59 protein-coding genes, 1 pseudogene and 3 riboswitches (1 of these 63 only partly in view) are annotated in these 57,671 nt (G+C 45.3%); of the genes and pseudogenes, 10 read left to right on the top strand and 50 right to left on the bottom strand.

Translation table 11 applies throughout. From position 1 onward, the window contains the following. From uvsE to ACBP55_RS03065, 7 genes are all read right to left on the bottom strand, one after another. Nucleotides 1-142: the beginning of a UV DNA damage repair endonuclease UvsE gene (gene uvsE / locus ACBP55_RS03095; protein WP_464649692.1), read on the bottom strand. The gene continues 848 nt to the left of window position 1, outside the view; 142 of the gene's 990 nt are visible here — the first part of the coding sequence; the start codon lies at nt 140-142; its stop codon lies off the left edge, out of view. 142 nt (nt 143-284) lie between these two features. Further along, complete coding sequence (locus tag ACBP55_RS03090; RefSeq protein ID WP_464649690.1) at nt 285-602, bottom strand: hypothetical protein; 318 nt, start codon at nt 600-602, stop codon at nt 285-287. Between the two features lie 141 nt (nt 603-743). Further along, entirely contained in the window at nt 744-1,721 is a 978-nt protein-coding gene (locus ACBP55_RS03085; protein ID WP_464649688.1) for an HD-GYP domain-containing protein, read from the bottom strand. A 12-nt stretch (nt 1,722-1,733) separates the two neighbouring features. Then, nucleotides 1,734-3,449 (bottom strand): methyl-accepting chemotaxis protein, encoded by a 1,716-nt coding sequence (locus ACBP55_RS03080; protein ID WP_464649686.1) that lies wholly within the window; start codon nt 3,447-3,449, stop codon nt 1,734-1,736. A gap of 323 nt (nt 3,450-3,772) precedes the next feature. Beyond that, nucleotides 3,773-4,090: a hypothetical protein gene (locus ACBP55_RS03075; protein ID WP_464649685.1), complete on the bottom strand. Its 318-nt coding sequence runs from the start codon at nt 4,088-4,090 to the stop codon at nt 3,773-3,775. 6 nt (nt 4,091-4,096) lie between these two features. Then, nucleotides 4,097-5,242 carry a D-alanine--D-alanine ligase gene (locus ACBP55_RS03070; RefSeq protein WP_464649683.1) on the bottom strand — a complete coding sequence of 382 codons (1,146 nt, stop codon included), beginning with the start codon at nt 5,240-5,242 and terminating at the stop codon, nt 4,097-4,099. Between the two features lie 39 nt (nt 5,243-5,281). Beyond that, on the bottom strand, nt 5,282-6,301 hold the full coding sequence (locus tag ACBP55_RS03065; protein ID WP_464649681.1) for an amidase domain-containing protein: 1,020 nt from the start codon (nt 6,299-6,301) through the stop codon (nt 5,282-5,284). Nucleotides 6,302-6,496: 195 nt separating this feature from the next. On the opposite strand from ACBP55_RS03065, the gene acnA reads away from it, so the two are divergent. Together acnA and sleB are read left to right on the top strand one after the other, a co-directional pair. Continuing rightward, on the top strand, nt 6,497-9,214 hold the full coding sequence (gene acnA / locus ACBP55_RS03060; RefSeq protein ID WP_464649679.1) for an aconitate hydratase AcnA: 2,718 nt from the start codon (nt 6,497-6,499) through the stop codon (nt 9,212-9,214). Between the two features lie 229 nt (nt 9,215-9,443). Further along, nucleotides 9,444-10,100, top strand: a complete 657-nt coding sequence (gene sleB, locus ACBP55_RS03055) for a spore cortex-lytic enzyme (RefSeq protein WP_464649678.1) — start codon at nt 9,444-9,446, stop codon at nt 10,098-10,100. Nucleotides 10,101-10,219: 119 nt separating this feature from the next. On the opposite strand, the gene ACBP55_RS03050 is transcribed toward sleB, so the two are convergent. Beyond that, the gene (locus tag ACBP55_RS03050; RefSeq protein ID WP_464649676.1) at nt 10,220-11,125 is read right to left on the bottom strand and encodes a cation diffusion facilitator family transporter; all 906 of its coding nucleotides are present in this window, start codon (nt 11,123-11,125) and stop codon (nt 10,220-10,222) included. A 586-nt stretch (nt 11,126-11,711) separates the two neighbouring features. Then, on the bottom strand, nt 11,712-12,455 hold the full coding sequence (locus tag ACBP55_RS03045) for an IclR family transcriptional regulator (protein ID WP_029194493.1): 744 nt from the start codon (nt 12,453-12,455) through the stop codon (nt 11,712-11,714). 352 nt (nt 12,456-12,807) lie between these two features. Here ACBP55_RS03045 and ACBP55_RS03040 point away from each other — a divergent pair, with 352 nt between their 5' ends. Beyond that, nucleotides 12,808-13,827: an alpha/beta hydrolase gene (locus ACBP55_RS03040; RefSeq protein ID WP_464649675.1), complete on the top strand. Its 1,020-nt coding sequence runs from the start codon at nt 12,808-12,810 to the stop codon at nt 13,825-13,827. A 186-nt stretch (nt 13,828-14,013) separates the two neighbouring features. On the opposite strand, the gene ACBP55_RS03035 is transcribed toward ACBP55_RS03040, so the two are convergent. The 12 genes from ACBP55_RS03035 to ACBP55_RS02980 form a co-directional block, all read right to left on the bottom strand. Next, nucleotides 14,014-14,874, bottom strand: coding sequence for an IS3 family transposase (locus ACBP55_RS03035; protein ID WP_464653214.1), 861 nt, complete (start codon nt 14,872-14,874; stop codon nt 14,014-14,016). An 11-nt stretch (nt 14,875-14,885) separates the two neighbouring features. Beyond that, nucleotides 14,886-15,203, bottom strand: a complete 318-nt coding sequence (locus ACBP55_RS03030) for a transposase (protein ID WP_464644440.1) — start codon at nt 15,201-15,203, stop codon at nt 14,886-14,888. Nucleotides 15,204-15,476: 273 nt separating this feature from the next. Continuing rightward, nucleotides 15,477-16,796 (bottom strand): deoxyguanosinetriphosphate triphosphohydrolase family protein, encoded by a 1,320-nt coding sequence (locus ACBP55_RS03025; RefSeq protein WP_036632511.1) that lies wholly within the window; start codon nt 16,794-16,796, stop codon nt 15,477-15,479. A gap of 221 nt (nt 16,797-17,017) precedes the next feature. Continuing rightward, nucleotides 17,018-17,605, bottom strand: coding sequence for a GTP cyclohydrolase I FolE (gene folE, locus ACBP55_RS03020; RefSeq protein ID WP_464649672.1), 588 nt, complete (start codon nt 17,603-17,605; stop codon nt 17,018-17,020). Between the two features lie 27 nt (nt 17,606-17,632). Further along, a complete protein-coding gene (locus ACBP55_RS03015; RefSeq protein WP_464649670.1) occupies nt 17,633-18,211 on the bottom strand; it encodes a TetR/AcrR family transcriptional regulator in 579 nt (192 codons plus the stop codon). Nucleotides 18,212-18,404: 193 nt separating this feature from the next. Further along, the gene (locus tag ACBP55_RS03010) at nt 18,405-18,617 is read right to left on the bottom strand and encodes a YneF family protein (protein WP_029194497.1); all 213 of its coding nucleotides are present in this window, start codon (nt 18,615-18,617) and stop codon (nt 18,405-18,407) included. Nucleotides 18,618-18,705: 88 nt separating this feature from the next. Continuing rightward, nucleotides 18,706-19,737 carry an HD-GYP domain-containing protein gene (locus ACBP55_RS03005; protein ID WP_464649668.1) on the bottom strand — a complete coding sequence of 344 codons (1,032 nt, stop codon included), beginning with the start codon at nt 19,735-19,737 and terminating at the stop codon, nt 18,706-18,708. A gap of 17 nt (nt 19,738-19,754) precedes the next feature. Then, entirely contained in the window at nt 19,755-20,309 is a 555-nt protein-coding gene (locus ACBP55_RS03000; protein WP_464649665.1) for a methylated-DNA--[protein]-cysteine S-methyltransferase, read from the bottom strand. Then, nucleotides 20,306-21,502, bottom strand: a complete 1,197-nt coding sequence (gene queG, locus ACBP55_RS02995) for a tRNA epoxyqueuosine(34) reductase QueG (protein WP_464649663.1) — start codon at nt 21,500-21,502, stop codon at nt 20,306-20,308. Before queG ends, ACBP55_RS03000 begins: the two co-directional genes overlap by 4 nt. 36 nt (nt 21,503-21,538) lie before the next feature. Beyond that, complete coding sequence (gene lepB, locus ACBP55_RS02990) at nt 21,539-22,138, bottom strand: signal peptidase I (protein ID WP_464649661.1); 600 nt, start codon at nt 22,136-22,138, stop codon at nt 21,539-21,541. Beyond that, nucleotides 22,139-22,693 (bottom strand): DUF402 domain-containing protein, encoded by a 555-nt coding sequence (locus ACBP55_RS02985; protein WP_464649659.1) that lies wholly within the window; start codon nt 22,691-22,693, stop codon nt 22,139-22,141. It abuts the gene before it with no gap. Between the two features lie 141 nt (nt 22,694-22,834). Further along, nucleotides 22,835-23,266 (bottom strand): GNAT family N-acetyltransferase, encoded by a 432-nt coding sequence (locus ACBP55_RS02980; protein WP_029194503.1) that lies wholly within the window; start codon nt 23,264-23,266, stop codon nt 22,835-22,837. 281 nt (nt 23,267-23,547) lie between these two features. Between ACBP55_RS02980 and ACBP55_RS02975 the strand changes: the two genes are divergently transcribed. Both ACBP55_RS02975 and ACBP55_RS02970 read left to right on the top strand, forming a co-directional pair. Next, a complete protein-coding gene (locus tag ACBP55_RS02975) occupies nt 23,548-23,754 on the top strand; it encodes a hypothetical protein (RefSeq protein WP_036632516.1) in 207 nt (68 codons plus the stop codon). A gap of 84 nt (nt 23,755-23,838) precedes the next feature. Then, nucleotides 23,839-24,450, top strand: a complete 612-nt coding sequence (locus tag ACBP55_RS02970; protein WP_029194504.1) for a superoxide dismutase — start codon at nt 23,839-23,841, stop codon at nt 24,448-24,450. Between the two features lie 200 nt (nt 24,451-24,650). On the opposite strand, the gene ACBP55_RS02965 is transcribed toward ACBP55_RS02970, so the two are convergent. From ACBP55_RS02965 to ACBP55_RS02955, 3 genes are all read right to left on the bottom strand, one after another. Then, nucleotides 24,651-25,790 carry an IS4 family transposase gene (locus ACBP55_RS02965; RefSeq protein ID WP_464649656.1) on the bottom strand — a complete coding sequence of 380 codons (1,140 nt, stop codon included), beginning with the start codon at nt 25,788-25,790 and terminating at the stop codon, nt 24,651-24,653. Beyond that, on the bottom strand, nt 25,771-25,974 hold the full coding sequence (locus tag ACBP55_RS02960) for a hypothetical protein (protein WP_464649654.1): 204 nt from the start codon (nt 25,972-25,974) through the stop codon (nt 25,771-25,773). The genes ACBP55_RS02965 and ACBP55_RS02960 overlap by 20 nt, the downstream gene beginning before the upstream one ends. Before the next feature lie 629 nt (nt 25,975-26,603). Further along, the gene (locus ACBP55_RS02955) at nt 26,604-27,239 is read right to left on the bottom strand and encodes a LysE family translocator (RefSeq protein WP_029194505.1); all 636 of its coding nucleotides are present in this window, start codon (nt 27,237-27,239) and stop codon (nt 26,604-26,606) included. Between the two features lie 319 nt (nt 27,240-27,558). Here ACBP55_RS02955 and ACBP55_RS02950 point away from each other — a divergent pair, with 319 nt between their 5' ends. Next, nucleotides 27,559-28,242: a Crp/Fnr family transcriptional regulator gene (locus ACBP55_RS02950; protein WP_464649652.1), complete on the top strand. Its 684-nt coding sequence runs from the start codon at nt 27,559-27,561 to the stop codon at nt 28,240-28,242. 31 nt (nt 28,243-28,273) lie between these two features. On the opposite strand, the gene mutY is transcribed toward ACBP55_RS02950, so the two are convergent. Then, nucleotides 28,274-29,398 carry an A/G-specific adenine glycosylase gene (mutY, locus tag ACBP55_RS02945; protein WP_464649650.1) on the bottom strand — a complete coding sequence of 375 codons (1,125 nt, stop codon included), beginning with the start codon at nt 29,396-29,398 and terminating at the stop codon, nt 28,274-28,276. Nucleotides 29,399-29,497: 99 nt separating this feature from the next. Here mutY and ACBP55_RS02940 point away from each other — a divergent pair, with 99 nt between their 5' ends. The 3 genes from ACBP55_RS02940 to ACBP55_RS02930 all read left to right on the top strand — a co-directional run bounded on the left by ACBP55_RS02940 (nt 29,498) and on the right by ACBP55_RS02930 (nt 31,232). Next, nucleotides 29,498-29,821 (top strand): hypothetical protein, encoded by a 324-nt coding sequence (locus tag ACBP55_RS02940; RefSeq protein WP_464649648.1) that lies wholly within the window; start codon nt 29,498-29,500, stop codon nt 29,819-29,821. Beyond that, nucleotides 29,772-30,137, top strand: coding sequence for a hypothetical protein (locus tag ACBP55_RS02935; protein ID WP_464649646.1), 366 nt, complete (start codon nt 29,772-29,774; stop codon nt 30,135-30,137). The genes ACBP55_RS02940 and ACBP55_RS02935 overlap by 50 nt, the downstream gene beginning before the upstream one ends. A gap of 687 nt (nt 30,138-30,824) precedes the next feature. Then, entirely contained in the window at nt 30,825-31,232 is a 408-nt protein-coding gene (locus tag ACBP55_RS02930) for a c-type cytochrome (protein ID WP_464649644.1), read from the top strand. A gap of 8 nt (nt 31,233-31,240) precedes the next feature. On the opposite strand, the gene acpS is transcribed toward ACBP55_RS02930, so the two are convergent. Continuing rightward, complete coding sequence (acpS, locus tag ACBP55_RS02925) at nt 31,241-31,627, bottom strand: holo-ACP synthase (RefSeq protein ID WP_268617487.1); 387 nt, start codon at nt 31,625-31,627, stop codon at nt 31,241-31,243. A gap of 209 nt (nt 31,628-31,836) precedes the next feature. Here acpS and ACBP55_RS02920 point away from each other — a divergent pair, with 209 nt between their 5' ends. Next, a complete protein-coding gene (locus tag ACBP55_RS02920; RefSeq protein WP_464649642.1) occupies nt 31,837-32,814 on the top strand; it encodes an aldo/keto reductase in 978 nt (325 codons plus the stop codon). Between the two features lie 59 nt (nt 32,815-32,873). Here ACBP55_RS02920 and nadE read toward each other — a convergent pair whose 3' ends face one another. The 24 genes and pseudogenes from nadE to ACBP55_RS02800 all read right to left on the bottom strand — a co-directional run bounded on the left by nadE (nt 32,874) and on the right by ACBP55_RS02800 (nt 57,564). Next, nucleotides 32,874-33,683: an ammonia-dependent NAD(+) synthetase gene (gene nadE / locus ACBP55_RS02915; protein ID WP_029194511.1), complete on the bottom strand. Its 810-nt coding sequence runs from the start codon at nt 33,681-33,683 to the stop codon at nt 32,874-32,876. A gap of 171 nt (nt 33,684-33,854) precedes the next feature. Continuing rightward, on the bottom strand, nt 33,855-34,292 hold the full coding sequence (locus ACBP55_RS02910) for a BrxA/BrxB family bacilliredoxin (RefSeq protein WP_464649640.1): 438 nt from the start codon (nt 34,290-34,292) through the stop codon (nt 33,855-33,857). A 121-nt stretch (nt 34,293-34,413) separates the two neighbouring features. Next, nucleotides 34,414-34,800 (bottom strand): DUF3905 domain-containing protein, encoded by a 387-nt coding sequence (locus ACBP55_RS02905; RefSeq protein ID WP_464649638.1) that lies wholly within the window; start codon nt 34,798-34,800, stop codon nt 34,414-34,416. 17 nt (nt 34,801-34,817) lie between these two features. Beyond that, nucleotides 34,818-35,705: a prolipoprotein diacylglyceryl transferase family protein gene (locus ACBP55_RS02900; protein WP_464649636.1), complete on the bottom strand. Its 888-nt coding sequence runs from the start codon at nt 35,703-35,705 to the stop codon at nt 34,818-34,820. 66 nt (nt 35,706-35,771) lie between these two features. Further along, the gene (locus tag ACBP55_RS02895) at nt 35,772-36,752 is read right to left on the bottom strand and encodes a polysaccharide deacetylase family protein (protein WP_464649634.1); all 981 of its coding nucleotides are present in this window, start codon (nt 36,750-36,752) and stop codon (nt 35,772-35,774) included. 102 nt (nt 36,753-36,854) lie between these two features. Next, entirely contained in the window at nt 36,855-37,835 is a 981-nt protein-coding gene (locus tag ACBP55_RS02890; RefSeq protein WP_464649633.1) for a substrate-binding domain-containing protein, read from the bottom strand. 9 nt (nt 37,836-37,844) lie between these two features. Beyond that, nucleotides 37,845-39,635 (bottom strand): cache domain-containing sensor histidine kinase, encoded by a 1,791-nt coding sequence (locus tag ACBP55_RS02885; RefSeq protein ID WP_464649632.1) that lies wholly within the window; start codon nt 39,633-39,635, stop codon nt 37,845-37,847. Further along, the gene (locus ACBP55_RS02880; protein ID WP_464649630.1) at nt 39,632-41,248 is read right to left on the bottom strand and encodes a response regulator; all 1,617 of its coding nucleotides are present in this window, start codon (nt 41,246-41,248) and stop codon (nt 39,632-39,634) included. Before ACBP55_RS02880 ends, ACBP55_RS02885 begins: the two co-directional genes overlap by 4 nt. A 107-nt stretch (nt 41,249-41,355) precedes the next feature. Further along, the gene (locus ACBP55_RS02875; RefSeq protein ID WP_464649628.1) at nt 41,356-42,390 is read right to left on the bottom strand and encodes a substrate-binding domain-containing protein; all 1,035 of its coding nucleotides are present in this window, start codon (nt 42,388-42,390) and stop codon (nt 41,356-41,358) included. A gap of 60 nt (nt 42,391-42,450) precedes the next feature. Continuing rightward, nucleotides 42,451-43,455, bottom strand: coding sequence for an ABC transporter permease (locus ACBP55_RS02870; protein ID WP_464649626.1), 1,005 nt, complete (start codon nt 43,453-43,455; stop codon nt 42,451-42,453). Nucleotides 43,456-43,475: 20 nt separating this feature from the next. Continuing rightward, nucleotides 43,476-44,978: a sugar ABC transporter ATP-binding protein gene (locus ACBP55_RS02865; protein ID WP_464649624.1), complete on the bottom strand. Its 1,503-nt coding sequence runs from the start codon at nt 44,976-44,978 to the stop codon at nt 43,476-43,478. A gap of 685 nt (nt 44,979-45,663) precedes the next feature. Next, the gene (locus ACBP55_RS02860) at nt 45,664-46,350 is read right to left on the bottom strand and encodes a PspA/IM30 family protein (protein WP_029194521.1); all 687 of its coding nucleotides are present in this window, start codon (nt 46,348-46,350) and stop codon (nt 45,664-45,666) included. Between the two features lie 3 nt (nt 46,351-46,353). Further along, a complete protein-coding gene (locus tag ACBP55_RS02855; protein ID WP_464649622.1) occupies nt 46,354-46,806 on the bottom strand; it encodes a PspC domain-containing protein in 453 nt (150 codons plus the stop codon). A 2-nt stretch (nt 46,807-46,808) separates the two neighbouring features. Then, nucleotides 46,809-47,471, bottom strand: coding sequence for a PspA/IM30 family protein (locus ACBP55_RS02850; protein WP_029194523.1), 663 nt, complete (start codon nt 47,469-47,471; stop codon nt 46,809-46,811). A gap of 43 nt (nt 47,472-47,514) precedes the next feature. Beyond that, nucleotides 47,515-47,811: a hypothetical protein gene (locus tag ACBP55_RS02845; protein ID WP_464649620.1), complete on the bottom strand. Its 297-nt coding sequence runs from the start codon at nt 47,809-47,811 to the stop codon at nt 47,515-47,517. Nucleotides 47,812-48,280: 469 nt separating this feature from the next. Next, nucleotides 48,281-48,604: a hypothetical protein gene (locus ACBP55_RS02840; RefSeq protein ID WP_464649619.1), complete on the bottom strand. Its 324-nt coding sequence runs from the start codon at nt 48,602-48,604 to the stop codon at nt 48,281-48,283. A gap of 46 nt (nt 48,605-48,650) precedes the next feature. Continuing rightward, nucleotides 48,651-48,745: riboswitch (cyclic di-GMP riboswitch) on the bottom strand. Nucleotides 48,746-48,897: 152 nt separating this feature from the next. Further along, nucleotides 48,898-50,415 (bottom strand): O-antigen ligase family protein, encoded by a 1,518-nt coding sequence (locus ACBP55_RS02835; RefSeq protein ID WP_464649617.1) that lies wholly within the window; start codon nt 50,413-50,415, stop codon nt 48,898-48,900. Nucleotides 50,416-50,500: 85 nt separating this feature from the next. Then, nucleotides 50,501-52,843, bottom strand: coding sequence for an S-layer homology domain-containing protein (locus ACBP55_RS02830; protein WP_464649616.1), 2,343 nt, complete (start codon nt 52,841-52,843; stop codon nt 50,501-50,503). Between the two features lie 17 nt (nt 52,844-52,860). Next, nucleotides 52,861-52,955, bottom strand: a riboswitch (cyclic di-GMP riboswitch). Nucleotides 52,956-53,073: 118 nt separating this feature from the next. Then, nucleotides 53,074-53,168: riboswitch (cyclic di-GMP riboswitch) on the bottom strand. Nucleotides 53,169-53,714: 546 nt separating this feature from the next. After that, nucleotides 53,715-54,692, bottom strand: coding sequence for a hypothetical protein (locus tag ACBP55_RS02825; RefSeq protein ID WP_464649615.1), 978 nt, complete (start codon nt 54,690-54,692; stop codon nt 53,715-53,717). 40 nt (nt 54,693-54,732) lie between these two features. Next, nucleotides 54,733-55,209 (bottom strand): hypothetical protein, encoded by a 477-nt coding sequence (locus ACBP55_RS02820; protein ID WP_464649613.1) that lies wholly within the window; start codon nt 55,207-55,209, stop codon nt 54,733-54,735. A gap of 102 nt (nt 55,210-55,311) precedes the next feature. Continuing rightward, entirely contained in the window at nt 55,312-55,497 is a 186-nt protein-coding gene (locus ACBP55_RS02815) for a hypothetical protein (RefSeq protein ID WP_464649611.1), read from the bottom strand. 132 nt (nt 55,498-55,629) lie between these two features. Further along, nucleotides 55,630-55,791, bottom strand: a pseudogene (locus ACBP55_RS02810) (IS110 family transposase); the annotation flags it as partial. A 503-nt stretch (nt 55,792-56,294) separates the two neighbouring features. Then, nucleotides 56,295-56,924 (bottom strand): hypothetical protein, encoded by a 630-nt coding sequence (locus ACBP55_RS02805; protein ID WP_464649610.1) that lies wholly within the window; start codon nt 56,922-56,924, stop codon nt 56,295-56,297. A gap of 37 nt (nt 56,925-56,961) precedes the next feature. Further along, nucleotides 56,962-57,564: an esterase/lipase family protein gene (locus ACBP55_RS02800; protein WP_464649608.1), complete on the bottom strand. Its 603-nt coding sequence runs from the start codon at nt 57,562-57,564 to the stop codon at nt 56,962-56,964. Nucleotides 57,565-57,671: the final 107 nt, after the last annotated feature.

The raw sequence follows: 57,671 nt of genomic DNA, 5'->3' as shown, positions 1-57,671 counted from the left end.
TTTCGGCGCCAAGCCGCTCAAGCTTCCGAATGGCCGCATCTCGGTCCAGAAGCTTGCTGAAGTTCGTGACTGTCATCGTTTTGGAAGGGGACGCGTTCTTGACTACCGTCGACATAGCCACATACCCAAGGCGAATAATCATGCAAGGTTAACCTCCAAAAAGAATATGCAGGAATAAACGGCTTATATCGTCCTCTGTACGAATGCATTTAATTATAGTTGATGCAAAAATTCCTTTCATAGGGTGCCCTTTGGAGCCGCCGCACATACATAACTCACCTCATTTAGGACGAAATGGATGTTATGATTTTGAAGCTGATAAAAGACGAAATCGCAAGCGGCAGCAAGCTTAACGCTAGCATACCGTACTTGGTGCCTCGATCTTCTTTTCGCAGACACAGATAGTTTCCGATAAACCAAACTAACAAGTAAACGCAAAGCACCCCACCAGCCATATACCGATCATGCATCGTTGGCGGCGACATAAAGCCATAAAACCCAAAGATCAAATAAATAAGTACATAAGGGGTTGGTATACCTAACCCTATATTGAAAAGCCAATAGGCAATAAACTTCCTGTCCGTCAAAAACGTTTGTCTCATCCTTTTTCACGCTCCAATCTGAATATCTACTAGGTACATTGTAGTTCTTCAGACTAGATAGAATAAGTACTAAATTCTTGTAGTACCTATGGTGAGAGTGACTTTTGCCGAAAACAAATTTAATGTGTTTGGTACACCTGGTTAGCTTGTTACAAAGCTAGTACGGGCCTTCTTGATATCCTCCATATGCAATAAAATATGAGGGCCTTTTTTCTCCAGTATCTTAAGAAAAACGTCGGTAATTTCAGGGTCAAATTGTGTCCCCCGATTCTTTCGTAGCTGGTTGGTAGCATACGCCACATCCAACTTGTTTCTATAGACTCGTGTTGAAGTCATCGCATCAAATGAATCAGCAACAGACAAGATTCGGGCTAATCGGGGAATTTGCTCACCCTTTAACCCTTCAGGATAACCGGTACCATCATACCTTTCATGATGGTATAGGATCATATCCAAAATACCGTTCTTTTTGAACGAGGGAATATGCTTAACCATGTTATAACCAATGATAGCGTGTTGTTTAATTGCATTATATTCATCTTCGGTTAGAGACGTTGGCTTCGATAACGTAGATTCCGCCACCCCTATTTTCCCGATATCGTGTAGGAGACCCCCTAAGTAAATATGATCACATACGCGGTTGGATAGCTTCAGTTCTTTGGCTATTAAAAAAGCGTACTTGGCTACATTCTCTGAATGAAATGCTGTGTGCGCATCTCTGGAATCCAAAGATTTTGCTAGTGCAAAAGTTAGATTCAGCGTATTCTCTTTATCTCTAATATAAAACCTAATTGAAGTGGATACGGACAATATGGCTAATGTGAAGGTTAGCCACTGAGATACAACCACATGTATACTTAGTAAATGGCCGTATGGAGAATAAAACTTATTAACCCATGTCAGAACACCAGCTACAATAATTTGTACAGATAGGTGTTTCCAGAATGCAAAGCCTGCAACGACTAAGGGAACAAGATACATGCTTGTTAAATTTTCTCTGGGGTAAATCTCGTCAATCAATACTACGGCAAACAGAACGATGAAGAAGAATACAGTATAAGCAGTGGTCTTCCGTACTAGCCAATTATTTATCTTAACCTTGTTCATGGGATTTATCATGCTGCACCTCAATTAAACTTTAAACTTACCGACTACCGTTTGTAGTTCCTCGGCCATTTTAGACAGAGAAGCGGCAGATGAGGAAATCTCCTCCATGGAAGCCAATTGTTCCTCCGTGGCACCCGCTACGTTTTGAGATTGAGAGGTCACTGTTTGCGATCCCTCGGAAATTTCTTCAAAAGAATGAACGATCTGTTCAGCACTGGCGGACATTTGTTGCGAAGCTGCGGAAACCTCTTGGACCTGGGTGGCTACATGTTCTACAAATCCCTTAATCTCTTCGAAAGTTCCCCCGGCAGTATGCACCACACGAATACCTTCATTAATTTCCCTGGTTCCGTTTTCCATCGCTTGAATCGTCTTTTCAATACCGTTTCGGATATGTGTAATTAACTGTGTAATTTGCTCAGCCGAATGTGTTGATTGCTCTGCTAACTTACGAACCTCTCCCGCAACTACTGCAAATCCGCGGCCCTGCTCACCGGCTCTTGCAGCTTCAATCGCTGCGTTTAGAGCAAGTAAATTGGTTTGAGAAGCAATACTTACGATCACGTCGATAATCTGTCCAATTTCTCCTGATAGCTCGCCCATTTCTTTTACCTCACCCGCTAGCTGATTAAATGAAATATGAATCGATTCCATTTGTTCTTCTGCTGATTGAATGGCCTTGTTTCCTTCCAATGTTTTTTCGGCGGCTTGCATAGACACTGAAGAAGCTACTTGTGTGTTTGCAGCGATTTGTTGTACGCCCGCGGACATTTCATTCATCGCCCTTACGCTTTCATCTACACTATAAGATTGTCTTTCTGCGCTAACGACGACCCCCTGAATGGTAGAGGTAATGGTTTCGGAAGCCCGACTCGTTTGTTCTGCGCTAGCTGTTAACTCCTCCGAGGAAGCAGCGACTTGCTCGGCGCTTATACTAATCTGTCTGACTAAGTCATGAAGATTTTCCTTCATTTGATTAAAGGACTTGGCTAAAGTACCGATTTCATCCTTATTTTTAACCTGAATGTTATCCATAGATATATCCCCTGATGCTATCTTCTCAGCGAATTTTTCCATAACGACAATAGGCTTAGATATCATACGGGAGCTGAAATACCCAATCAAAATCGCTAATACACATGCCAAAATGCTTAATGTCAAAACAGTCCTATTCGCAGAATTAACCGTCTCCGTATTATTAACGCTACCTTCATCCATTAATTTCCGCTGCCCACTAGCTATTTCGTCTGCTGCTGGTTCTAATTGCCTTCCAACAGCCAACACTTCATTATTGTAAAAATCCATCACTTGATTCGAATTCTTGCCATTTTGGACCATCTGTAATAATTGATCATACTTTTGTTTGAATTGTACATTGAGCTCGTCCAATTTTCTTAGTCTGTCTTTATCTTCCTCTCTATAAGCCAACGTCATTGTTTCGCTGACAAGCTTAGATAGGCTAGCATTGGATGTTTGCAATGTATTCTTATATTCCGAATCTTTGGTTAAGAGATACCCACGTAATCGACTAGATTGCTTCGCAGATTCTAATTGCATGGTTTGAGCATTGGCTAAGATTGCCGATCGTCTTCCAACTAGATCTGTATATGAATCGTCTACACGTTGAAGGTAATAATAGGAAATACTGCTTGAAATTCCAGTTAAAATAGCAATAATCAAAAATGCCCCCATTAACTTTTTACCAATTGTTAATCTCATTGTTCTTCTATGTAATGACATGACAAAACACTCCTTTATGAAAATTAGGAACCGTAGTGGGACAATTTGCTAATTTAATAAACTTAATGATCCCATAGATGGGTAAGGTTTCCTGCAATTACCCCGAATAATAGTACATAATACCCGAAATAGCAACAAAAGTGACCATGATTTTGAGCTTTTATGCGAAATATCGCTAAATTTCGACACCAAAATGTAATGATTTGTAATGTCACGAGTTTGACAAATGTTTAATTCTATCATTCATATAGCCGTGAAATTCCCAATTGAACAAAAAAGACACCGTCCATATCGGACGATGTCTTCTACTTTACGCTATGCCGCTACGCTTGCTCGCCAAAAAACATCTCAAAAGCAAGTGCCGTCTGAATCCGTGACTCTTCTTCCGTCAAACGGCGAATGAGCTCCATCTCCACTTGCGTGACTTCATCGCCTTGGAAATTGATTTCCGCGATGGAAGCAACGATTCGGACAATGGCAATCGCCTGATTCTCAGGTGTGTAAGCAATGACCTTCTGGCCGGTCGGGAAGACGCGGAAACCGCTCTTCACCATTTTGCCGCGGCCGTACTCTAGAAGCTCGTAGAGCTCCTGTGCTGATTTAAACTTGCAGACCGAATTGAACTCCGTTTGAAATCCCATTTGCATCTACTCCACATCAAAAGAATATTGGATACTCTGCTTCGCTGTATGCCGTTCGATAGCCAGACGAATAAGATCGTCCAGCAGCTCTGTGTAGGGTTTTCCGGTTTCTTGCCATAGCAGCGGGTACATGCTGAATGGTGTAAAGCCCGGCATCGTATTGATTTCATTAATGTAGATTTTCTGATCGATTTTGCCTAAGAAAAAATCAACACGCGATAAGCCGCTGCCGTCCACTGCCAAGAATGCTTGAATCGCCAACTGTCTGATCTGTTCGGCCGTTTCGGCGGGGATGTCTGCAGGAATAACCATCGCTGATTTGCCATCCATATATTTCGCTTTGTAATCGTAAAATTCGTTCGAGGACATGATTTCACCAGCAACGGAAGCAATCGGTTCATCATTGCCCAAAACCGCTACTTCGATCTCGCGAGCATCGATATTCTCTTCAATAATGACTTTGCGATCATACTGGAAGGCGAAATTGACCGCTTTAATTAATTCTTCTTGATTTCTTGCTTTGGAAATACCGACACTGGAGCCTAGATTAGCCGGCTTCACGAAGCACGGATATCCGATAGCTGTTTCCAGCTCGACCAGGTGATACGCACGGTTCTTTTCCCACTCGGTACGAGTGAAATGGCGGAAAACACACTGAGGAAGCCCTTCTTGTGCGAAGATCTTCTTCATCATGACTTTATCCATCCCGACAGCTGATGCTAGCACACCCGCTCCTACGTATGGAATGTTCGCCATTTCAAGCAATCCTTGAATGGTCCCATCTTCACCGAATGTGCCATGCAAAAGCGGGAAAATAACATCTAAGCCGCTGTCCATTGTTGCAGCTGTATTCGCTGCTATGGCCACATCGCCTTTTGTCTGAATGGCCCCGAATATAGGTGCCAAAGCATTGGAAGCAGGTGCGGCTGCAGCCGTTTCTCCACTGCTAAAAGTCAATACTTCTTTGGATTCAGCCGGACCTAATAGGGGTGCACCGCTTCGCCATTCGCCTTTTTTGGATATATAAAACGGTGTGATCTCATATTTATTGAAGTCCACAGCTTTCATAACCGCCAATGCAGTTTGCAAGGACACGTCATGCTCTCCGGATTTCCCCCCATAAATTAGTCCAATTCGTATTTTGCGGCTCATTACGTACCTCCGTCTAGTATTTGCATTTTCTCATCCAATTTACATCTGATCAGCGATTCGAACGAAAACGTACTTCGTCCTCTCCGTCCAAGCAGGTGAATCCTTATAAGCCCAATAGCGATTACGGCTATTATATGTATGCGCATTAACCAACGGCATCCCGTTGGCATCTTTGCCTATCACAATCGTATTGTGCTGATAGCGGCCATCGCCATCCCAGTCGTAGCTAATTGTATCCCCAGGTTGAAGCTCGCTAGGATCATCTACCGCATGACTTTGCAGACCTCTGCGGCTATGGGAGAGGAATTTTTGCAGGCTATTGGCAACAGCCCAACTAAAGCTCCAAAGCTCTTGATTGCCTTTTTTCCCAGCATACCACCAGCCCGAATCCCTTTTCCCAGTATAGTCCATTGGAGCCCCGCCTGCAAAGAGGCATTGCGATACAAAATTCGTACAGTCAACTTCAAATTCCTCGTATCTCGGATTCGGAGTTTGCCACCAAGTTTCTGCATATTGGACCACTTTGGCACGATTATAAATGATTTTGCGAGGAGCTGATTCCTGAGCAGCACTGTTGAGTATACTATAATTGATATAAGGAAGTGAGGGACCTCTTCGGAGCCCATCCTCAAAACCTTCAGGATCTGGCAAAAAGACGCCGCGCTGCTTGCTCGGAAGCGACTTTTCTCCATGGAGCGGTTCTGTATATCGGACCTGCCAACGGTTTGCCGCAATATCAATGAACACACGTTCAGGTTCAATACGTTCTTCAAGATGCTCGATGGTTCCAATTCGATAGTTTAGAAATCGATGTAATTGGATATCCGCTATTATCATTTGAGGCGATTCCTTGACACCAGTAAGACGCAGCTTCGTTTCTCCACGCAGCAATTTAGCATCACGGTCGCGGTAACTGTCCAGGAGCCTTCGTACCTTGACATCCTGTTTCCGTACATAAGCGCTGTCTGAGACATAAGCTTCCAAAGGTGCAGCAGAGCCTTCGATCTCTGCCTGGTTCTTAGCGTGAACGTAATTATAGAGCGCTGTTTTCCAGGACATCTTGGTATCCTCCTTAGGACGAGCCCGAATTGCTTTGAATTGATTCAATATATGACATTTTGACGGTAAAAATGATTGAAATTAATCTTTACTCATACACAGCGAAACGCTATACTTGATGTAGAGGGATTAATGAAATTGAGTTTCATTAGATGAAACCAATGGATGATTAATATTATTGAGGAGGAATTACCCATGTCCAATAAGGACTCTTTTTCTGTGCGTAAGCAGTTAACTGTGGGAACGAAATCGTTCCAGTATTACAGTCTTCCTGATTTTGAAAATCAAGGCCACGGAACCGTTAGCAATCTGCCTGTCTCCATTCGCGTTTTGCTCGAGGCGGCTATTCGTCAATTCGACGGTCGTGCCATTACAAGTGAACACGTGAAACAAATCGCTGGTTGGGCTGAAGGCCGCGATGAAAACAAAGAAATTCCTTTCATTCCTGCTCGTATCGTTCTTCAGGATTTCACAGGCGTACCCGTCGTTGTTGACCTTGCGGCAATGCGTGCGACGATGGCTCGTGAAGGCGGAGATCCAAAACGGATCAACCCACTCGTTCCTGTAGACCTTGTTATTGACCACTCTGTTATGGTCGATGCTTTCGGATCCCCGGATGCCCTCGACATGAACATTAACTTAGAATTCGAAAGAAACGAAGAGCGTTACCGCTTCCTACGTTGGGCACAAACAGCGTTCGATAATTTCCGTGCTGTTCCTCCTTCAACAGGTATCGTTCACCAAGTTAACTTGGAGTACCTGGCTTCCGTAGCAGCTACGAAAACAATCGACGGCGAAACCGTTGTTTATCCAGATTCCTTGGTTGGTACTGACTCCCATACAACGATGATCAATGGTCTTGGTGTTGTAGGTTGGGGCGTCGGCGGTATTGAAGCTGAAGCTGGTATGCTTGGACAACCGCTTTACTTCGTAGCTCCGGATGTTGTTGGTTTCAAATTGACTGGTCAATTGGCAGAAGGCGCTACAGCGACTGACTTGGCTTTGACAGTTACACAAATTTTGCGTAAAAAAGGCGTTGTAGGTAAATTCGTTGAGTTCTTCGGTCCTGGTCTGAGCAACATTTCCTTGGCTGACCGTGCAACGGTTGCGAACATGGCTCCTGAGTACGGCGCAACAATCGGCTTCTTCCCTGTCGATAACGAAACATTGAACTACTTGAGAGCTACTGGGCGAGAGGAAGATCAAATTGCGCTTGTAGAAGCTTACTACAAAGCACAAGGCATGTTCCGTACAGACAGCACGCCAGATCCTATGTTCACAGATGTTCTTGAGCTTGATCTTAGCTCCGTTGTTCCTAGCTTAGCTGGTCCTAAACGTCCACAAGACCGCGTTGAGCTTACGAACATGAAAGAATCTTTCAATGCTATCATCCGTACACCGATCGAAAAAGGCGGCTACGGCTTGACGGAAGAGAAAGTCGGCGAAGTTGTTGATATTGTTTATCCAGGTGGCGAAACTGTCAAAATGGGTACTGGCGCAGTTGTTATCGCGGCTATTACTTCCTGTACAAACACATCCAACCCAAGCGTTATGATCGGTGCGGGTCTAGTTGCGAAAAAAGCGGTAGCTCGCGGTTTGAAAAAACCAGCTTTCGTAAAAAGCTCCTTGACGCCAGGTTCCCTGGTTGTTACCGAGTACTTGATTAAAGCAGGCTTGCTTGAGTCCCTTGAAGCTCTCGGTTTCCACGTTGCAGGTTACGGCTGTGCGACTTGTATCGGTAACTCCGGTCCGCTTCCAGAAGAAGTAAGCAAAGCCATCATCGACAACGATATGACTGTGGCTGCCGTTATCTCCGGTAACCGTAACTTTGAAGGCCGCGTACATGCTCAAGTAAAAGCCAACTACCTTGGATCACCTCCACTCGTTGTTGCTTATGCGCTTGCAGGTACTGTGAACATTGACTTGGCGACAGATCCAATTGGTTATGACCAAAACGATCAACCAGTCTACTTGAAAGACATCTGGCCTACAAACCAAGAGATTCAAGATGCTCTTAACGTAGCTATGAGTCCTGACATGTTCCGTGACAAATACAGCAACGTATTCCGTGCGAATGAGCGTTTTAACCAAATCGCAATTCCGGAAGGCGATCTGTACGAATTCGACAACAAATCCACTTACATCCAAGAGCCTCCGTTCTTCACAGATTTGGGCACGGTTCTTGATGATATTGCAGATATTCGCAGTGCAAAAACATTGGCACTTATGGGCGATTCCGTTACAACGGATCACATCTCCCCTGCTGGTAACATCAAAGTTGACAGCCCTGGAGGTCAATACCTGATCAACCATGGTGTTAAAAAAGAAGACTTCAACTCCTACGGTTCCCGTCGTGGTAACCACGAAGTGATGATGCGCGGAACGTTCGCGAACATCCGTATTCGTAACCAAGTGGCACCAGGAACAGAAGGCGGCGTAACAACTTACCTGCCAACTGGCGAAGTTGAATCCATCTACGATGCTTCCATGAAGTATCAAACTGAAGGCCAAAACCTCGTAGTTATCGCAGGTAAAGAGTACGGAACTGGAAGCTCCCGTGACTGGGCAGCAAAAGGTACGTTCCTACTTGGCGTCAAAGCCGTTATCGCGGAAAGCTTCGAGCGTATTCACCGCAGTAACCTTGTTGGTATGGGCGTTCTTCCACTTCAATTCGTTAACGGTGAAAGCTGGAAGTCCCTCGGGATCACAGGTCGTGAAACATTCGATATCACAGGTTTAAGCAACGACGTTCAACCAGGTTCCACTGTAAAAGTAACGGCTACTCGTGAAGATGGCACAAGCTTCGAATTCACCGCACTCGTGCGTTTGGATAGCTTGGTAGACGTAGACTACTACCGCAATGGCGGTATTCTGCAAACCGTTCTTCGCTCCATCCTTGCTGAGAAAAACTAATACAGCAAAACACACACAAAACGCATAACACAGCAAAAGTCCGGGATTGCCTTAAATGGCGGTCTCGGGCTTTTTATTTTTTATAAAAGACCAAATCAGCAATAATTAAGGCATTTTTACAACCTAAATTCCCTTACGGCGCCAAGGGTTTGGGTTGTATTGCCAAAAACTGTGGGTTGAGCCCCCCCTCTTCGGCACCTATACTGATAGGACGAAAGGGGAGATGAACATGAAGTTGATCAAAAAACTCGTCCTTGTCGTGCTGCTAGCTTCAATGGGATTAGGTTTTACCGTAAGCGAATGGAGCCAACCGGCTTCTGCTGCAACTAATTTGAAGCAAGGCAGTCAAAACGGTGATGTCTGGGACGCCCAGTTCCGACTCGAGACTTTAGGCTACTATCAGCAACCTGTGGATGGCAAATATGGTCCGATTACGGCCGCTGCTGTTCGCAATTTTCAATATAATTTTGGTCTAACCGTTGACGGCATGATTGGAGCAAAAACTTGGGAGGCATTACGTAACTATTCAGTGAATCAAGCTGAATTGGATATGTTGGCGAAAGTGATTTACAGCGAGGCTCGCGGTGAATCCTATGAAGGACAAGTAGCCGTTGGGGCCGTTGTCATGAATCGTCTACAATCGAGTCAGTTCCCGACTACCATCCAAGGCATTATTTTTGAACCTGGGGCTTTTACAGCCGTTAGTGACGGACAATACTGGCTTAAGCCGGATTCTACAGCCTACATGGCAGCACAGGATGCTGTTCGCGGCTGGGACCCTACCAAGGGTGCCCTGTACTATTTTAATCCAGATACAGCGACGAGCAAATGGATCTGGTCACGTCCGCAGACTGTGCGGATTGGGCATCATATTTTTGCTAGGTAATACAAAGATAGAAGAAAAACAAACACCTCTACCGAAGCCGCCACATGGTGAGCGACCTCGCGTAGAGGTGTTTTACATAGATATGCGAATTGGCGGCTCAGAAGGATTAAGAATTATGATCAATCCCCGCCTGATGTAGCAGACTCCTCATACCAAGGATTTAAATGAACCAGCACCTCATCCACATCACTATGCGCTTCTTTGATTTTTTGCTTAATACGGCGGCTAATGTCATGGCCTTCTTGGATGGTTAATTTGCCTGATACACCAAGTCTGGCGTCAACTAATATGTAATGACCGTGCTCACGGGCACGCAGGCGGTCGATCCGTTTGACCTCTGGTACAGATCGGATCAATGCCGCGTATTGTTCAATGTATGTCGTGCTTACACTGCGCTCCATGAGAATGTCGAAAGATTCGCTGCCCATTTCGTATGCTAATTTCAGCACTAAAAAAGAAACGATGATACCAGCCACGGGGTCGCCAAAAGCCAGTATGCTATAGCCGTAGTGATCGCCGATTAAAGCCAAACCTATACCGACCGAAGCAGCAATCGAAGCATATACGTCGGCCAAATGATCATAAGCAGTGGCTATTAATCCTTTGCTGTTGGCCTTTTGGCCGATACGTTTCGTGTAGACATAAAGAATCTGCTTCCAAACTAGCGAGATGATCGCCGCGATAAATGCAATTATATGCGCCTCTCCTGCTGGCTCAAATAACGCATGAATAGAGTGGTAGCCCATATAAATGGCTGCTCCACCTAAGATGATAGCGACAATGAAGGCTCCGAGCACCTCGGCTTTGCCATGCCCGTAAGGATGGTCTACATCCGCTGGTTTGGAGGAAACGCGCATCGAGCTATAAGCCGTTGCGGTTGCAATGACATCTCCCGCGTTATGGATGCCGTCGGCAATTAGCACTTGGCTTTTGAAATTGAGGCCGACGATGATTTTGATGGCGGTCAGCACGATATTACTGGCAAGACTGATCCAGATCGCCAGCATCGAGGCTGTCTTATTCATTACTTGCCACTCCCTTTCCCTCTTCTAGTATGACCTCCTAGAAGCAAAGCATCCGTCATCCCGACGACGGATGACGGTAGGGCTGCGGCTTCGCGCCAGCACGAAGCCTAAAGAAAGACCTGAGGCTTTGCCCCAGGTCCTTTGTGTGCTAATCCATATGTTTGAGCTTGGGGAGGGAATTGGATATAGGGCTCCAACCGCCCATATCCACTTTCTCCATGATCATCTTCTTTTCTCTGCAGACCGATTTTGGAGGCTGTCGCAGAGCTAACGAACCGTGAACACGCTATTGTCCTCATAATGCGCGTACTCGAATCCTAACGAATCGCAGCCTCGTTACGTTGGCGAAAAAGCGTGATTTGGGGCTGTCTTTCCTGCAATAGCGTTTTCTCGATTCGTTAGAATATCAAAAGCCCCTTTGGAGCTTCATAACGTTTTCTGAGTTCGTTAGCGTTTGTCCACAATGAATCGATTGCCGACTTTGCACAATTGCGGAAGTTTTTGAATGGCCACCTTATAAAGGGGATACCCTTAAGCTCTACCTCGAAACTTATACTTTCTGTTATGTGCACAAAAGAACGATGCGCTAGCGCAGCATCGTTCCCATACGCCGCGCCGCCTCCACAATGAGCGGCGCCTGCTCTTGCATCAGCTCCAGCGTGAGCCGGTTCGCTGGACCCGAGACCGCGAGGGCGGCCACAAGCCGGCCGCCGCGGTCCAGAACCGGTGCGGACACAGCCGCCGCTCCGGGTTCGCGCTCTTCGACGCTCGTGGCGAAGCCAGCGCGTCGGGTGTCGCTGAGCTGCTGCAGGAACGCAAGCGTATCTAGCCCCGTCGGCCAATCGGCCGAGGCTAGAAGCTGCTCCTGCAGCGCTGGCTCAGCGAAGGCGACGAGCACCTTGCTCGAGGCGCCGACGTACAAAGGCATTCGCGCCCCGACAGGGGCAACGCGGCGAATGGCATGGTTGCTCTGGACGGCTTGGACGCGTACGCGCTCAAGGCCGTCCTGCACGTACAGCGAGATCGTCTCGCCGAGCTGATCACGCAGCCGTTCCATTTCCGGCAGAAGAATGACGCCGGGATCCCCCTCTTTGGAAAGGTTAGCGGACAACTCCCATAGCCGATAACCGAGTCTGTATTTATCCGTCGAGCCATCGCGCATGATGAATCCTTTGCCTTCTAGGGAAGCTAGAAGACGGTGTACCGTGCTTTTGTGAAGCTGGGCACGACTTGCAATTTCGGTCAGCGTCAATTCTGACGCCCCAGTGAAACAAAGCATAATATCTAAAGCGCGCTCAACGGCGCGCACGGTCAGCTTGCCATCTTCCATCATTTTCACCACTTTCATCCGTGAAAAAAGTTTCACTATATGAAACTCAGTTATATTCAGTATAGCGAATCTCTTTTAACCCGTAAAGGAGAGACTTTGATCTTGAGCTAAGATCCCTATAGGAGGAGAGACTTTGGTCAAGACCAAAGATCCCTATACATCTGTTTTCTCATTGTTACAGAACGATTACAAAGGGCTTACAATTAGCGCATTCTCATTGACTTGAAAGCGCATTCAGAATACTATTAAGTTAATGGAATACTTATCTGAATATTTAAATAATTCATTCTCCCTTTAACCTCTAACCCGCAGAAGCATAATCATACTATTTTATTTGAGGGAGGGTACTACGATGTCAACAACATCTCTAACCCCTGGAACTGGTTCACTACAACCCACACTAGAGCAAGTGGTCACCCGACCGCTTTTGCGCAAAAAAAGGCTGGTTTTCACCATCCTCATTTCATTTCTAATCCTATGCACTTCTTTGCTTCTTGGTTTTCACGCCTATATTGCTTGGACACTGGCTCGGCCGCATATTGACCCGCTTCATTCGGATCCGATGAAGGCCGTGGGTCTTTCTTACAACAATGTGACTTTCCCTAGTCTGAATGGTACATCAAACCTAGACGGTTGGTTCATACCTGGTAATTCCGATAAAACGGTTATCTTCTCCCATGGTTACGGCGGCAATCGCGAAGAACTTTGGGTTCCCATTTACAGCTTAGCCCGCGAACTTCATTTGCAAAGCTACAATGTACTCATGTTCGATTATGGCTATGTACACCCTAACAGTAAGCGAATCATGACTGGCGGCATTCAGGAATCGCAAGAACTGCTTGGCGCCATCCATTATATCAAGCAGATTTCCAGCGGTCCTATCTATATTTGGGGCTTCTCTATGGGAGCAGGAACAGCACTGCAGACTGCTCTTCAAAGTGGCAACGATATTTCGGGGATGATTCTGGACAGCACTTTTTTGCTCAACCCAGACACACTCTATCATAATATGAAGCAAGTCGTTAACGTGCCGAAATTCCCATCTCTACCGCTTGTACGCTTATTCTTCCCTTTGCTCAATGGCGTTAGCTTGCAAGAAGTCCCTTACAACAAAGTAACCTCAACAGCTTATCCGATGCCGATTTTCTTCATCCATGGTACGGAAGATTACAAAGCACCCTATGGCATGGTAGAAGATATGTTCAAGCAGCAAAAGGACTCCGAATCCAAGCTATGGATTATCCCAAAAGCGCAGCATGAGTTGCTGTACCGAGCAGAGCCCAAGACGTATATGCGTCGAACGATGAATTTCCTTAACGGTATCTCAACTACTCCTATGCAAGTTAACCCAGGTATTCCCTCCTCCCTATAAAATCGGCCCCTCGCGGGTCGATATTTTTTTGCCTCTAATCAACAATTCAGCGGTACCTGACTGGGTCTACAAACAACATCATGCAAAAAGTGCAGCAAATCATCGTCTATTCTTCATTTCGAGGCAACAAAGATGCATTTTGTACATTAAATGCTCTTCTGTCAAGAAAGTGGACACTCCTAATTTTCAGGCAGTGCGTCTATAGTACTGCTGCTCAAAGCGAAGAGGGGACACATAGCCTAGCGTACTGTTGGATCTTTTTCGGTTGTAAAATAACTCTAGGTAACGATACAACTTCTCATAGGCTTCCTGCTTTGTTTTGAATGTCGGGGTGCAGTAAATAAGTTCGCGCTTTAAAATGCTATGAAATGCCTCGATACAGGCATTATCATAGCAGTTCCCTTTACGACTCATGCTAGCTCTCATTCGATAGGTTTTGAGCTGTTTACGGTAGTCACTGGACGCGTACTGAGCGCCACGATCAGAATGATGAATAAGCCCCTCCTTGGGCTTCTTAGCGTGATAAGCTTGTTTTAATGCGTCTAGCACGAGGTCTGTCGTCATGCTGTCGCTGAGCTTCCAACCTACAATCTGCTTTGTGTACAGATCCATTACGCTTGCTAAGTACAGTTTTCCTTCACGACAGGGAATGTAGGTAATGTCAGCTACCCATTTTTCATTGGGTTTTGTCGCTGAAAAGTCTTGCTCGAGTACATTTGGAGCGATGGGTTCATTGTGTTTCGAATCCGTTGTTGTTACTCTGAATTTCTTTGACATACAAGAGCGAAGGCCTTGTTCACGCATGATCTTGCCGACAGTACGCTCAGATACCCGCAATTCTTCCTTTTTAAGTTCATTCCATATCCTTGGACTTCCGTACCGCTGATCAGAGTCCTTAAAGTGAAACTTAATCCGCTCTGTTAGCATCTCTTTGTGTTTTTGCTGTTCGGATGGTGCTGCCGTACGCCATTTGTAATAGCCGCTCCTGGATACTTTAAGCACGCTGCACATCTTCTCCACTGGAAACTCAGAGCGATGATCTTCAATGAATTGAAACCTTAATTCTTTGGTTTGCTGAAGATGTGCACCGCCTTTTTTACGATAGCCAATTCCTCTTCTACATCAGCTAAACGGCGGTCTTTCTGATTCAGTTCACGTTCTTTTTCTTTCAATAGTTGCTCGAGTTCTCGAACCCGTTCACTTTGATTGACGGATTCGTTTTTAAACTCGCGGTATTTTGCTTTCCAAGCATGTAGCGTTTTGGCAGGTATGTCCAGTTCGAGTGCGATCTCCTCTACAGACTTTGTCTGCTCTTGCAAATACTTTGCTGTTTGACGTCTAAATTCTTCATTAAATGACCTCCGCTGCCCACTCATGTGAACACCTCCTAGTTATGATTATTATCTAATTCTCTTAGTGAGGTGTCCACTTCTTATTCTAGGTGCAAAATACTTGCAATCTAGCCAAAAACGGGCCGGGTTGGTCGATTTAGATGCACTTTTTGCAACTTGTTCTCTTGAAATCGTCGATATAGACTAAATTTGCTGCACTTTTTACATCTTCCATATCTTTGAACAGATCATGGCGAGAATCCCTGCAAATCCTCGCACCTACACGTTTCTAGCTCGTTTCCGCATCGTTTCCCCAAACTAATCCATCTCATAAATCGAGCCGGATTTGCTAGCGAATAATTCGGCGTAGACCTTCTCCGCGTAGGCGTCGGTCATACCGGAAATATAATCCGCGACGAAACGCGGCCAGCTCCAGGTGGCATTACGGCGCTCGTAGCTGTCAATCCAGTCCGGAGGCATGATCCACTGCCCCTTGTCCTTGTCGATGAAGCTGTCCCACAGGCGCTCGACGATGATCTCGCTGCGTTTTTGCAGGCGCAGCACGCGGAAGTCTTTAATCAGCGTGACCCACGCAAGCTTCTTGAGAATTTCCATCGTGCGCAGCAGATTCATATCCTCGGCTCCATCTTTCACGAGTGCAACCTTTTTCCAGCCTCGGTCAGGGTCATCTATAATGTCCAGACTACTCGCGAATGAGCTCACCCAGCGGGCTTTCATCTCTCTGCGCGTACGTGATTCTTCCCCGTTGCACTCTGCGAAAATTTGCTCCCATTGCTCCAGGTAGTCCGACAGAACTTGCCTGACCATTTGCTCGATATTGACTTGCTCCCAGCCGAATTTGTGCTTATTGGGATCATTCAATATTTCCATGACCACATGGCGAATCAGTCTTTGATCCTCAAAAAAGGTTGCGTTCATTTGAATTTTGCCTGCACGAATACCATCTTCAATATCATGGGTGGAGTACGCGATATCGTCGCATAAATCCATCATTTGTGCTTCCAAGGTCGAACAGCCCTCCGGCATATTCCATTGCGAGCGCAGATCTTGAATGATCTCCCATTCCGAAGCGTAGACACCCTTAAGCCGGCCTTCTTCCTCGATTAAAAATGGATACTTATTAATGCCGAGAAGCACCGCGGCTGTAAGGTCTAGACCGCTTTCACTCCCTGCTCTTTTTTCGAGAAACATCAGGATGCGGAAGTTTTGCGCATTGCCTTCATATTTCAAGCCATGATCCCTCATCAGAATATGATTCAGAACCTCTTCCCCTTTATGCCCAAAAGGCGGGTGACCGAAGTCGTGAGCGATCGATGCACACTCGACGACGGTAGGATCAATGATCAAGCCAGGATGCTCTCTTTTACTCAAAAAAGGGTTCGTCCGTTCTAAACGCTTCGCCACTTCTCTGGCGATTTGGGCAACTTCGAGCGAATGGGTCAGACGTGTTCGATAGTAATCACCTGATCCTGCGCCAAACACCTGCGATTTGCCCTGCAGCCGACGAAAGGTCGGAGATTGGATTAACCTCGCATAATCACGCTCAAATTCATCCCGTTCTTCACTCAATTTAGAGGAACCGGCCTCACCTGGCCGATATTTACGTATGTTGTTCATAAGCTTGCCTCCTCTAGTGCTCTTGCCGGACGCCCGGTATCGCTCTTAATTCTTGTATCATATGAGATAACCTCTCTTGAGGCCGAACATCTTAAACTTTCTTATGTGGTAAAATAATACTATATCGTCTACCTCGCAACAAGTCATGACGCGCTTCCTGAACAAAAAAAGGGATGCTGCACAAGACTATTGTCTCCATGCACATCCCTCGTAAGATCTACTTATTTTAACAAAGACAGAAATTCGGTACGAAGTGTAGAGTCCGTGCGGAATGAACCGCGAACGGCTGAGGTAATCGTTTGACTTCCGTATTTCTTCACGCCTCTGGAGCACATACACATATGTTCTCCCTCCACGACAACCATGACGCCGTGCGGCTTCAGCACTTCATCGAGAATGTCGGCAATTTCTGAAGTAATCCGCTCTTGCACCTGCAGCTTACGAGTGACCACATCAACCAGACGAGCAAATTTGCTCAGTCCAGCCACTTTTCCGCTAGGTAAGTACCCTACATGCACTTTCCCAAAAAAGGGTGCCATATGATGCTCGCATTGACTGTAATAGATAATATCCTTAATAATCACGAGCTCTTCGTGCTGTTCATCAAAAGTTACACCCATCACATCGCGCGGATTCGCCTCATAGCCCGAAAATATTTCTTCATACATACGGGTTACACGAGCAGGTGTATCTAACAAACCTTCCCGATCTACATCTTCGCCAATCAGCCGTAAAATCTCGCGGACATGCTGTTCAATCAGCTCCCGATTCTCAGCAACTCTTGTATTTTTGTAGTCAATGGACGCCATCTTTCTATCACTCCTCTTTCTTATCCTCTACCCTATACAAACGGTCAAAACCTTGATACTGTCGCGCAGCGCTTTGCTGTCTTTGTGCGTTTTGGTAAGCAGCAAACCACCCTGTAGAAGGGATACGATCGGGGTCGCCAGCTCCACTGGGGTTAACCCCTGCAGCAGCAGCTCGCCTTGTCTCTTACCTTCCTGCAAACAGGATTCCACCCCAGCCGTAAGCTCACTGAAAAAGCGGCTTAACGGCTTACGCAGCTCCTCAGAACTATCACTCAGCTCCAAGGCCAGATTACCGAAGAAGCAGCCTCTGCGGCATTCATGCTCCTCACAAAACGCAAGCATGTATTCAAACAATGCCAGCACCCGCTGCTTCGGCGATAATTGCGCATTACCCAAGCTAGGCTCCATCACTGAATGCCGCATCTCCTGCACCTTGCGCTCAATAACTTTCAAACCTAACTCTTCTTTACTTTTAAAATGGTAATAAAAATTGCTCTTGCATACTCCGCTGCTCGTCAATATATCTTCCAGACCCGTTCCTTGAAAACCATGATCGTGAAATAAATCCATGGCTGCTTCCATGATGCGGTCTTTGTTGCTAGCCATCGCTTGAGCCACCTCTGAATAGTACTGGTATGTCCTACTTTGAGCTACACTCACATTAGGAGAGACTTTGAGCTACACTCAAAGATCCCTATATTAGATCCCTATAATTATATAGTAGGAAGGGCTCGTGCTGCCACCGTTCGTACGGTTAAACAGCAAAGCCCTTTTTGAAGGGTTATTCGAACCCTACGTATTATTTCCACTTCTGGTTTTTCATCATTTGTTGTGCTTTGTTTAGCTGCTGCTTATTCATGTTGTAGCCCATTTGTTTGGCCATTTTTTGCAGCATTTCCGGATTGTTCTGCATGGATTCCAGCTGTCTTTTTAAATAGAATACGCCGATAAAGAACCCACCTACCAAGCCAACAATTAACGTGAGAATTGGAATCAGATAACTCCACATCATTTATGCCCCCTGCATGTACAAATTGGTATCAATTGCTTGCCCTATCATATCATTTCTGCTCATCTTTTTACAAATGACTAACCCTTAATTACAGAACTTGTTCGATGAAAATGGTCGTATGCTTGGCTAGATCAATTTCTTTGATATCCAGTTCTTTATCCATCCCATTTTGCTTCACGATTCGCACAATCGGACGGCTTGGCAATCCTCTATGCTGCCCGACCACGACGCCCGTCTCCCGATTGGACAAACGGACGGAAGCCCCCGTCGGATAGATCGAGACGATTTTCAGAAATTGGATCAAAACATCGCGATCAAGCTTGGTCTCCGCTAGCGCCATCATATGCTCGCAAGCCTCATGCGGCAGCATGCGGCGCCCTAAGGAGACATCAAAGAGCAGATTATCGTACATATTCGCGACGGCCGTAATCTTCGCATAAATATGAATCTCTTCACTCATAAGTCCTCTCGGAATCCCCTGGCCGTTAAGCATCTCATGATGCTGGAAGGCTACATGGGCGATGAGCAGGCTGAATTCACGCTTGTTCTTCAGAAGCTCGAAGCCGCGCCAAGTATGATGCCTCTTCATGTCGGGCGATTCATCATCGCAAACAAGCTCCACCTTACCCACATCATGCAGAAGCGCACCAATAGCGAACTCCTTCAATTGGGTTCCATTAAACCCCATATTAATCCCAATGAGCACGGCCATCATACAGACATTCGTTGCATGGACATACATTTCGTTATCTTGTGTACGAATATCCGTCAACTGCACGAGTACATCACGATTTTTCATGATCTCATCGAGCAGTGTATTAATCGAAATACTCATAGCACGCGAGTTAAATTCCTTACCAGACTGGATAGCCGCGAACGTTTGACCCATTTGCTGCATAACGATACGTTTGGTTTCATCCGAAAGGATTTCCGGGATTTCTACATCCTCTAGGTTCGGGTCTTTGATGTAAATCATTGTGACTCCGATTCGGTTAAGCGTGTTAATCATAAACACCGTTAAATGCACATCTTCTGATAGCAAAATTGCTCCATTGCTGGCAAATATCGTTCGGCCCAAAATTTGACCCGGCTCAACGGAATCCAAATGCACATATTTCATAGGATTCACTCCACGTTTTATTTATTAGTTATTACCGTATTCGGGCTTCGTTCCAAATCAAGCAAGCGCACTTTTATGGGGAGACCTCCGCCGTAGCCAACAAGGTCGCCACTAGCTCCAATGATGCGATGACAAGGGATAATGACGGGAATTGGGTTTTTATTGTTAGCTCCACCAACCGCTCGGACGGCTTTCGGTGAGCCAATGGCTTCTGCAATATGTTTATAAGAAGCTGTCTCTCCATATGGAATAGAAAGCAGCGCTGTCCAGACTTGTTTTTGGAAATCAGTTCCATGTAAATCCAGTTCACCCTCAAAGCTTACACGTTCTCTTCTAAAATACTGCTCCAACTGCTGCACAACCGTTTCGAGCTGTGAGGCATCCTCTTGCAGCTCATGCCTGCCAAACCAGCGGTCAGCCCATTGCTGAAGCTTCTCTCGGTTCTGTTCATAGGTGCCGAAATCGACCTTGCAGAGTCCCTGTAAGGTCGATATAAGAACAAGCGGACCTATTGGAGAGGTAACCTCCGTATAGGAAAGGACGGTCGCAGCTTGTGTCTGTTTCTGTGTCATATCTGCTCTTTCTCCCCCATATCAGCTGTAGAATGGCTAATTACGTCGAGCGCCTTCTCGATATCCAGCATAACTGCGGGTTCCTGCTCGGCTGCTCGGGCTTTATCAAGGGCGGCAGCTGCGTCTTCGCCGCCAATCCGCCCTAGCGCCCACGCTGCCGTAGCCCTGATCTCAGGACGCGGATCGGCCAGGAGCAGCTCTTTGAGGACGGGTACAGCTGTCTTGTCCTTGAAATTTCCAAGCGCGATAATGGCATTGCGCTGGATCGGTTTCTTGCCTCTCCAGGACGCTGCAATGCGCCCGTACTGTTCCTTGAAATCCTTGTTCGACATGGTCAGCAAGGGGATTAATAGAGGCTTGACCTTCTCGGGGTCAGGCTCGAGCTCTGGATGATGCGTCCAGTTCATCCCCTTGTTCTTCGGGCAGACGATCTGGCAGGTGTCACAGCCGTAGAGACGGTTGCCGATTTTGAGCTTAAACTCATCCTCGACATAGCCTTTGGTCTGCGTGATGAAGGAGATGCAGCGGCTTGAGTTCAGCTGTCCTGGTCCCACCAGCGCTCCCGTGGGACAAGCATCGATACAAATCGTGCAGTCCCCACACTGATCCATAATAGATGTATCGGATGTAAACGGTATATTCGTGATCATTTCGCCTAAATAAACCCACGATCCCCACTCGGGGGTGATGACGGCGCAGTTTTTGCCGGTCCAGCCGATCCCGGCCCGCTCGGCTACGGCCCGGTCGACCAGTGCGCCTGTGTCGACCATGCTTTGCAGTCTCGCATCAGGCACGCGCTGCGCGATGAAAGCCTCCAGCTTCGCGAGCCGATCGCGAAGCACGTCGTGGTAGTCGCTCCCCCACGAGGAGCGCGAAATAATCCCCCGATACGCCCCTGGCTCGGATCGGGGAGGGTTCGGCAGCTTCGACGGGTACGCAACAGCGATGGAAATGATCGACTGCGGCGCGTCGAAGCTTAAGCTTGGATGCACCCGCTTCTCGATATCCGGCTCCTCGAAGCCGGATTCAAACCCCTTCTCCCTATGGCGGAGAAGGATCTCTTTCAGTTCTGTGAACGGCTCCGCTGACGTGAAGCCGATTTTATCAATACCAAGGGACGGCGCGGCTTCCACGATCTCTTGTTGTAGCCTGCGCCAATCCGCATCTGTTCCTGCTGCTATGGAAACCGCCAACCCTCTCACCTCTCTCTTCTTTCGCGTCCGTTCGGTTTAAAGCTTTGCGGCCATCGCGAATGGCCACAGCACATACTCGGCCCGTCCTTGGATCTGGCCGATAGGAACAGCCCCGAACCTGCGGCTGTCGCCACTTGCCGCCGCATGGCGGTTATCGCCCATCACGAAGACGTGGCCTTGCCCGACGCGTGTCGGTCCAAAGTCTCCGTCCTCGATGAGCGAGTCCGTATACGGCTCCTCCATCTTGTCGCCGTTGATATACAAATATCCGGCTCGGCCCTGCACCTCGTCGCCGGCAATTGCGACAATCCTTTTAACCAAGAAAGGATGCTGCACCGTGACAAACACCTCAGACTCTTTGAGAATGACAATCTCTCCGCGTTTTGGCGCCTTCAGGTACGTAATGGCTTTGTTCACGAACAACCACTCCCCTTCCTGCAAGGTCGGCTGCATCGAGTGACCTCGTACCGTGGAAAGATTGAATCCGAATTGGTGTACGAGAATAACGACAAGAAGAGCTACAAGAATGGATTTCGTCCAATCCCATAGCTCATGGGTTAGGCTTTTAGCCTCATGATAGTTCTTAGGCTGAGAAGCTGTTTTATTCGATTCACTGCGTCCTACAAAGAAGCTCATTTATGCTCCTCCGTTCTTATACTTTTCCCACTGCTCGTAATAATACATGACCATATCATCTTGAAACGGCGGCTTGTCAGCGTTCACCAGCGCAAGCAAAGCTGCAAGACCGTCCTTCACCTTCGTTTCCACAAGCGAAGAATAGTGATAATTCAGTTTATGGCGTTCATATTCATCTTGATCTACGATATGCACGGAACGATCCGGCATCCGAATAACATCAAGATCGTAGTCAATATAAGTCAGTACTTGCTGGGTCACATACAGTGGTGACGCGACATTGCAGTAGTATCTAACACCTGTTTCTTCTATAAGTGCAACAATATTAAACCACATTTTGGGAATAAAAAAGGATACCCCTGGAATTCGGCTAACCCATTCCTTGCCGTCCGCTTCCTGAATCTTGGTCTGGCTGTTAATAAACACCATCATTTCTTGCTGCTGATGATCGGCATGCAGGATGTGCTGCGGTACTCGCCAATTCGTTAGCCACATCCGGTGAAGATGTCCATCATGTTTGAAGCTTTTTATCACATACGGCGCGAAGTTATCCATGTCCAAAGCTCCTCTATTCATTGCTGCCGAAAAGTTCCCATATTATATAGAAAAGCATATCTGACCCCCAATTGCAATGGCGGCACAGATATGCTTCCCTCGTTCCAAATCTATTCATTTCATGGACATCCGAACGATCAGTTAAACACTGACTTTCTTCACAATGCTAAGACGATGTGCGGTACGGGAAAAGTCCGATGTGCTGTAACCAACAGACTCGTACACAGGCAGCACCATTTCATTATGGACATCCACCGTCACCATAATCTTCTTCACGTTCCGTTGAAGGAACCTTTGCTTCATTGCTTCGATCAAAGCTTTACCGATACCTTTACGTTGATACTCTGTTGCAACTGCGATCCGATAGTAGTAGCCATTGTTGTTATCAATCGTACCGATAATCAGGCCTACAACTTCCTCTTCTTCTTGAGCAATTAAAACAAGCTCTGTATCCCATGATAGCTGACGTGCAAATGCTTCAATCGTCTCCTCATAGCAGGTTTCCGATAAAACATCCTGCAGAAGTGTCTTCACCGAAGAGGTATCACCAAGCTGAAATGAACGAACGTGCATACGGTTCTCTCCCAATTCCACATTAGATTGTTAGGATCAATTTTCTGGTAAAGTAGTAAATACGACAAAAAAGTCCGGAATCCTGCTAAAAATGTGTTAAAATTCACAAAAAACTTTGTTTTTTTCGTTTTTTCTCTTGAAAGCGCTTAAATGCAAGCGTTTTCACCAAATTTTTTCAAATATTTAACTATTATTTGGTTTAAAAGATATTATCTCATGTATAAAAATCGTGATAACGTCGGATTTTATAGAAGGATGTGCAAAGAACGGGAGGTGAATTCATGTCAAACAATGAAGAGATCGGTGACTCATACCCACGAAAAATACGTGATTTTCAGGTACTGAGCTCCATAAAACCTAGCGAATGGACGGAGATCGAACTTCGATACAATCACAGTGCCATGAGCGATTTATCTCCTTGGCTCAATGAACAAGGAACCCATATTCACAGTCAAATCATCCAAGAAATTGAGCGCCGTGGTGTCTGACTTAGTAAACATACATGTTGCTTTATTATCGAAATTCCTTCATAATGAAGTTGAAACTACATAATTTTAGGAGGTATTTATACAATGGCACATCAATTACCAGCTCTTCCGTACGCGAACAACGCACTTGAGCCACACATCGATGCAAAAACAATGGAAATTCACCACGATCGTCACCATAACGCCTATGTTACCAACCTGAATGCAGCTCTGGACAAACACCCTGCTCTGCATGACAAATCCTTAAACGACCTGATCGCTGACCTGAACAGCCTTCCTGAAGATATCCGTACAGCCGTTCGCAACAATGGTGGCGGACACGCAAACCACTCCCTGTTCTGGGAAACAATCGGACCAGAAGCTGGCGGAGCACCTACTGGCGCTTTAGCAGCAGCTATCGAGAGCGAGCTTGGCGGCTTTGACAAATTCAAAGCAGACTTCGCTGCAGCAGCTACAACACGTTTTGGCTCTGGCTGGGCTTTCCTAGCTGTTGACAAAGCTGGCAAATTGAAAGTATACAGCTTGCCTAACCAAGACAGCCCGATCATGGAAGGCGAAACGCCAGTCCTTGGTCTTGACGTTTGGGAGCATGCTTACTACCTGAACTACCAAAACAAACGCCCTGACTACATCGCGGCTTTCTGGAACGTTGTGAACTGGAACGAAGTTGGCAAACGTTACGACGCTGCGAAGTAATATCTGTGCATAGAGAAAGCGACCCTGCGGGGCAATGTCATTAAGTTAGCTCAAAGACAAAACCGGGAATAAAAATGAAATTCGAAACGGCATGGGAAAAAAACCTGTGCCGTTTGTTTTTTTGGTGCCAGCAAGGAAAAAAGCGTACAGCAAACAAAGCGGATGGAATATCCGCTTAAAAAATGTTCAAGTGAACCGAATTATGCTACTCTGTAGACGAAGCTAACAGCTGATTTATAGCGGATTTTGCGCGTATTCTGCTGCCCTTTGCGAACGGGTCGAATCGGCAAAATGTTTTTGCGAATCAGTGCTTCAACATCAGGCAGGGGTTCATCACCTCTTGAGCGCAGGAAATGTCTACAAACGTGAACGGCGACCGTGAAGTTAACTTGGTATTGGTGCCGTTTATCCATTTGGGAAATGACGACGTGCGAGGTCATCATTTCAGCGAAATTGTACATAATCATTCTTGCGAAAATCTCTTGGATGATGGACTCTCGTCTCTTCGCGTGAAAACTCGTCAGACCGACAGTGTATTTTAATGCTCTAAAAGAGGTTTCAATGCCCCAACGCATGTTATAAATGGACCCCAGTTCCTCGGGTGGGAAATCATCGGCAGAAAGATTCGTAATGACGGTTTCATAAGCTCCACTCGGCAGGACGAAACGAACAACCCGAAAGGAAATCGGGTGAAAAAAGTTCTCATGCAAATCTAAAAAATCAAAGGTAGACGAGGAAGGGACGTACTTGTAAATCTCGGGATGAGCCTTGACCGCTTTTGTTTGTTTTTTGGTGAGTGTCAGATGAAAGTTTCGATCAAATTCTCCGCCAGAGGGCAAACACAAGCCCGAAAGAATACCACTCGAATCCAAATCCTTTACCCGTATGACATAGTTCCATCCTTTGCGTTCAATATGCGCGAAATTGTTGTAACTTTCATAACCTCGATCGGCAATAACAATGGTTTTGCCCTTGATGGGGGAACGGTCGACCATAGTAGCCAGCGCCCTTCCCTCGTTACGCAACCTTCGCGGCTGAACATTGGCATCTACGTACAGTCTGTTGCAGAGGTCATAGGCTGCGTTCAAATGCAGAAGGTTGTAGCCTTTCGTGTTGGGTTGGCTTTGAAAGTAGGTGTCTGTGTCCGCAGGGTCCGTTGCGATATGCAAATCCGAACCATCAATGGCAATTAATCGATACCCTCGGTAGTCCTTGATATCCGTATGCGATTGCGTAAATTTGTGAAACAAGCATTCCACAGCAGACGGCAGGATTTTATTTCTCTGCTGGACAAAAGCAGAAGTGGTTGCGGTATTTACGTCATAGCCTTGTGATTCCAAGATCTCCTTGTATAAGCTGTTGCCACCCATGGAGATCAGGAGTCTGCATGACCGTTTCAAAGGGAAGCTTTTTCTTTCGGGTAAAATCTTTTTCAGGGTTTTGGACATAAGGTGCAGGTAGCGCTGACATTTCTCGTATGAGGGATGTCAGCGTTTGTTTTAGCGAATTTGCGTACTCATTCATTGGCGTAACCTCCTCGTTTTTCAAGGGGCTTCGCCACACATTTATACCTACTTGTCAAGTCTTATTTCTCTTTTTCGTGCAAAAAAAAGAGCGGGCTATCTTTTTCGATAACCTGCTCTTTTTCTTGATATTTGGACCTGCGCCTTAACTAAATGACATTGCCCTGCGGGGTCGCTTTTTTTTAATGATACCAACACTATTCGCATTAGTGTGGCCAAACATTCATGAGTTATTGAGTTCGTAGCATAAACTGGACATACATAGGCTGTGGTTTTGGAATTTCCATTGGAGTAAATCCAATTAAACACCTATTTAGGCTTTGGATATCCGACTTTCATTGGAGGAAATCCAATAGAATCCAAGATTTTCCATGAAAATTAACTTTCAGGGGCAGAACGATTGGAAAGTATCCAATGGTAGATGTTATTGTTAGGCCTAATGGGAAAGACATTGGATAAAATCCAATGGTTTATGTAAACGTGAGGCTGCCAAGCAACAATTAAGCGCGAAAACCGCGCTTTCAGCGAGAGCTCAGTGAGCTGAAGCTCGTCGACAGTGTCGGAGAGGTCACAAAAAAAGCGACCCCGGGGGGTCGTTTTTGATTGACTGTATTTATTAACAAGTGACGATTATTGAGGCGCCTTGGTTTGAAGCAGCTTTAATCCCATCCCAATAAAGATAATGCCCGTTATTTTGTTTAAAACCGTGCCGATCTTCGCACTTCCTCTTACTTTTTTGGTTATGTACGAAGAGAAATAGGCAATAAAGAGACACCATAGCAATCCAGTGAACGTAAACGTAAGCCCCAGAATAATAAATGGGATAGGCCCTGAAGCCTTTTTGTCAATAAATTGCGGGAGAAAGGCAATGAAAAATAAAGAAACTTTTGGGTTCGTTAGACTGGTCAAAAGCCCTTGTGTGTATATTTTGCTTATATTTTGTTTATTAGACTCCGAAGCAGCACTAAAGTTTACATTTGTTTTATCAAGTAACATTTTGATTCCAAGATAAACCAAATAGATGACTCCAACTATTTTTATGATATTGAATAGGAGAAGTGACTTCGTAAGTATGATCGATAGACCAAAAGCAACTAATAGGGTATGGATTAAAGAGCCACTGATAATCCCATAAACCGAGTAAATCCCCGCATTTCTCCCTTGGGAAATACTTCTTCCCATCACGTACATGGTGTCTGCACCAGGAATAAGATTCAGGAGAATTCCTGTAAGCAAAAACACCTCATAATTAACTATTCCATACATATTGGCACCCCCATCTTTTTTTAGTTCTTATCATATTAATGCAAGTTTTATAAATAGAACAGACTTTTTTTCAAATACCGCTACGGATAATTCTTTTTGAATCCCTCATTCAATAGACCTTCCCGGACATCATGCGCTGGAAGTTCTTTACGCAAACACCGGAAAGCTGTACGATAGAGACATAGTCTAGTTGTTCCGTAGGCAACGTCGCGATATCACCTCTAGGCTTCTTTATTCCCTGAATTACAGATGAATTCGCGATTGTAGAAATCGGTGAAACGCTGGTCTTTTAATATGGCCGAAATGAGAGGAATGCCTGGTGAAAACAATTGTATCTTTACTCCAAAATGTCCCCTTATTTCAAGAGCTTTCAGAAGAAGATTTACAGGCAATCGCCCCTTTATTCACAGAAAAAAAAGCAAAAAAGGGCGGAATTCTTTTTCTCGAGGGTGATGAAGGTGATGAATTATTTCTAATTAAATCAGGTGTTGTGAAAATATATCGCTTGGATGAAGCCAAGGAAATTATTCTTGCTTTGTTTCGTGATGGGGATTTTTTCGGAGAAATGTCCTTGATAGGCAGTGGTCATACTCGATCAGCAACCGCCGAAACGATGGAAACTTGCACACTTTATGTCCTTAAACGTACGGTATTCGCTCAGTTCATGGAGAAGAGCCCTAAGCTATGCTTAAAGCTGCTAGAAACAACGATGGGACGACTGCGTCGGGCCAATGATCAAATCTACGACCTTACGTTCTTAGGGGTTCGCTCTCGAATCTTAAAGACCATTATCCGTCTATCCGAGCAGCATGGTGTACCTACGCCGGAGGGTCTTCTGATTAATGTAAAACTAACACATCAGCAGCTGGCTAATATGGTTGGCACTGTGCGAGAGTCCGTAACCAAGGTGCTGCAAGAGCTCCTCGATGACGAATTTATACAAATTGATAAAAAGTTAATCACATTAAGAAACGTGGATGCCATTAAGGGCGAAATTCGATAAAGGTCTATATAAAAAGAGAAAAACAGAAGAGTTACTCCTCGTTTCTCTCCTGCCACTCTCTCATAATCCGTATAAAAACGTTCGGAAAAGCGTATTGATCAAGTTCGTCCGGGCCTACCCAGCGATAATGAAAAGGGATCCATTCTCCCCCAGTACTAGGACGATTAGCGTCGCTTAGCTTGGCGCGGTATACTTTCATTTTCCAAACGATATGGCTGAAAATATGTTCTGTATCCATGAACCACTCGTCAGGCTCAATACCGATTTGCTCCTGATCCATAAGGGCTTGACGGAGCTCGCTCCTATTATCCTCATCCGAATGCCATCCCTCAGACTTCCAGGCCACATGCGGCAGCTCCCACATACGAGCGAGCAACCCCTCTTGCGGACGCTGCCTGATCAACCATTTTCCTTCGTTCTCACCCGTACCTTCTATCAAAGCCACTGCACGCAATTCTGGACGCGGAGGTTTGGCTTTCTTTTTGATAGGCAGGCCCTCTTCCATACCAGCTTCACGTGCGCTGCAATGCGCCATAACAGGGCACGTCAAACAGTGCGGTGAACGAGGCGTACATACCATAGCCCCAAGCTCCATCAAGGCTTGATTGAAATCACTTGCCGTACCTTCTAGGATGAGCTCGCGTGCCAGCTTCTCCATCATGGTCCGAGTTGCGGGCTTCATAATATCTTCTTCAATTAAAAAATAGCGCGACAGTACTCGCATGACATTGCCATCTACAGCGGGTTCAGGTTTGTTATAAGCGATGCTGAGGATCGCTCCTGATGTGTAGGGGCCGACGCCTTTGAGCGAGGAAATTTCCTCTTTATTTTGGGGGACGATACCGTCATAGCGCTCGTGAACTTCTCTAACTGCCGTTTGCAGGTTTCTTGCGCGCGAGTAATAGCCGAGCCCTTCCCAAGCTTTGAGCACGTTCTCCTCTGGCGCCGTAGCCAATGCCTCAACCGTTGGAAATTGATCGACGAAGCGATGGAAATACGGAATCACCGTATCCACCCGCGTTTGCTGCAGCATGACTTCGGAAATCCATATATAATAAGGGTTTTTGCTTCTTCGCCATGGTAAATCTCGTTTATGGGTTTGGTACCAATCCAATAGATTTTTGGAAAAATAAACCTTCTGTTCTTCGCTGTACATGAGCTCTCCTTCTCTATGGGACACGTTCCAGTTATAATGAATGAATGGACATGTTTCCATTATACGAGAAGTGTGGAACATAAAACTAGAGGTGAATGTATGCAAAACTCAAAACAAAAGGATTTGGCAAATACGAATCAGCAGGACTTGGAAAATAAGAGAAAAGCTTGGATCGGTCAAGCTAACGCATTAATCCCGCTTCTGTTCATTTGGGGCGCGGAATGGATATTCAGCGCGCTTGTTGATGTTGCTATCTATTGGCGCGACTTGGATTGGTTGAAGCAGGCGGCATTTATCACAGCGGTTGTGGCCAGCTTGATTCAGATATGGAGCCTGCGTAAGGAGTTCAGGGCCGAATCAGGTGAAGGCGCGCATGAAAGATCAAGCTGGCTCTCTTGCACAGGCAGGAGCAAGGTCAAGTGAGCGCAGTGGCTGGGGGCATCCAGCGCTGCTAGTGCTGCCTGGAGCGATGCTCGTTGCAACCGTTGCTCTGCTCGAGGCCATTGGCGCTGTAAGCCCACTTTTCGCACCCGTGCTGCGAGCGTTCATTCTCGCCATCGGTTTCGTGCAGGTCGGACTTCTGCTAGGCAGACCTCTTGTTTACCTTGGCTTGTGGCTGTTCGCCTTGTCTGCGCTGATGGGCGTGTGGTACTTAGGTTACTCCGGTGTTGTGCTTGAAGGAATGGGCGGCATCAGCCTTATTCTAAGCGGGTATATGCTGCGTGTTTGGGGACGGTAATTGGAAAGAGGATAAGCACGAAGTTCCTGAGTACATATGTCCCTAGAAATTAGCATAAGTTCATTGGTCCCGAAGTCCCATTACATCAGCTTAAAGCTATCTCATGGATTCAAGCTAAGCTAGCAGGCCTACCACCTTTTGCTGCAAAAGTAGCTCGTGTCGGAGTTTATTTACTTGGAGTAGCTTGTCCCGAAGTCCCATTACGTCAGCTTAAAGCTATCTTATGGATTCAAGCTAAGCTAGCAGGCCTATCACCTTTTTGCTGTAAAAGTAGCTCGTGTCGGAGTTTATTTACTTGGAGTAGCTAGCTCTTTGCAACTGACTTTGAGTTTGTTAGGTACATATCTGGACGCGAAATGAGCCGGAATGAGCAGATATGCAGAAAAGATGTAAAAAGTGCAGCAAATTCAGGCTTCACCTCCCTTTTTCAAGGGAGATCATGCAAAAAGTGCATCTAATTTGGCGGGTAGCCTCCATTTTCAGCTATAATGTGGGAATTTGATGCACAAAATGCATGATAACTCTTCAGATCAGAAAAAAAATGATTATTTGATGTACTTTTTGCATCATTCTGTGAAATCTACCGCATGCCTAGTCTATCTCCCTCTGCCAAAGTTTGGTGCTAGCCAACTGGTAGCATAGTGGGACAAGCGGAAGAATCAACCCCAGCATAGGAGGAAGCTCGCTATGGAACAAAACAAAAAGGCTTGCACTCGCGCAAGCCTGAATAAATATCTGACCGGCGCGCTCGTCATCGCGCCGATGGTTCTGGCGCTGGCCGCGTGCGGCGGTGGTACTTCGGGCGGCAGCGCCGCCACGAAGACACCGGCAGCAACCGCGGCAGCCGAGAGCAACCCTGCGTTCGTGAAAGCGCAGGAGCTCTTCACGACGAACAAGTGCATCAGCTGCCACGGTGTAGATCTTGCTGGCAAAGTCGGCCCGAAGACGAATTTGCAAAAGGTCGGCAGCAGACTGAGCAGCGAGCAAATCGCCAATAAGATCAAGAATGGCGGAGGCGGCATGCCTGTCTATAAAACCACGATTTCCGAAGAAGAAATCGCACTACTATCCGACTGGCTCAATTCGAAGAAGTAGTCGCCGATTTAGAGCTTCTCGACAATTGCATAGGCGGCAGCCATCGATTCCGTATGTGTAATGCTAATATGGATGCGGTGGCTGCCTATTAAGCCTGCCCGCAGCAGTGCTGCCTCGTTCACCCGGCATACCGGTTTGCCAAGTTCATCCGGCAGCACCTCGACGTCTTGAAAACCGATTTGCTTGCCGATGCCGCAGCCAATCGCCTTAACAATGGCCTCCTTAGCCGCAAAACGGCCTGAAGCAAACTCAGCAAGACGGCCACGCCGTCTCTGCGCCAATTCCCTCTCCTGAGGCGTTAGAATACGTTCAAGAAACCTTTCGCCCGTAGAACCCTCTAACATTTTGCGAAGCCGTGCAATTTCAACTAAATCCGTTCCGACCCCAATAATCATAGACTCCTGAGCCCCACTTTTCTTGCAACGTTGTGCGTACAATTTACATGATTCCTTGCTTGCGGTCAAGGGGAAGAAGGGCTTGTCTGTGCTTGTCCTTTCCCCAACGCTTACTTCGAGGTAAGTAAGTTACACTATTTTCAGCTCTTATGCCGAGCCTCGACAAGGGGTATACTGGGTATAGACTAAAAGCTGGGAGGCCAAACATAATGAGAATCATGCCACTTGAGAAACGTGGAATATCAAATAGCCGAGTCGTCTATGGATGTATGGGAATTGGCGGGGAATGGAATACGACTCCTTATACAAAGGAAGATTTCATCATCGCTGAAAAAGCTGTAGAAGCTGCATTGTCGATTGGCATTACGATGTTCGATCATGCTGATATTTATAGAAAAGGCAAGTCCGAGTCTATTTTCGGTGAGATCCTCAAAAAAAGACCCGATCTGCGTGACCAAATCATTCTGCAATCCAAATGCGGCATTCGCCCTGGTGACGGCGTACTTCCAACTCGCTTTGACTTCTCCAAAAGCCATATCATAAGCTCGGTTGATGGAATTCTGCAGCGTCTTGGCGTGGAACATCTGGATATTCTCTTGCTGCATCGTCCAGACCCGCTTATGGAACCTGAAGAGATTTCTGAAGCTTTTAATCAATTGAGATCAGCTGGAAAAGTGCGTCATTTCGGTGTATCCAACATGTCTTCCGCACAAATTCGTTTCATTCAAAATTCACTGCCAGAACCGCTCGTTGTGAACCAATTGGAAATGAGCTTGGCCCGTCTAGACTGGTTGGATCAAGGCATTTCAGTCAACCAAAAGGCTGGCTTGGATACCAATTTCGCAGACGGCATCATGGAGCATTGCCAAATGCTAGACATTCAAATCCAGGCTTGGGGCCCTCTTGCCAATGGAAAGTTCTCCGGCAGCAGTCTCGATGATGCGCCTGAAACCGTAAGACAAACAACGGCTCTCGTACAACAACTAGCCGACAAATATGAAACTAAACCAGAATCCATCGTGCTCGGATGGCTTATGAAGCACCCTGCCCGCATTCAACCGGTTATCGGTACGTCTTCTGCAGAACGCATTGTCGCTTGCAAAGACGCTGTGAGAATAGCCGAATCCCTGACTCGCGAAGAGTGGTACACCCTCTATACAAGCTCCCGCGGCCAATCGATGCCATAGGATCGATCACGATAACAACCCCCGACCTCATCTGGTCGGGGGTTGTTTTATATGAAGCCCTACACACCCGGAATCGGGATCCGTTTATGCTCCGTTTTCAAATATTGCTTCTCCAGCTTCTCCTGCACAGCGGGATCAATTTGCTTGCCCTCGAGGTAGTCACTGTTATCTCCGTATGTAATACCCAGCTCATTCTCGTCCGTCTGACCGTCCCACAGTCCGGCTGTCGGAGCTTTATCCAGTACACTTTGCGGTACGCCAAGCTTCGAAGCAAGTGAACGCACTTGACGCTTGTTCAGCGTGCTCAGCGGCGTAATGTCTACCGCACCGTCGCCATATTTGGTGAAGAAGCCCGTGATTGCTTCCGATGCATGGTCTGTCCCTACAACGATCAGGCCCAGTTCGAATGCAAGTGCATACTGCATAACCATGCGTGTCCGCGCTTTGATGTTGCCTTTGCCGCCGCGGCTTACATGCTGATGGACGCCGATATGCTTGAGACCATACTCGACTTCAATGGCGATTTCGTCGACGGCTTCTTCAATATTGTTCTCGATTTGATATTTCAAATCGAAGGCTTTTGCCACTGCGTAGCTATCTTCGATATCCACTTGCTGACCGTAAGGCTGAAACACGCCGACGGTTTTATACTCTTTGCCCTTCTCAGCCGTTAGCTCGTCCGTCGCTTTCTTGCATAATCCCGCAGCCACTGCACTGTCGATACCGCCGCTGATAGCAATCAGCAGGCCGTTTGCCTTCGCGCCCAATACATAGTTTTTCAGAAAGTCCACACGTTTGCGGATTTCTTCATCCACATCGATCTCCGGCTTAACGCCGAGCTTCGCGATAATTTCCGTTTGCAGACTCATGCATCTCTCCACCTTTTCTATAGTATGAAACCATTCGTTCTTTAAGAATTAGTATAGACTTTCATTCTTGAAATTTCAAAGGTCAATCCAACGGACATGGGTCCAAAAACAAAAAGACCCACTTGCAAATGCTGCAAGGCGGGCCTTTCCAAATATCGTTAATGCTATTTATTATTTGCAGAATTCATTGAAGGCACTAATTAAGTCGCCAGCAATCATATCCGCGGAGCGGTCTTCGATTTGGTGACGTTGAATAAAGTGTGCAAGTTCACCATTCTTGAATAATGCGATGGAAGGGGATGATGGCGGGTATGGCGCCAAGAATTCACGCGCTTTAGCTGTTGCATCCTTCTCTTGTCCAGCGAACACCGTGTATGTGTACGTTGGCAATGCATCGTTTTGAAGTGCCTTAGCTACACCTGGACGACATTGGCCGGCTGCGCAACCACAAACGGAATTGACGACTAGCAGCATCGTGCCATCCTTCGATTTTTCAATCGCTTCTTCAACTTGCTCTGGTGTAAGAAGCTCTGTAATACCCAGACGAGTCAAATCTTCTCTCATCGGTTTAACCATATCTTTCATGTAAGAATCAAAAGACATTGCCATATGTGCCACCCCTTAGGATTTATTAGTTACTCTCAAAACGTAATCGTTACAACTTATATTATACATCCGATAGCCATGAAAGCAAAGTCTAATGTCCTAAATAGAAATAAAGCGAAAGCTTTTACGCTTCCGCTTCATCTTCCTTTTTCTTGCTTGATGCCTGTCCAGGCTCATAGGAAACATCTTTATCCGGATGCGTAAAAATTCCGCTTTGCGGCACGATGCCTTTTTCAAAATACTCCCGATTCTCGGCACTTTGGAACCCAACATCCTTGAAAGGATGAACCCATTCATCTCCAGCCATGACCTCAGGGTCGGTCTCAGCCGTCCACTGCTCAAGCGGGGAATTGTCCGATTCATACTCGTGATCGCCGATGACGACACCATGCTCATTCACAAAAGCTTCTCGCGGGCCGCGCCCCTGCTCAAACTGAGGGAGAAATTCAATCTCGAACGGATCCAGATCACTTTGGTTCTTATTGCTCTGCTCTTGAGCGGATTTGGCCATGTTATTCTTATCTTGACTCATGTGGAAGGTCGGTTGGGACCGTCCAGTTTCTTATCAACAAAGCCCTCTTTCCCTGCTGGTGTTGCGGCTTTCTCGCGCTCTTGGTTTTGCTGTTCTTGCTGGATTTGCGTCTTCGAATCGTTTTGACTCAATGCACTCAGCTCCTTTCTGCTAGTATTATGTGTCAAAACGGGGAGAAGCATTCCAACAATGAGCATGAATAGAAACACTATCTGCGCTAAGCTAAGGTACACCAGTGTCGGTTTATCAGCAGCAAAAAAACTAGCGAGCATCCCTGCCGCGCCCCCATACACCAGTGAATACTTGAGTAAAATGCCTTGTCCAAGCGTCTTCTGACGTAGCTCTATAGTATGCTGCCAAATAAGCAGCGGCACAAGAAGCAGCGAAATATAAGCGTGATAAGGATGAAAACGAGATACCGTACCATCGACCCCAATGCCCCAAGGTACCGTTGTAGGCAGTCCATACGCGGGAATCAGTGCGCAGAATAGGAATACAGCAGCCGTTATTCCAATTGCGATAACATCCAGTACAAGGAAGAGCGGCGTTCGATTTTTACGAATTTGGTAGTACATGTAGATACAAGCAATAAGCACACCTAATGCAATCTCCGTGCCGGAGCCAGATACCATTAGCAGCTTTAATGGATTGTTCCATAATAGGGATGGCTGCGTCACAATGACCCCTAGTTTCCAGGTCAACAAAACGATAATGGCACTGTTAAAAATAAGATCCTCAATAGGCTTGGCAATCACGATTTGGGTGATCTGCAGCAAACGCTGCGTGACCCTCCGGATTAGCCATAGTCCCAAAGCAGACGCCAACAGCAGCGCCAGTAATTGTCCTTGCAATTGAAACGGTCCAATCTGTAACACATCAGGCATAGATAACGCCAGCCTCTCTCTTTCGACTACCTTTATCGTAGTCAAAGTAAGAGGCATCTGCAACTGTTAAGGTTCCAAAAATTGAAACGTGAAGGAAGATTTCTTTAATTTCTCAAAATGAAAGCCGGCTGCTTGCAGCTTTTTGATCACGATAGGCAGCGCTTCTAAGGTTGTCGTCTTGTAGGTGTTGTCGTGCATTAGGACAATTATGCTCTTCTTGCCGCGGCTTGCGCTAAGCACAGAATCGATAATCATTTCCCTGTCTTGCACAGGAGCAGCCGCATCGGTTGAACTCACGTTCCAGTCGAAATACTGGTAACCCTCCTTTTTCACCTCGCTAGCTACTTTACTCATAATGCCTCTGCCGCCAGGCTTCCAGCTCAAGTGATTATTCGACCCTCCCGGAAACCGCAAAATATCTGGACGATAACCGACCGTTTCCTCCAAGAGCTGATCCAACCTGCGCACATCCTTCATGAAAGCCTCAGGTGATTTATAAATGCGATTATAGTCATGCGTGTATGTATGATTCCCTAGGGCATGGCCTTCAGCGACAATTTGCTTATAAAGCGCTCGCCCCTCGCTCGTATCCGCGCCGACAACAAAGAAAGTAGCGGTGACACCGAATTTTTTTAAAATACGAAGAATCTTGCTCGTACTCTCAGAGGGACCGTCATCGAAGGTGAGATACGCAATTTTTCCAGAAGAAAGGACATGTGGAGGTCCCGTGTAGAAATGCTGCGATTCCACAATTTCGTCGTTTACGTAAGTCTCGGTGGAAGCTGTGGATGTCTTCCCTGTTCCAGTTGGTGATATGGGTACTGTCTCGATGGATACTGATTGCGGTGCCTTCCCTTTAGATAATTCTGGTGTTGAGCATCCAATTAAACTTGAACCACTAAGAAAGATCGTTACAAGTACACCGGTAGTCCGGATCATGCTGCCCATTTCATGCTCACCCCTTTTGGCTATGAAATCCTCTTCTTCATCGCAAACAGTCGCTCCATTACAATCCGTTCTTATTATGGCTTCCTTTGCTTTCGACATTAAACCCAATATTTCCCGGGAAATTTGTAGAAGTGCTGCTTTCTTCGTCTAAATAACGCGAAAAAGCCCCCCACTAAGAGGAGCTTCTTAATAAAACATTTTTTATTTCTCAACGAATGGAAAGAGCAGCTTTTGATTTTCTCTGGTATACATATTTTCTTTCGTGATAACCTCAGAGCCTGTATCTATGGATGCTTTAACTTTTTCCCCATTATGAACCTGAAGTGCTGTTTTCACCGCTAAATATCCCATGTTAAAAGGTTTTTGCACAATAGTTGCTTGCAGGGTCCCCCCTTCCAGGAAAGCAATTTCATTCATCGAGCTGTCGAAACCGACCAACTTAATGCTATGCTCAGGATCAAGCTCTTTCAAAGCCCTCGCCGCCCCGACCGTAGAAACTTCATTCAACCCGAAAATACCGCGAATATCCGAATGTTCAGCTAGTAGCTGTTTCGTTTGCTCATATGCTTTATCTTCAGAACCATTACTATATAACGTGTCTAAAATCTGGATGGAGGGATCATTCTTCAGACTATCTCTCACCCCATTCTCCCTATCCAGTTGGGTTGTGGACCTTTTGACAAAACTGACGATCGCATAGGTAGCAGGTTCCTGTACATAGCGTCTCATCGCTTCCACTGCTTTGCGCCCTGCGGCATAGTTGTCAGTGGCAATCAAACTCGTCGAAATGTCGCCTTCGAGTCCCGAGTCCACGGTAACTAGCGTAATGCCGGCCCCAATTACTTTTTGAGCAACAGGCACCAACCTGTTATAATCCGTTGCCGCCAAAATAATGGCTTTCGGCTTCAATGCGATCGCCTCATCCACCAACTTGATCTGCTCATCGATGTCTGATTCAGACGGCGTACCCATCACTTTAACCTCTGAATTGTACTCTTTGGCCGCCGCAGTCACGCCTTGGTTCAAAACCCGCCAAAATTCCACATGAGGATCGATCGTCTTGGGAATGAGGATTAGCGGCCTGTCCTTTGCCTCCATCCCCTTTGAAACGAATAGATACGCAGTCGTCATGAGCAGGACCACTATGACTGCAATCGCTGCGTAGTTTGCTCTAATTCTCACCTTCACACCTCAATTCTCACTATCGTCATGGGCCGGGGGAATGGCCGGAATACGAACAGTGACTGTCGTGCCCTCTTCCAACTCACTCTCAAATTGCAAGCCGTACAGTCCCCCGAAATAAAGCTGGATGCGATGATTCACGTTGTGCAAGCCAAAGCCTTTGCCGGACTCAGTTTGACGTGTTTTGAGCATCAACGTTTTCAATCTCTCCTCGCTCATCCCAACACCGTTATCCATCACCTTGAGCTCGATAAGCCCTTCGATCCTGCGTCCCGTAATGTGTATATGACCGCGTTCCGGCAGATGCTTCATTCCGTGGTATATGGCATTTTCAACCAAGGGCTGCAAAATAATTTTCAATATTTGATAGCTTAGAATGTCCGATTCTACTTCGATCTCGTACGTAAATTTATTCCGATAACGGATGTTCTGAATCGTCAAATAGTTCTGAATGTGCTCCAATTCAACCGCAATTGGAATGAGTTCCTCCCCTTTGCTAATGCTCGAACGGAGGAGTTTAGACAAGGCCGAAGTCATCGTAACCACTTCATCCACTTTACCCATTTCAGCCATCCAAATGATAGAATCCAGTGTATTGTACAGAAAATGAGGCTGAATCTGCGCCTGCAGCGCTTTCAGCTCACTGATTCGTTTGACTTCCTGATCTTTCAAAGTTTGGTTCATGAGCTCTTTGATTTTGCTGATCATTAGGTTAAAGGTACGTGACAGTTTACTAATCTCATTCGCACCTTCTACATCGACACGAATGTCGAAGTTGCCTTTTTCCACCTGCTTCATATGGACTTCCAGTTGTTTAATCGGCTTGGTTAGGGTGATAGACAGCAAAATGGAGATCGCTAAAGCAATGATTAACGAAATGCCACCCCACATCGCGGATGTCAGCTGCATGTCCTTCTTATTTCCGCTCAAATCCCCAGCGTAAGTAACCCCAACAATTTTCCAGCCAAATTTCGTTGTACGGACCGTGTAGATTTTGCTTTGCTCATTTTCTTGCGTATGGAATGTACTGTCCTTCGCCTGCAAAAGAGTTGGAATATCCTCTGATTTCAGTCCCGAGTAGATAAGCTGCTGCTGAGGATGATAAATCAGATCGCCTGCTTGGTCGAGAATGAACACGTACCCTCTTTGCCCCAGCTGAATTTGATTGCATAAATCATTAATGACGTTATAGTTCAGATCGACCAATAGAACACCGCTTGCTGCTCCAGGCAACGGGTTTGGCATTTGCTTACTGATCGACACGACCCATTTGTACTCATCCTTATATAGATGCTGAACGTGTGAGGGAGAAATAGCCACGTCACCATTGTCTCTATTCGCCTTGCTGTACCACTCTTGCGTAATTAATTCGGCATATGATTTGAAATTAGCATCCATGCGTTCCGATACAATGGCACCGTTGGAGCCCGCAAATACGATGGAAGCGATATCATTTCGAGAAGCAACAATCGCATGAAAATAACTGCTGATCTGACTCGCCAGCTGCACTCCTTCTGCCTCTTTCGGGTTCTTCAAAGCCAAGTATCGTTTCAGATCCGCGTTGCTCAGCGATAGAGCAGAGATACTTTCCATGTTACCGATGTAGGTTTGGATATTTTTGTTTACTTGCTCGATAAGCTGTTTGGTATATTCCAATGAAGTATCCGTAACAGCCACCGTAGAGAGGCGATAAGCGCTGTAGCTTAGGATGATGGTTGTGCAAAGAATTAAGCATGAAAACGCCAGTGCAATCTTGGTATGAATGCTTTTGAATTGAATAGGACGCCGCCAATTTCTCATAGGCTCGGCTGACCTTTATGCGCTGACCTGAATTCTTTGGGGGTCATACCTGTATGTCTTTTGAAAATAACGCTGAAATATTGCGGATCATTGTAGCCAACCTTAGCGGCCAGCTCATAAGTTTTGAGCTGCGAAGCAGCGAGCATTTCTTTGGCTTTATCCAAACGGTATCGGGTCACATACTCGACGAAAGTCTCACCCGTATGCGGTTTGAACAAAGCACTGAAGTAGCTCATGCTCATATAAATATGATTGCACACCTGCTGAAGCGAGAGCTGTTCGTCCGCATAATGCGTATGAATGTAGACGACCGCGGCTTCCATCTGAGCTTGAGACACTTTGGTTCGTTTCTCAGCCAATAGGTCCACGAGTGCTAGACAAATTTCCTCTAACCAGAGCCGCACATCATCTAAGGTTTTCCTCGCATATAACTGCATAAAAGAATGATCGCCAAGCACAGCAGCTTCTTCGAAACCAGTCTCCACCAATACGTTCATTAAGGCGACGAGCAGTTTATTCAGTTTGCCGTAGCATTTATCCATCGAGCAGGTGCCCTTCTTCAACTCATTGATCCAATCCTGCAGCGTAAGCGTTATGACCGTCTTTTCACCTGTTTTAATGGCAGAAATCAACTTTTTCTCCATGTGGATGTAGCTAAGATTATCCAGGCTGCTCCCAAATTCCATATCCCCAATCGAAATGACCCGATTCATCCCGAGCAAAAAACGGTAATCCAGCGCAGAATTCGCTTCCTGAAATGCTTTTGGCAGGTCTCGCAGATCGCTATACGTGCGTCCAATGCCCATCGTTACCGTCATGCTCAAATATTTCTCGATGCTGTGCCTCACATGTTCGGCAAGTGTTTGACAGTTCAATTCGATCCTATCTGAATCGCCAGATAGCAGTGCGACAAGCTTGTCATCACGCGTTCTGAATGCGATGCCGCCTTGTTCTTTCTCCATAATTTCATGAAAAATGTTATAGGCTGCAAAGCGTAACAGCTCCTCCTCGGCCACCTGGTCACTGTAGAACTCACGGTGAAACTCATCAATATCAAGAGCAAGTACCTTAAAACTAGGACCGCTCAAAGAAAGTCCAAACATCTGGAACTTGCGTTCAATTTCATCTTTTCTCATGCAGGATGTAACTAACCGCTCAAGGAATCGCTCTCGAAGAAGCGGCATGCTCTCGTTAAACTGATGACGGAGAAAGGTGACATCTTCCCGCTGTTTGCGCTCCTCATCTAGCTCTAGCCTTAGCTTATGAAGAAATTCAGTAAACTCTGCGGAGTTGATCGGTTTCAGTAAATAATCTTTGACCTTGAGTTTGATCGCCTGCTTCGCATAATCAAAATCCTCGTAACCGGTTACAATAATCACTTTAACATCCCGGTAGTTCGCGGCAATTAGCTCTGTCAGTTGAAGGCCGTCCATGAACGGCATGCAAATATCTGTAATGACGGCATCCGGCTGCAAACGCTCCAGCGCCTCATAGGCATCTCGGCCATTATCGAAATCTCCAACCAGTTGGAAGCCGCAGGCCTCCCAATTCGTCTTCCGCTTGATGCCTTCTCTGACTTCATCTTCATCGTCAATCAAGATGATTTTGTACATTATGGGTCACCTCTGGCGAAATCGAATTAAGCTCTATGTGTATTGTACACAGCAGTTTCATGAAATGACAATAGAGGCTGGCCCGAATGGGCGCAGCCTCTTTACTCTTATTCGTAGAGCAGCGGCTTGATGTCAGCAGCATCAATGTTCGTTTTGTCGTACCAGTGGAAGCCTGTATCGATCGATTTAGGAACTGTCTCCCCTTTAATCGCTTGGACGGCTGCTTTCACTGACCAGTAGCCGATGCCGATCGGATCCTGTGTAATAGCACCTGCCATCTTACCGCTGCGGATCGCATCCATTTGCTGCTTGCCGGAGTCGTAGCCGACGACGATGATTTTTCCGTCTTTTTTCAGCTCTGTCACGGCATTGATAACACCGATCGCGGATCCCTCGTTCGCACCGAAGAAGCCTTTAATACTCGGGTGAGCTTGGATAATGGCTTTGGCCAAGTCTGTGGATTTGAGTTGATCGCCTCCGCCGTACTGCGTATCAACAATTTTGATATTCGGATATTTCTCTTTGATCCGATTCGTGAAGCCATCCCGGCGATCAATACCCGTACGGCTCGTTTGGTCGTGGACGACAAGGGCGATCTCCCCCTCGTTGCCGATGAGCGATGCCATTTTGTCCGCTGCCAGCGCGGCGGCAGCTTTGTTATCGGTGGCGGCCGTCGTCACCGGAATGTCGCTGTCCACACCGGAGTCAAAGCCGATGACGGGGATTTTGCTGGCTTTTGCCTTCTCTAGCAGCGGCGTAGCCGCCTTGCTGTCCAGTGCAGCGAAAGCGATGGCTTGCGGTTTTTTGCCCAATGCAGCCTGCAGCATTTCAATTTGCTTATCCACTTGGGTCTCCGTTTCCGGACCTTCGAACGTTATTTCTACATTAAATTCTTTGGCGGCTTTCTCAGCCCCCTGTTTAACAGCTTGCCAGAATTGGTGCTGGAAGCCTTTTGAGATGACTGGAATATAAATTTTATCCGGTTTTGCCGCAGCCGGCGCCGCTGTTGCTGATGCTGCTGGCGCAGCCGTTGTCGCCGCTGTTTTCGTATCCGTCGTTTTGGCACCGCATGCCCCTAGTACTATCGTCGTTAATAATAACAGCGATGATGCTGCCGCAAATTTCTTTGTCCGTTTATGCAATCTTAATCTCCCCTTACGTTTAATTTGTTGTATGTGACTCCGATTTGGAGTGAAATACCTTTATTTTTTGCGACGTCTCATCATATCAGCGTAGACCGCTAACACAACAACAACCCCTACAATGACCGTCTGCCATTCTTGCTTAACAGATAGGATTCGAAGCCCGTTCGTGAGTACGCTCATAATAAGGGCACCGATGACGGTTCCGAGAATAGATCCTTTGCCGCCGCTTAAGGAAGTCCCGCCGATGACAACAGCAGCGATCGCCTCCAGTTCATAACCAGAGCCGAGCGCGGGCTGAGCGGAATTGAGCCGGGAGGCCATCATAATGCCGGCGATACCGCTGAACACGCCAGTCAGTGAGTAAATGACGATTTTCCAATAGTCTACGTTAACGCCGGAAAGCCTCGTGGATTCTTCATTGCTCCCTAAGGCAAAGTTATAGCGTCCAATGATCGTCTTCGATAAAATGATGCTGGCAATGACGGCAGCGCCGAAGAAGACGAGAATCGCGTTCGGAATTTCGAAGCCGGGGATGATCGAATTAAGTAAGGACCCCATCGAAATCTGTGAAAATGCCGGCGTATCGTTAAAATAGATCGGCTTCGTCCCAGAGATGACGAGTGAAAGTCCTTTGGTCACCATCATCATCGCTAGTGTTGCGATGAATGGCGGAATTTTCATCTTCGCCACGAGAAGCCCGCTGATGAGACCGCAAATGGCTCCAGTGGCAATGCCCCCGATAATGCCAAGCGGCATCGGTAAATGCCACGTTGTGATGATGACTCCCGCCATCACCGATGAGAAGGTCATCACGGTTCCAACAGCCAGATCAATCCCGGAGGTGATAATCACGAACGTTGAACCAAGAGCAAGCACGCCGATAACGGCTGTTGAGAGCATAATGGCTACGATGTTATCGAATTGAAAAAAATTACTAGAAGATATTGAGAAGATAATAACCAGCAAAATCAAGCTGGCGAATGCCAGCAGCTTTTGTGCAGCGCCGGTTTGACTCGATATCGTGGGTACTATTTTTTTACGTATAAGCGATGTTGACATCATGATTCCTCCTAAGACATCCGCTAACTGATTCGCATTGTGGCGTATTTCATAATCGCTTCCTGTGTGGCGTCCTGTTGACGGAGCTCGCCGGTAATTCGCCCTTCACACATGACCATGATGCGATGGCTCATGCGCAATATTTCGGGCAGCTCGGACGAAATCATAATGATCGATTTCCCCTGTGCGGCGAGCTCATCCAACAGCTTATAAATCTCTGTCTTCGCGCCAACATCGATCCCTCGCGTGGGCTCATCGAAGATGAGAATGTCGCAGTCCCGCAGCAGCCATTTGCCTATAACAACCTTCTGCTGATTGCCCCCTGACAGGAATTTGACTTGCTGATGAATGCTTGGCGTCTTGATTTGAAGCGTTTCCACAAAATGTGAGGCTGACTGATCAATTTTGCCATCGTGCATCCACCCGAGCAGACGCCTCGCTTTGCGATAAGAGGCTATGGCAATATTCGTCTTCACATCCATATCCACCATGAGCCCATACCGTTTACGATCCTCGGATAAATAACCAATCCCATGCTTCACGGCATCATGCGGGGCCTTGAGCTGGACCTTGTGTCCGTGGATGCGTATGTCGCCCGAGTCAATCACATCAGCGCCGAAAATAGCCCTCGCCACTTCGGTACGACCGGCTCCCATAAGACCCGCGAAGCCAAGAATTTCGCCTTTCGCCAAATGAAAGGAAACGTCCTTCACGGCAGAACCGCGGTTCAGATTCGTAACCTCGAGCACCTTAGTCACTGACGTGTTGACGGTGTACTGCTGAGATGTGGCATACAGCTCCCTACCAACCATCATCGCAATGATCTGATCGATGGTTGTATCTTTCGTCTGTACCGTATCGATATAGCGGCCGTCACGCATGACGGTAATGCGATCGGTAATTTGCTTCAACTCTTCCATCCGGTGAGAAATATAGACGATGCCTACCCCACGCCCGCGCAGCTGTTCAATGATCCGAAACAACTCCTCGATTTCCGCGTTGGTGAGAGCGGCCGTGGGCTCATCCATGATGAGCACTTCGGATTGAAATGACAATGCCTTAGCAATTTCCACCATTTGCTGCTTGGCGACTGTCAGCTCCGACACCTTCGTGCGCGGATCGAGCTGGAGATTCATTTCGTTCAGCAAGTGCTGTGCCTGATCGTTCAGCTTCCGATCATCGACGAACAGCTTGATTCCCTTCCTGGGCTCTCGCCCAATGAATATATTTTGGGCAATCGTCAGATCCGGCATTAAGTTCAACTCTTGATGAATCATCGAGATGCCAAGCTGCTGAGCCGCTCTCGTATTGGGGATGTTGACTTCTTTGCCTTTCAAGAAGATCCTGCCTTCATCTTTCTGATAGACACCCGTAGCGATTTTCATTAACGTGGACTTTCCAGCACCGTTTTCGCCAACAAGCGCATGCACTTCACCGGCTGCCAACTCTAGACGACATTGATGGAGGGCGTGCACACCAGGAAAATGTTTCTCAATTCCTTCCATCCGAACCAGAGCTTCACTCATGACCTCACCTCGTGTTTTGTTTTAACATTCGTGCTTTGCTTTAACCATTCGTGCTTATGTGCTTATTCTATCTGCAATTTGCTGGAAAAAGAGTGGATAAATCTCTGCAAAAAAGTTGAAAATCTTATGATTTTGTGTAAACGATCAAATAAAACATTTGCTCCAAATAGTGTTGTATTTTGTGCAACAATATGATGACAATTCCGCGTGATTCCGGCAATTGTTGCAAAAAATACAACAATTTCAACCAAAAGTAGCTCAATCGGATCAAATAAGGAAAAATTGTTGTACACCATACAACATCTATCGTTTGGCGAGAAAAAAACCACGAAATTGTTGTACGTTGTACAACTTTTCCTCCAACCCCCTTCTATTTTCACTTCCCCATTAAACTTGGAGCTTTGCAGCCTGTGAACCCAACCCGCAACCAGAAAAAGCAGTAAACAAAGGAAAGGAAAGTACAGTAAAGGAAAGAAAATCAAAGTACATAAAATCAAAGTAAAGTAAACAAAGAAAACAAAAGAAAAGTAAACAAAGAAAAGCATGGCACATAAAAACAAAATAAGAATAATAACCAATAGCTAAAAACCAGAAACTAAAAAAACTAATAAATCAAATCAGTCACCAAATTTGAAACACAAAAAAGCCCCTCACAAGGAGGGGCTTCTCGATCAAACACCGTTCATTACTCGGCTTCTTTACCGTTTAATTTCTCTTTCAGCAGATTCAACTGCTCATCGACCTTAGCTTGCTTTGCAACATCGACAGGTGTGTAGCTGCCTACTGAACCTGCTGGTACGTAAGGCTTGCGAGCGATTTCTGCTTCAACTTCCATTTGGATAATTTTCTCTTCCATACGTTGGAAGCCGCGGGATGCGTTGCCGCTTTCGATGACACCGTTGTAGGATACTTGTGCCATTTGTTTTTTGGCTTTAGCCAGTTGAGCGCGGGATACAAGCTCGTTGCGTTTGTTACGCAGTTTGTAGAACTCATCTTTCATTTCGTGCAGCTGCTGTGTTAGCTCATCCGCATGTGCTTTGGAAGCAGCATATAGATCTGTGTACTCAACAATTTTATCTTCGTGGTACAATTTTTCTTCAACGGCTTGGCGAGCGATAGCCTCTTGGCCATTTTTGATCGCTGCGGAAGCTTTAGCTTCGCGGTCAGCCACGAGACGAACAGACTCTTCAAGACGCTGCTTCAGCTTGCGCTCATTCGCGATTTGTCTAGCAACCGTAACTTCAGCTTGCGCGATTTCTTGCTCCATATCCCGCAAATATTGATTCAACATAACAATCGGATCCTCAATTTTATCCAATACCTCGTGAATTGATGCTTTTGTCATATCTTTCATTCTTGTAAATACTCCCATGGTTTACACGTCTCCTTTTTTAATATCAATTGGTTGTTCCAAGCGAGCGACTTTGGCTCTAAGTTCTTCTACTTCTCTTTGCAAAGCTTTCTTTTCAATATCTTTCATCATTTCATCGATATTGTTTGTTTTTCCAGCGTCGTACGGAGCATTATAGCCCGTATGTTGTGGCGCATGGTTAGGGTGCGGCTTATGAGTATTCCATGCCCCGCCATTATAGCCGTGACGGCCATATGAGCCAGCATAAGGATCAAATGGAGGCTGATCGTACCCAGGTTCCTTTGGAATAACAAGTGCAGCTACAAAGTAGATGAAAATGACCGTTCCTCCGGTGAAAATTGTGGTGATCACCACTAACAAACGCAATAGTGTTGCATCTACATTCATGGCCTCGGCGAGTCCGCCGCATAGACCAGTAACTTTCTTATCTCTTCGTGAGCGGTAAAGTTTGCTCATGATTACTTGGCTCCCTCCTGCTGCAGTCTGTTTCTCAGAGCTTCCATTTCAGCATCTACGGCCGGGTTGCCCCCGCTATAGTAGCTTTCGCGCCCCATTCGTCTTACATCGCGGAGCGTTCTGGCGTGCAGTTCCATATCGGAAACGCGCTCTTCCAAGCGACCGAACATCCGTGGTGTCGCATCCTGCGCCACACTGCTGCGAGCATGCAATCTTTGCTGCAACCTTGCGGACTCCATTCGCGCTAAGTAGTAGCTGCGTTTGTCTGCCACTTCTTTGTAATCGGCTTTGAGCTGCTGCAGCTCTTCATCCAAATCCAGGATGGACTGCTTCGCCTGATCGTACAACTCATGATACTGCTCGCTTTTCTCCTCGGCTTGCAGTTTCTCTTGAAGCACGATCCTTGCCATATGTTCTTCGCCGGCCTTCAGAGCCAGCAGCGCTTGATGCTCGCGCTTCTCTTTGGTTTCCAGCGCCGTCAGATATTGCTGCCGGAGTGAAGCTGCGTGGCTTACGCATTGTTGATACAGTCTCTCGGACTGTTGAAGCTGCTCACGCTGCGCCGCTAAGTACTGGTCAATCAAGCGGACCGGGTCTTCCGACCGCTCCAGATGTTCATTCAGTGTCGCTACGGTAATGTCTCTCATTCGCCTAAATAGGCTCATCTCTCATACCACCTTTTTCACTCTCTGTATTCGTTTCATTGCATTACACAGTTCTTCTTGTCAACATCGAAACTCCGTAACCTATCAACCCAATCGCCAGTAGAATGATGATCCAACCAGCTAATTTACCAATCAGGATGATTGCGCCAAGCCCTGCAATAATCCAACCGATTTTGCTGCCGTTCTGTATGCCTACATAACCAAGGCCAACCATTCCTATTGGAATCAAGTATCCCATCACCGAGCCAATAAATGGTCCCATGTGAACGCCTAGCTTATTTAACAGAATAAGTAGCCCGAATGCGATTAGCAGAGCGGCTAAGCCTGTATTTCTTTTCATCGTTTCGTCACCGCCTTTCGTTGTTCGCTTTGTTGTTTGCTGTGCTCTTGTTCATGTCTTTATTTTAGGTAAAAACGAAGCTTTCCAAAACGGACTAACGACGGTATTTGTTCCTAGACCTTAGTCGGGGCGCATCTAAGACCTGTGTCAGAGCGCGACAGTGTTTGTACGACAGACGTTACTTAGCAAGCTTGGTAACTCACTCATTTGTCATGGGAAAAGGAAGGTTTAACTTATATGAAACGACATATACCATGGTTAACTATACTGCCTATCTATCCAATGAATAGCTTTCTTGGTTTCAGGAAACATTGTGATTCAGAGGCTGGGCATTCTGAGCAGAAGTGAACTGAACCGGTATTTGAAGCGTAATGAGGTGGAATAAAAAAACTACCTAGCGAGATCGCAAGGTAGTTGATCATTTATATACAACATTCATCTAATGAAATTACGACACTATTCTGAGGATTTATTGTATCGAACCAAAATCCTTGGTGCGTTTGCTGCGGGTCGAATGTATCGTGCGGTCTAGTAATTGAGACAACTCTTTCATGAAGCAAAAAAAGTTTTGTCCGGAAAACCGTCTCCCTCTGCATAACATCTTGCAATAGCTGAAGCGGCTTTCATAAACATATGGTCTTTGGTAGTACCTGGGATCCTCTCTAAGCTGCCGAAATTCTTCATTAACTAGATCAAACTCAATTTCACCCAAACTTTCTTCTGTTGGACCAAACTTGTATATGACTTTTTCGGCATCGTCGAATACTTTAATTAGCATCAGATATGTTGCCATATTTCGATCCTCCTTTCTTTTTTGGCAATAAAAAAACAAGCCCCTAAAGAGTAACCCGGCTATCATCCCATGACATGTGACTCATGACTTAGACCCGTGGCTTTGCGTCTCCACCTTTCGATGGATTTGCCTTTGTTCATTATTGCTTGATATTAGGTGTGTTTTACTGAGCATTGTTAGTTGTAAAGTACTATCTATTTTCCATGGTATTCCATAAAATAATGAAATTCAACATATTTCTACAAAAAAGAGGCACTCTGTACACAAAGTGTGTGATTTCATACAAAAACGGCCTAGTTGACTAATTTACTCTTTGCTAATTCATCCAGAAGCGAACGATAAAGCTCCTCTTTAGGCATGATATCTGCTGCAGCTTGGATCTTCTCTTTTGCCAATATATAATAAGTCCGATCCCCCGTCTTATTCCCTAGTAGCACGTAGCTTTTAGCGGATTCATATTTCACGGAATGTGACCATGGGAGAGCACGTTCAGCTTTTTCCAAATAAGCTCGACCTTCGCTTAGCTGCCCAGATAATACTAGATTCGTCCCCACCCTTTTACAGGTGTAGCCCCATTCAAACCATCCCAATACCGCAACCAACATAATCAAAATACCAGATAAGATAACTTTTGATAATGGAGTCTCCATCTTCATACGCCATGTAAATCTATTATTTATCGGAATCTCTACAAAGCTTACTAGAAACAGTAGCAGCATAAACACCCACGGGAAGCTAAGATCAAAATCAAAGCCTGCATGCAGCAGGATAACCGTCACCATCACCAAAGCTGCCTTCACCCAATAAAAATTGGTCTCTCCGAGATTTTTTGCTTTGAAAAATCCCCATACTTTTAGGTAGAACCATCCTATCCACGCTAAAAAAGCCAGCAATCCAAGCAGCCCTATATCCATCGTAATTTGCAGAAAATGATTATGGACATATTTAACAAAGTACTCCTTGGATCGGTATAGCTGCTGTAGAACAACCCATCCTCCACCGCCACTCCCTGTCCATCCATAATCCCTAATGATTTGTAGGCTATCCTTCCAATATACAAGCCTTATTTGAAATTCAGATGTTTGGGGTTGAATGGACTGCACTCTGCTCCAGAAAAATAATGGATCCAGTTTGATAGTCGCGGCAATCACATAGCTCAAGAAATGAACAAATGCGGTCCCTATCCATGCGGCTCTCTTTCTGAATTCCGGAAATAAAATCAGACTCATACAGATAGATAAACCCCATAGAATCCAAACAGATCGAGAAAATGTGAGGAACAAGCCTGCTCCACTCATAGCTGCAAGCAATAAATACCGTTTTTTCTGCTTGCTTACGTAAAAGAAGAGTCCAGATAGAAGACCAATCAATAAAACAACAGCTAACGTATTCGCATACTCTATAGTAGATTCAAGACGTCCTTTTCGCTCTAAGTGCAGTAGAAGCCCCCACACGACGAGCCCAGCTGCAGCCCATGTCCATGACTTTAAATAGCCGATTCTTTGTTTTAGAGGTACTCTAGTTACTATCAAAGCCCAGGGAACCAGCAAACCAAACTTATTTGCTTCCAGGATGGCTTGCTCCTGATCAACGGCATAGAGAATAGACACCCCATACATGATTGCCATAAACAAAATAAGAAGATGGAATAATGAAAATTGAATTTCCTTGTCCCAAAATGCGAACACAGCAAACCCTGCTAGAAGAACAATAAATACAATAAGATAGCTCTGTTCGTAATAAAATCCCTGAAATAATGAGCCACTCCAGCATAGTAGCAATAAAAGCCCTGTCATCGTTTTTACTTTCATGTAACACCCCTGATTACCTAACTTATCCATCTACTATACAAGAAAACTGCCGATTAAGTCTCGGCAGTCGTCTTGGTCGATCTATTTAGTTGATGAAATCAACTACCTGTAATAGTCTCTTCAACATCACAACAGCCTGTGCACGAGTGGCCTCGCTTTGTGGCGCAAAGTCAGACTCTGTCAAGCCAGTAATTACTCCCACTTTAGTTACCTGAGCGGTAGAGTTTCGAGCCCAAGTACTTATTGCATCTTTATCGTGGAAGGAGGCTATTTGGCTCTCATTAGCAGCATCAACAGATTTACCTGTAAATTTTAATGCTTTAGCGATCATAACAGCCATTTGTTCCCTTGTGATCTTGGCATTAGGACGGAATGTTCCATCCTCATACCCCTCGATTAGTCCCGCTTTAACCGCAGCACCGACAGTGCCTTGGTACCAGCTTGCGGAATCAACATCCTTAAATTGCATACTGGACTTAACTTCATTTAATCCTAAAGCACGAGTAAGTAATGTCGCGAACTCGGCACGGCTTATCAATTGTTCCGGGGAGAATGCATCAGCTGCAGTTCCTTCAACCAATTGCTTCGTTGCGAGAAACTCTACATCCTCTTTTGCCCAATATCCGCTTAAATCTTTGAAGGTTTGTTGCCCTTGAACCACGGTATAGAGGCTATTTGAATTTCGCTTTATCGTAACTTCTGTCTTACCGTTAATCGTTGTAAATATGGCCGGTACAAACATTAATTTACCGGTTGTTTCATCAAAGGTAACTGCTGTAGAACGATTTGCATTTAAAACTTGATGAACTGTTATGGTTCTAGTCACATATATGCTGCCAAAGTTGTTTATCTCTTGCTTCTTACCATTCGCCTCAGCAGTAATACTGAAGTCGACTAGGTCCGTTAACAAATTAACGTTCAGGCTTTTAGCTTTATTGTCTATTTGTTTAGCTTTACTCCCTGTAACTTTCTCGATTTGAATAGTTAGAACGACATCTTTCAATGAAGCCCCCAATTGAGTAGCTAGCAACGATAAATCAATTAATTTGATAGGCAAATTATAGCTTGCCGATTCATTCTTAATGGAAATAACTGCGGAAGAGTCTTTGAACGAATCTGCTAGTGTTCCAACTGGCAATTGAACCTGAGATATCGGATCCGATCCTTCGATTTCTAGACTTACTGTTTGTGCACCTTTGTCCTTGTCTTTTAGAAGACCTAACGCTTTTCCTAATTTGTCGGCATCAAGGACGACTTTCGTTACCTGCTTGCCTTCTGAATTGGAATCTTTAGTTACGGTCGCTGCTCTTTTATCAAGCTTTACGCCATTTGCAACTTCTGTTATCCCCGTATCTGGAGATGTATTCCCGCTTTCACTATTATCTCCATGTTCATTTCCGGGATTAGAATTTCCATTGTTAGGAGGGATTACTGAATCAGAACAGTTATCCATTGTGCCGTATGGCGATCCAGTACCATGATAATTTGGAGTACCCCCTGGAGTTCCATTTCCTAGATTGATCGGGTAAAAATTCATAACACTACTGCCAAGAAATAGATCGCCATTTCTTAGATATAAATTAGCCAGATAGTTCCCACTAGCCGGTAGCAGAAATTCATTACCTCCACTAGTGTTCGAAAGACTAAACTCATAGTTGTGGTTCTTAATCAGATTACTTGTAGTTTCAAAATAAAAGTAATAGTTACCTACGTATTTCAAACTACCTATACTCACAGATTCGTTGGTCGTAGTATCTTTTAATGCAAGATCAGAGATTGTGAATTGTGACTTATCGATTTGCGTGACAATGTTACTATTCCAAACACTATTATCATAAGGCATATATAATTCGACTCTATTATCCCCATCTAATAGAGGGGTAAACGAAACTAATTTAGCTCCGCTTGGCATGTAGGATCCAGCAGGAATTTCTGAGAAGTATTGGTGCCCCGGCGATCTGTAAGTTCCGCTTGTAAAACGGTCTGGGCTATAATAGGAAACTGTTGAATCGTTCCAAACACTTTTACTAAGCTCTGTAGTTTGGTTACATACATTCATAACGATTTGGCTAGGCGCTTTATTAGGATTTAAGTTCAAATCATACTTAACCACTTTCAACAAAACATTGTTATCGTCATAGGTGGTATCTACAACAGTTCCGTATGTACTATAGGTTACATTAGTAACTCCTTGAGGACTAGTAACTTGAATCGAAACCTTATTAGGGTCATGAATATATACCTGACCGCTTAGTTTCCCTGTAGTAGGGTTGTACGTGAACCAGATGGTTTGTGCAGCATAGGATATAAGCGGCATAAACAGGGTAGCAACCATAACAACAGCAATTGACAAGCTTAACTTTCGTAATGACATGAATCTTAACAAAACAGCATCTACTCCTTTTTCTGTAAGTAATTTATCTATCAAAAAATAACCAAGCTCCAATGAGCGACTCGGCTATCATCCCATGAGGTATAACTCATGGCTTAGACCCGTGGCTTTGCGTCTCCATTTTTCAATGGGTTTGCCTTTGTTCGTTATCGCTTGGTTACTAGGTAATTCGAAGCTTAAAATTTCTTCTTCAGACGCACTCTTCCTAAATAATGTAAATCAAGCACTTCCTTCCTTTCTTTTTAGACAATAAAAAACCAAGCCTCTAAGGTAACCCGGCTATCGTCCCATGAGGCGTGACTCATGGCTTAGACCCGTAGCTTTGCGTCTCTACCTTTCGATAGATTTGCCTTTGTTCGTTAATGCTTGGTTATTGGGTATATTCACTCATTATTACTAGTCGTATAGAACCAACTATTTTCCATACTATTCCATAAAACATCAAATTTCAACACATTTCTACAAAAAAGAGGAAATCCATATACAAAGTGTGTAATTTCACACAAAATAGACCAACCAAATGTTCCGGTTGACCCATAACGAAGATACCATTGATGAAAGCCATTACAGCACAACCCACATTAATTGGGTAGACCTTGGAAGTCTGTATTCCTATTAAACTGCCTCCTTACGTAACAACTTATAGGCCGAAGCAAGTAAACAGCTACCATTGGCACAATCCACCAGTATAACCCGTAAATAGTATGGAACCTATGCTTATCCTCGCTACACATAAAACAATTACATTCATGAATTCCACGAAAATATTAGGACTTTCATCTTATCACTCATACTCTCTGAGCGGTTATTTGTGTTGTTAGCGATATAGCGGCAGACAAAAAGAAAACCACTAGCGAGAGATTAGTCTCGTTTGTGGTCTCCTAGCTCTTTTGGCTAGATCGTATAGTTATTCTATTATACTTCCATTTAAGGCCTTATATGTTCTTAGACTTCCTTTCAGAGTATATGTTCTGCCCGACACGATTACACCCGTATTAAGTTGACTAAGTTCAAGCACTTGCTCATTCTTCATATTGGAGATTTGAAGTTCTTCCATTCTAGGAAATTGATGTTTCAGGTTTGAAATATCGACTTGGGCATTACAATCGATTAACCACAGACTTTTCAATTGCTTAAGTTCTCTGATTTCATTCAGTGTAACTTCATTAGAATTGCCGTTAACGATTAATGCTTCAATGTTTTGAAAGGATTGAAGTGTTCGCAAATCGAGTTTTTTACAACCTTCAATCACCATCCGAGTTATTCGACTGTTATCACCTGTAAACCATTCAAGGTTGCGACAACCCAAAACTCTCATGTTATTTAGTCTCTCAACTTGGGCGGTGTTTCCCAATTCCTTGAATTTGCCTTGCATGAGTCCAAGGGATTCCAGAGGGACCCGTTTCCACTTCGAAAAATCCAGATCCATACTACGGAATAGATCAAGAGAATTCAACGTTACGCATTCACCAATGGCGTCCAAATCATCCGGTCGAGCAAATTGAAGAGACATTCGCTTGATGGGGGCCTGGGATATTTGGGCAATCCGTCGACGACGATTATTGGATTCCGTACTGATCTTAATGTATTCACCTTGCTGAAACCCTCCCAGTCCATCAAGCGATGTGATCTGATATCCGTATACAGCGATGTTGCGTAAATTCGGAAACGCCCTAACAACCTCTAGATCTTTTAATTGTGAAGAGAAGTTTATGTTAAGTGTTTGTATTTTGCCTATTCCTTCAACGTTGCCCATAAAATCTGAAAGCTCAGTCGAATCGACTTCAATCCCCAAACGATTAGTAAATTCAATTGAGTCATAATTCAGCTCTATTCGTTTCAAGTCACGAAAGTTGGATTCTTCCACTTTAAGTTCCAGTCCCATACGATTCCTCCAGATTCGTGTTTATTGAACACTAATAAATCTAAAATTCGTTGGGGTCTACCACAGGTAATACAGGATTAAGTAACCCCGGCACAAAATTACCCCAAAAATCAAGTCTTCCCCAGAGAGCTTGCGCTTCTTTTTTCCAGAAATCAAAATCGTCTTCCTCAACATATACTTTCTGCTCTGCCATTGGTCCTGATTTATAGGTCTTCCAATATTTCGTACTATCAAAGCAGCCGTTTCTACCATAACCTATTGTGAACACACCACCATCATCTTCAAGCAGATACGGTGCAAATTCGTACTTGGACGTTACCATAGACCGATAGACAAGGAATGCATCCCATAAAGCAAATCCAGCAAAAGCACCGATCGGGGCTCCTCCTCTCAATGATAATTTAGAAGAATTCATGTCGATTTCGACTTTATGCTTTGCATTCCAGTATTCTCCATTCTCTTTTGTTGCTGCATTCCTATCATTTAGCAGCGCATCCTTACCTCCTTTTTTTATCAATTACTTGTTGTTCGGCTGCCCGAAGAGCTTCATTTAGTGCACTTCTTTGTGTCCCTCGGGCGGATTCTGCTACGTTCAATTCCGCTTTCACTTCATAGGTCGTTACTGTTGTAGCTGGATCTGCAACAAGCGCTTATGTTTGCCCATACGTTCGAGGAGCTCTTGTGCAGTTGATCCCACATAACTCTCAGTTTTACCTTGATAAGGGCCTTCAATATCATAAACATGTCCAACCGTAACAGGATCAAACCCACTTGGATCAATCCAATTAATCGGATTATTCTGCACATAAGCATACCCATTCTGACTCTGCGGATTCCCTAACGTCCCCTTATACGTATCCTAGCTAACTAACCGTCTTAACTCGTAAAAAAGGACGGTGACTGTCTTTCCAATCACCGCCCACCTGTTCCAATTATATCATCCTGCCTGTTTCAATACGACAGGCATGTTATACTCCGTCTTATTCTTCATTAGTGCATAAACCAAATCAACTAACTTTCTCATTATACAAATGATTGCCTGTGTCTTGGTCTTCCCTGCCGCCAACCGCTGTTGATAATACTCATAGTAGTAGGGATTAAATGTAAACTGGTCGTCACCAGATTGCCTTTGCAAAGTAATCATCGTTGCTTTTTGCCAGATAGTTGCGAGTGATTTTCAAATTGTCCTTACTATTCGTAGTCGGCATATGTTGTATTGAAGTTGCGGAAGATGTTTTTCTTGGGTAAACCGCAAGAAAGCGGAGCTAAGGAAATTGGCATGAAATATGATGGTAACTGGGGATTTAGAAGCGGTAGGGAAGGAGGGTGGCAATACAAATAGGGTATACAATTCAAGCATAAAGCTGTGCGTACACTGATATTGGGGAAAATATGGTACAGGGCTTACGAGGGTTAAGTTCGTTGCAATGTGATAGAGTGATTCACTCGGCACTGGGTGGGGTTATTTCATCAGCCGCCGCTCATACTCTCTGAGCGGTTATTTGCGTTGTTGGCGGTACAGCGGCGGACAAAAAAGAAACCACCCTACGATGGTATGTCGTAAGATGGCTTGTAAAGTTAAGATTATATATATACCTTGCATTATTCTAATTTTTTTGAAGTTCCTTCTATGATGTCTAATTCAAATCTTTGCTCGGTTATGCCAAGTTCTTTTGTTGTATAAAGAATGTAACGAGAAGACGATACATCTAAAGGCTCTAACATCACCCAATTATTAACCTTTTTGACTCCAAGTCCCACAATCTTATCCGTTTGAATATCAATAGGGATTCTCAATTCTTCCCCTGTGCTAACAACTTTTAGATAGAGCCTCGCATGACTATTTTTTTGAAACAAATTAATTAAATTAATTCGATACTCGTATTTCCCATCCGAAGAAATTTTTAAAGAATCACTTGTAATTTTTTCGTTTAACCAACCTTGAGCACTTACGTTTTGAATCAAGGAAACAGAAAGAAATAAAAGTAGTATAAAACCAGAAAAGAATCCTATATAGGTTACTCTACTAGATGGAGTCCAACCTATTATTAGTAAAACAATTGACAGTATCATTATTGCAAGAGCAGGAATCCACGCTTGAATCAATAAATAAGTACCCACAATGTCTAGGACTCTATGAAAATTAGATGTTGAGCCCAGAAGAAACCAAACAAGTGATACGGCACTAAAAATAGTCACAACTATCCAAAGAATCTTTAACCATATTTGCACTTTCATCACCTCTATCATGTGTATAAATTAGTAGGACTCAGTGTAATCGTGGCTCAATATATTCCTTCCAAATTTCCACATTACTATGCATAAAACTATGGCTATCTATCGGCTCAAAGTAACTCGAAAATGGCACTTCAACTTCTACATTTTCAGCACCTTTGAATTTACGTTTTGCCCCTCCAAGATTCCAAATACTACCTCCATTAACTTGAACTTCATCAGCAGTATTATATAGTTGGATATGTTGCCCTACATTTGTGCCTTTTTCCAGTTTGTATCCTCTCACTGGTGTAGCAATAGTAATTAATGTTTCTACATTCATTCCTTTTTTAGCTAATAGATTAGCTAACATGATGGCTACATTCCCACCATGACTATGACCAACTAATCTTATGGGGTCTTCAGGATGTTCTTTATGCCATTCGTATACATTTTGAACAAAATATTCAGCAGCATCCGAACGAGCACCGTTAGTATTACCACCACTCCAATTCAATTTTTCACTTGTCTCATTAAAAAGTCCTTCAACGTAATCAACAAAGTCAGGCTTCCACGTATCCCCATTAGAAAAAGTTCCATGAATGAGCCAAACTTTATGTCCGCTTGGGTCAATGTACCTTAACGGATTATTCCACACATAAGCATACCCGTTCTGACTCTGCGGATTACTGAGTGTCCCCTTATACGTATCCTATCTAACAAACCGCTCATTAGGATAAGAAAGCGATAGCTGTTTTTACCAAC

Source organism: Paenibacillus sp. WG02 (genome assembly GCF_055396115.1).
Note: the sequence above shows the minus strand (reverse complement) of the source record. Positions and strands in the feature narration are given on the sequence as shown.

Coding starts and splice junctions, on each gene's coding strand:
- ACBP55_RS03090 (WP_464649690.1), bottom strand. CDS start 602: ATGAGACAAACGTTTTTGACGGACAGGAAGTTTATTGCCTATTGGCTT.
- ACBP55_RS03085 (WP_464649688.1), bottom strand. CDS start 1,721: ATGATAAATCCCATGAACAAGGTTAAGATAAATAATTGGCTAGTACGG.
- ACBP55_RS03080 (WP_464649686.1), bottom strand. CDS start 3,449: ATGTCATTACATAGAAGAACAATGAGATTAACAATTGGTAAAAAGTTA.
- ACBP55_RS03075 (WP_464649685.1), bottom strand. CDS start 4,090: ATGGGATTTCAAACGGAGTTCAATTCGGTCTGCAAGTTTAAATCAGCA.
- ACBP55_RS03070 (WP_464649683.1), bottom strand. CDS start 5,242: ATGAGCCGCAAAATACGAATTGGACTAATTTATGGGGGGAAATCCGGA.
- ACBP55_RS03065 (WP_464649681.1), bottom strand. CDS start 6,301: ATGTCCTGGAAAACAGCGCTCTATAATTACGTTCACGCTAAGAACCAG.
- acnA (WP_464649679.1), top strand. CDS start 6,497: ATGTCCAATAAGGACTCTTTTTCTGTGCGTAAGCAGTTAACTGTGGGA.
- sleB (WP_464649678.1), top strand. CDS start 9,444: ATGAAGTTGATCAAAAAACTCGTCCTTGTCGTGCTGCTAGCTTCAATG.
- ACBP55_RS03050 (WP_464649676.1), bottom strand. CDS start 11,125: ATGAATAAGACAGCCTCGATGCTGGCGATCTGGATCAGTCTTGCCAGT.
- ACBP55_RS03045 (WP_029194493.1), bottom strand. CDS start 12,455: ATGGAAGATGGCAAGCTGACCGTGCGCGCCGTTGAGCGCGCTTTAGAT.
- ACBP55_RS03040 (WP_464649675.1), top strand. CDS start 12,808: ATGTCAACAACATCTCTAACCCCTGGAACTGGTTCACTACAACCCACA.
- ACBP55_RS03030 (WP_464644440.1), bottom strand. CDS start 15,203: ATGAGTGGGCAGCGGAGGTCATTTAATGAAGAATTTAGACGTCAAACA.
- ACBP55_RS03025 (WP_036632511.1), bottom strand. CDS start 16,796: ATGAACAACATACGTAAATATCGGCCAGGTGAGGCCGGTTCCTCTAAA.
- folE (WP_464649672.1), bottom strand. CDS start 17,605: ATGGCGTCCATTGACTACAAAAATACAAGAGTTGCTGAGAATCGGGAG.
- ACBP55_RS03015 (WP_464649670.1), bottom strand. CDS start 18,211: ATGGCTAGCAACAAAGACCGCATCATGGAAGCAGCCATGGATTTATTT.
- ACBP55_RS03010 (WP_029194497.1), bottom strand. CDS start 18,617: ATGATGTGGAGTTATCTGATTCCAATTCTCACGTTAATTGTTGGCTTG.
- ACBP55_RS03005 (WP_464649668.1), bottom strand. CDS start 19,737: ATGAAATATGTGCATTTGGATTCCGTTGAGCCGGGTCAAATTTTGGGC.
- ACBP55_RS03000 (WP_464649665.1), bottom strand. CDS start 20,309: ATGACACAGAAACAGACACAAGCTGCGACCGTCCTTTCCTATACGGAG.
- lepB (WP_464649661.1), bottom strand. CDS start 22,138: ATGAGCTTCTTTGTAGGACGCAGTGAATCGAATAAAACAGCTTCTCAG.
- ACBP55_RS02985 (WP_464649659.1), bottom strand. CDS start 22,693: ATGGATAACTTCGCGCCGTATGTGATAAAAAGCTTCAAACATGATGGA.
- ACBP55_RS02980 (WP_029194503.1), bottom strand. CDS start 23,266: ATGCACGTTCGTTCATTTCAGCTTGGTGATACCTCTTCGGTGAAGACA.
- ACBP55_RS02975 (WP_036632516.1), top strand. CDS start 23,548: ATGTCAAACAATGAAGAGATCGGTGACTCATACCCACGAAAAATACGT.
- ACBP55_RS02970 (WP_029194504.1), top strand. CDS start 23,839: ATGGCACATCAATTACCAGCTCTTCCGTACGCGAACAACGCACTTGAG.
- ACBP55_RS02960 (WP_464649654.1), bottom strand. CDS start 25,974: ATGAATGAGTACGCAAATTCGCTAAAACAAACGCTGACATCCCTCATA.
- ACBP55_RS02955 (WP_029194505.1), bottom strand. CDS start 27,239: ATGTATGGAATAGTTAATTATGAGGTGTTTTTGCTTACAGGAATTCTC.
- mutY (WP_464649650.1), bottom strand. CDS start 29,398: ATGTACAGCGAAGAACAGAAGGTTTATTTTTCCAAAAATCTATTGGAT.
- ACBP55_RS02940 (WP_464649648.1), top strand. CDS start 29,498: ATGCAAAACTCAAAACAAAAGGATTTGGCAAATACGAATCAGCAGGAC.
- ACBP55_RS02935 (WP_464649646.1), top strand. CDS start 29,772: ATGAAAGATCAAGCTGGCTCTCTTGCACAGGCAGGAGCAAGGTCAAGT.
- ACBP55_RS02930 (WP_464649644.1), top strand. CDS start 30,825: ATGGAACAAAACAAAAAGGCTTGCACTCGCGCAAGCCTGAATAAATAT.
- acpS (WP_268617487.1), bottom strand. CDS start 31,627: ATGATTATTGGGGTCGGAACGGATTTAGTTGAAATTGCACGGCTTCGC.
- ACBP55_RS02920 (WP_464649642.1), top strand. CDS start 31,837: ATGAGAATCATGCCACTTGAGAAACGTGGAATATCAAATAGCCGAGTC.
- nadE (WP_029194511.1), bottom strand. CDS start 33,683: ATGAGTCTGCAAACGGAAATTATCGCGAAGCTCGGCGTTAAGCCGGAG.
- ACBP55_RS02910 (WP_464649640.1), bottom strand. CDS start 34,292: ATGGCAATGTCTTTTGATTCTTACATGAAAGATATGGTTAAACCGATG.
- ACBP55_RS02905 (WP_464649638.1), bottom strand. CDS start 34,800: ATGGCCAAATCCGCTCAAGAGCAGAGCAATAAGAACCAAAGTGATCTG.
- ACBP55_RS02900 (WP_464649636.1), bottom strand. CDS start 35,705: ATGCCTGATGTGTTACAGATTGGACCGTTTCAATTGCAAGGACAATTA.
- ACBP55_RS02895 (WP_464649634.1), bottom strand. CDS start 36,752: ATGTCGAAAGCAAAGGAAGCCATAATAAGAACGGATTGTAATGGAGCG.
- ACBP55_RS02885 (WP_464649632.1), bottom strand. CDS start 39,635: ATGAGAAATTGGCGGCGTCCTATTCAATTCAAAAGCATTCATACCAAG.
- ACBP55_RS02880 (WP_464649630.1), bottom strand. CDS start 41,248: ATGTACAAAATCATCTTGATTGACGATGAAGATGAAGTCAGAGAAGGC.
- ACBP55_RS02870 (WP_464649626.1), bottom strand. CDS start 43,455: ATGATGTCAACATCGCTTATACGTAAAAAAATAGTACCCACGATATCG.
- ACBP55_RS02865 (WP_464649624.1), bottom strand. CDS start 44,978: ATGAGTGAAGCTCTGGTTCGGATGGAAGGAATTGAGAAACATTTTCCT.
- ACBP55_RS02860 (WP_029194521.1), bottom strand. CDS start 46,350: ATGGGAGTATTTACAAGAATGAAAGATATGACAAAAGCATCAATTCAC.
- ACBP55_RS02855 (WP_464649622.1), bottom strand. CDS start 46,806: ATGAGCAAACTTTACCGCTCACGAAGAGATAAGAAAGTTACTGGTCTA.
- ACBP55_RS02850 (WP_029194523.1), bottom strand. CDS start 47,471: ATGAGCCTATTTAGGCGAATGAGAGACATTACCGTAGCGACACTGAAT.
- ACBP55_RS02845 (WP_464649620.1), bottom strand. CDS start 47,811: ATGAAAAGAAATACAGGCTTAGCCGCTCTGCTAATCGCATTCGGGCTA.
- ACBP55_RS02840 (WP_464649619.1), bottom strand. CDS start 48,604: ATGGCAACATATCTGATGCTAATTAAAGTATTCGACGATGCCGAAAAA.
- ACBP55_RS02835 (WP_464649617.1), bottom strand. CDS start 50,415: ATGAAAGTAAAAACGATGACAGGGCTTTTATTGCTACTATGCTGGAGT.
- ACBP55_RS02825 (WP_464649615.1), bottom strand. CDS start 54,692: ATGGGACTGGAACTTAAAGTGGAAGAATCCAACTTTCGTGACTTGAAA.